This is a genomic window from Brevundimonas sp. BR2-1, from assembly GCF_037626195.1.
Taxonomy (GTDB): Bacteria; Pseudomonadota; Alphaproteobacteria; order Caulobacterales; family Caulobacteraceae; genus Brevundimonas.
In genome coordinates this window covers 497,584-553,137 of record NZ_JARKMV010000001.1, presented here as the reverse complement: position 1 = coordinate 553,137, position 55,554 = coordinate 497,584, and the positions used below count along the sequence as shown (strand labels likewise).

Sequence of the window (55,554 nt, the reverse complement as noted above, 5' to 3'; positions counted from 1 at the left end):
GGTTTTTCGAGGCCATGATCCTGGGCGACGAGCCCGGATACGAGCCGGTCGACCCCAGGCTCCAGACCCTCTTCAACAGCTATTACGAAGCGCTGGGCGCGCGGGTGGAGCGCTGCGACCGGGGCCTGATGACGCGGCCGTCGCTGGACGAGGTCATGGCCTATCGCCGCGAGATCGACCGGCGGATGACGGCGTGGCTGGGGCAGGGGGATGCGGATTCCCGGCGACGCTATCTGTTCACCCTCGGCCTGCATCACGACCAGCAGCACCAGGAGCTGTTCCTGATGGACCTGCTGAACCTGATGTCGCGGTCGCCGCTGGAACCGGCGGCCTATGAGGTTGCGCCCCGGACGGGCGGACTCGAGCCGCGGCGCGGCGGCTGGACCGGATTCGACGGCGGTCTGGTCGAGGTCGGGCACGGCGGAGCCGGCTTCGCCTTCGACAACGAAGGCCCTGCGCACCGGGTCTGGCTGGAGCCCTATGCGCTGGCGAATGATCTGGTCACCAACGGCGACTGGATCGCCTTCATCGAGGATGGCGGATACGCCCGGCCCGAGCTGTGGCTGGCCGACGGCTGGGCGGCGGTGAAGGCGGAGCGCTGGACCGCGCCGCTGTACTGGCGCGCCGGGGAGGGCCGTTGGACGCATATGAGCCTGACCGGCCGGGTCGGGATCAATCCGGACGAGCCCGTCCGGCATGTCAGCTTCTACGAGGCCGACGCCTACGCGCGGTGGGCGGGCAAACGGCTGCCGACCGAGGCGGAGTGGGAGCACGCGGTGCGCTGCCGGCCCGATGCCTTCTCCAACGCCTTTGGCGAGGTCTGGCAGTGGACCGCGAGCGCCTACGCTCCCTACGCCGGGTTCAAACCGACCGAGGGCACGGCCTCCGAATACAACGGCAAGTTCATGGCCAACCAGATGGTGCTGCGGGGCTCTTCGTTCGCCACGCCGCCGGGCCACGCGCGGGTCACGTACCGCAATTTCTTTTATCCGCATCAAAGGTGGGCGTTCATGGGACTGCGACTGGCCGACGATACCCCGGCGCCGCTGACGCGGAACGCCGAGCCCGGAGAGACTGCCCGTTTCCGCCGCGACCTGATCGCGGGCCTGTCCCGGTCGCCCAAGGTCGCCTCGCCGAAATGGTTCTATGACGCCGAGGGCTCGCGCCTGTTCGAGGAGATCACCCGGCTGCCCGAATATTATCCGACCCGTCAGGAGGCGGCCCTGTTGCGCCGGGTGGCGCCGGAATGGGCGGGGCGGTTCGGAGCCGAGGCCGTGCTGGTCGAGTTCGGCTCAGGAGCCAGCGAGAAGACCCGCATCGTGCTGGACGCGGCGCCGGCCCTGGCCGCCTATGTGCCGATCGACATCAGCGCCGACGCCCTCGACGCGGCCGCGCGCCGGATCGCCGACGCCTATCCGGCGCTGAAGGTGGCGCCCCTTGTCGGGGACTTCCTGCATCTGGGCGCCCTGCCGGCGGGGATCGGTCAGGGCCGCCGGGTCGGCTTCTTCCCCGGTTCGACCATCGGCAATCTGGAGCCCGACGAGGCCGTCGCCTTCCTGAAGGCCGCGCGCTCGTTGCTGGGCGACGACGCCCTGTTCATCCTGGGCGTGGATCTGGTCAAGCAGCCGGAGGTCCTGATCGCGGCCTATGACGATGCGGCCGGCGTGACCGCGGCCTTCAACCGCAATCTGCTGGTGCGGGCCAACCGCGAACTGGGGGCGGATTTCGATGTCGACGCCTTCGCTCATCGCGCGATCTGGAACCCGGCGGACTCGCGGATGGAAATGCATCTCGAAGCGACGCGTGACATGGCCGTGAACCTCGACGGCGCGACGATCGCCCTTGTTCGCGGCGAAACCATCCACACCGAGAACTCGCGAAAATTCACCGAAGCGGCCGTGCGCGATCTGGCCGGCGCGGCCGGATGGTCGGTCACGGCCTTCGAAACCTCCGACGCGCCCGCCGTCGCCCTGGCCCTGCTTGGGGCCTGACGCAGAAGGGCGGCGCCCGTGCGGACGCCGCCCTTCAATGTCCGCGATGGCCGACCGTTATTCTACAATCGTGCCCGGCTCTCGACCGCGGGCGCCGTGGGACGCTTCCCCGCCCTTGCGGCCGGCCTGTGCGGCGAGACTGCGATCCTGGGAGAAGCTCCGCTTCTCACTGGGTACGCTGGCCCCGCCCTTGCGGGCGATCTCACGCTGGCGTTCCGGGTCCATCGAGGCGAAGCCCCGTTTGGAGACGCCGGAGGCGCGGGTGGGCTGACCTTGAGCCATCGGGGGGTTCCTTTCGTGGCGACGGGTGGCGGTTGCTGACTGAACCCTTCCACCCCCGTCCGGTTCCGGTTGTCCGGTCACAGAATTGCGAACGAATCACAGAGTTTGCGTCGTCAACCGCCGTAGGGACGGGAGTCGCCAGGCTCGCCGCCGGGGATATCCTGCTGCGGAATTTCCTCGGGCATGCCGCCGGGATCTTCCGGTGGAACGCCGCCCGGTTCGTAGTCCGGGCCCGGGGTGTCCGGCGGCATGATCTCGGGCTGTCCACCGGGGCTGTCGGGCTCGATATAGGTCATCGCGGTCTCCTTCGGAGAGGAAACGTCCCGTACCGCAGCGCTGTTCAATCACGTTTCGGGAGCGCGACGTTTTGCCCGGAACCGGCGCGCGCGGCGGCGGTTTGACGGGCTGAACCCACAACCCTTCAGGAGCCTTCCATGACCGAGACATACACCGGCCCGACCAACGTCGAGGATATCGAGGACGACGCCGACAGCGCGGTGGCCACGCTGGATCGTCAGGCCGAGGAAATCCTGGCGGAAGACCGGAGTTTCGGCGTACGGCCGCTACGGCAGGCGATCCGGGAGGACGCCCTGCATGCGCGGGATTGGGGAAGGACCCGGACCGGGCGCTTGCGCCACGCGGTTGAGGAGAACCCGGTCAGGGCCTCGCTGTACGCCCTCGGCATCGGCGTGGTGATCGGGCTGCTGGCCGCGCGCTAGCCAAGGCTCAGGAAGGGCCGGACGCCGGGCGCGCGATCGGCGCCCGGCGCATCGCCTCGTCCGAGACGAACGGATTGGTGCGGCGCTCGGCCCCGAAGGTGGAGGTCGGGCCGTGCCCCGGCACGAAGGCGACGTCGTCACCCAGCGGCCAGAGTTTGGTGGTGATGGCGTTCAGCAGGCTGGCGTGGTCGCTGCGCGGGAAGTCGGTGCGGCCGATCGAGCCCTGGAACAGCACGTCGCCGACCTGGGCGAAGCGGGCCGCCCGGTTGAAGAAGATCACATGGCCGGGCGTGTGGCCGGGGCAGTGGTAGACCTCCCAGACCGTGTCCCCCAGCATCAGCCGATCGCCGTCGGCGAGCCAGCGCGTCGGCGTGAAGCTGCGCGCGTCCGGCAATCCATACATCTGACCCTGGGCCGGGATGCCGTCGATCCAGAACTGGTCGTCCGGATGCGGCCCGATGATGTCGAGTCCGGTCTTTTCCTGCATCTCGGCCGCACCCCCGGCGTGATCGAGATGACCGTGAGTGATCCAGATGGCGTCGAGGGCGAGTCCCTGCTTCGCGACCGCGCCCAGCAGGGCGTCCACCGAGGCCCCGGGATCGATGATCGCGGCCTTCAGCGTGTTGCGGCACCAGACGAGGGTGCAGTTCTGCTGCAGGGGCGTGACCGGGAAGACGGCGACGCCGATCGGGGGAGGGGAGGAGCTCATAAAATCCAGATAGCGCGCCCCGGCCCCGACCGAAACCATCCCCTGCGCCGCGTCTCACGTTGACCTTTGGAACCTTGATCGACATAAGGGCGGGCTTCAAAGGCGCCGCCTCCAAAGGGCGGCCCTTGTTGCTTTACCCACACCGCGCAGCGCCTGCCTCAAAGGCGCCGCCACAGAGCGTCAGAATCCCGGCCATGCAAGTTGTCGAAAAGTCCAACGAAGGTCTCAGCCGCGTCATCGCGGTGACCATTCCCGTCGCCGAGCTGAACCAGAAGCTGGACGCGAAGCTGAAGGAAGTCGCGCCGCAGATGAAGCTGAAGGGCTTCCGTCCCGGCAAGGTGCCGATGTCGCACGTCAAGAAGACCTTCGGCCGCGACCTGATGGGCGAAATCGTCAATGACGCGCTGAACAGCTCGAGCCAGAAGGCCCTGGACGACGCCAAGGTGCGTCCGGCCGCGCCCGCCGAGATGAAGCTGACCTCGGACATGGACAAGGTCATCGCCGGTACGGAAGACCTGGCCTATGAAATGGCCCTGGAAGTCATGCCCGACTTCACCCCGACCGACATCAAGAAGCTGAAGCTGGAACGCCCGACCTATGAAGCGTCGGACGCCGATCTGGAGGAGGCCCTGACCGAACTGGCCGGCCAGGCCAAGTCCTATGTCGAAAAGACCGGCAAGACCGTGAAGGCCGCCGAGGGCGACGAGGTCACGATCGACTTCCTCGGCAAGCTGGACGGCGAACCCTTCGAGGGCGGCGCCGCCGAGGACACCCAGCTGGTCATCGGCTCGGGCCGCTTCATCCCCGGCTTCGAAGAGCAACTGAAGGGCGCCAAGGTCGGCGACGAGAAGGTCCTGAACGTGACCTTCCCGGCTGACTACCAGGCCGCCCATCTGGCCGGCAAGGCCGTGACCTTCGACGTCAAGGTCAAGGCCATCAAGGCCGAGGCGCCCGCCGTGGTCGACGAGGACTTCGCCAAGCGGATCGGCATCGAGTCGCTGGACAAGCTGAAGGAACTGCTGCGCACCAACCTGAACCAGCAGTATGTCGGCGCCGCCCGCTTCAAGCTGAAGCGCTCGCTGCTGGACGCCCTGGACAAGGCCCACGACTTCGCCCTGCCGCCCAAGATGGTCGAGGCCGAGTTCGACGGCATCTGGCAACAGGTCCAGGCCGACAAGGAAGCCGGCCGCCTGCCGGAAGAGGACGCCAAAAAGTCCGAGAAGAAGCTCAAGGACGAATACCGCAAGATCGCCGAGCGCCGCGTGCGCCTGGGTCTGGTGCTGGCCGAGATCGGCCGCGCCAACAATGTCCAGGTCACCGACCAGGAGCTGAACAACGCCATCATGAACGAGGCCCGCAACTATCCGGGCCAGGAGCGTCAGGTGCTGGACTTCTACCGACAGAACCCCAACGCCGCCGCCCAGATGCGCGCCCCGATCTATGAGGAAAAGGTCTGCGACCTGATCTTCGACACGGCCAAGGTGACCGACACGCCGATCACCAAGGAAGAGCTGCTGAAGGAAGACGACGACATCTGATTTCGTCAGACCGCAAGACCGAGGGCCGTCACCATGTGTGGCGGCCCTTTTTGCTGCGTGCTAGACTTTCCTCCGTCCCACAGCGTGCGGTTGCAAGGATGTCGGCATGAGTGTTCTGAACGGAGCAATTTCGGCGTTTCTCGCGGCGACCATACAGACCGCGCCCGTCCCGCCGCCCCAGGACCCTCCGACCGAGTTGGGCGACGTGGTCGTCGACGGTCGATCCCTGAGGGACCGCGTTGAGGCGTTCGTCGACGAGGTCGCCGCGCCGCCGCGCCGCCGCGGGATCGCACGGTGGCGCAGCCGCGTCTGCATAGGTGTGGTCAACCTGCAAACGGCGCAGGCGCAGGGACTGATCGACCGAATCTCGAGCGTCGCCGATGAATATGGCGTGCGGTTGGGAGAGCCCGGATGCCGGCCAAACGTGGTGCTGATCTTCGCCGATGACGGCCGGGCGATGGCCGGGGCGCTGGTGGAGGCGGATCGACGCGCGTTTTACCTCGGCGTCGGCGGGCTCGACCGGGGCAAGGCGGCGCTTGAGCGGTTCCGCCAGTCTGATGCGCCGGTCCGTTGGTGGCACGTCAGCATGCCCGTCGTAGGGGCGACCGGCGCCCGGGCCATACGCATGCCCGGCGATTCCGGTCCGATCTATGTGCCCGGCGAGGGGCTGGTGAACAACGGCCGCCCGATCACAGACATGCTGAACAAGGTGATTGTCATCGTTGACGCCGGAAAGCTGGAGCAGGTGGCCGGCGATCAGCTGGCCGACTATCTGGCGATGGTCAGTCTGGCCCAGGTCGATCCCGAGGGGGACACCAGCGCTTATGACACCATCCTCAACATCTTCGACGCGCCCGCCGCTCCGGGCCGGCTGACGGCCTGGGACCGCGGCTATCTGGAAGCGCTCTACGACTCCTGGCCGCAACGGCTCGAGGGCTCCCATCAGGCCGCCGCGGTCACCCGGATACTCGAACGGCAGGATGCCGGGAGCCCACGGCCATGATCGTCAGCAGTCTGATCGCCCTGGCCCTCGGGAGTCAGCAGGTCCCGCCGCCCTCCGCACAGGCGACGGACCCGACACGGCTGGAAGATGTCATCGTCGACGCCCGGCGGCTGGAAGAGGCGGCCGAGGCCTACGTCGATCTGGTCGCGGCCCCGGCCCGTCGGCGCGGTCTCGCGCGATGGCATGACGGGATCTGCGTCGGCGTCGCCAATCTTGAGCCGGCCCTGGCCCGGCAAATCGCCGATCAGGTCTCGGACGTCGCCCGGAGTCTCGGGCTCCGGGCGCATGAGCCGGAATGCCATCCCAGCGTCCTGATCATCGCCACCACCGATGCGGCGCGGTTCGCCCAGGACTTCGTGGCCATTCGGCCGGTGCTGTTCCGGGTGGGCTCGCCCGGGATGGATCGGGGCTCCTCGTCGTTGCGGGACTTCACCACCGAGGACCGCCCCGTCCGCTGGTGGCATGTCAGCATGCCCACCAACAGCGAAACCGGCATGTCGGCGATCCGGATGCCAGGCGAGGTCAACGGCGACGGGGCCGAGCTCATGGACTATGCGCCGATCACCGATGTGGCTTCTCCGTCGCGTCTGAGCACCCAGTATGTGGATGTTCTGAAACGCGTCTTCATCATCATCGATGTCGACCGGCTGAACGGGGCAACCGCCGAACAGCTCGGCGCCTACGTCGCCATGGTCGCCCTGGCCCAGGTCGATCCGGAGGCGGACACCGGTCAGTTCGACACCATCCTGAATCTCTTCGAAGACCCCGCCCTCGCACCCCCCGCGCTGAGCGGCTGGGACCGGGCCTATCTCGAGGGCCTCTACAGCGTCGGCTCGGAGTCGCGGCGCATCAACCAGCGTAGTCAGGTCCAGGCCGTGGCGTCCGCGATCGCAGGGGCCTACCGCGGCAGCACCGTCGATGAGGAGGGCGCTGCGGAGCACTGAACTGGATGGGGCGGGCCTGCGCGGGTCAGGCCTGCTCTCGCGGTGCAGTGTGCGGGCCCACCGCGTTACCGGTCTTCCCCGGTGCTGCCCTGGCGCGCGCGCGCCATGACCCGCGCCACGGCCTCGAGCTGGGCGCCCGGCTGCCGTTGGTCGAGATGGGCGTCATACAGCGCCTGAAGATAGGAACGATCCCAGTCAGTCAGCCCCGACGGCGCGACCGGGCCGTCAAACAGGTTCAGAATGGTATCGTACTGCGACGTCTCCGCTTCCGGGTCGACCTGGGCGAGGGCGACCATGGCGACATAGTCGCTCAGCGGCCCGATGCCGGTTCCGCTGGCCGCGTTGAAGTCGACGACGATGATCACCCGCTGCAGGTCGTTCTGGAGCTCTGTGCGGAGGCGGGAGCCGGTTTCTCCTGACGACGCTCCCGGCCCTTGGCCAGGCAAGCGGACCGCCGCCTGACCGGTGTAGGCGTTGACCGGCAGGGTGATGTGCCACCACCGGACCGCCTGTTCCGAGGCCTGGAAGGCCTCCAGATCTCCCCGATTCTGGTTGGCGCCCGTGACATGGGTCAGGAACAGGCCGGATCGGGCGTTGACCAAGGCCCGGGCCATCGCCTCACCGTCAGCCGCGGCTATGATCAACACATTGGGCCGGCAGCCGGGGTTTCCGCTGTCCACCCCGACCTCGCGGGCGATCTGGCCGACCCGCTCGACCATGAAACGGGCGAGCGGCGGACGCAGGTAGGCGACGCCGACGCAGAGTTTGCGATCCCATCGGGCCGGGCCGTATCCGGGCAATGGATCCGCCACCTCGTCCACAAACGCGCGGACCACCTCCGCCAGAGGTCGGTTTTCCACCACAACATCGGGAAGTTGCGTCGCTTGCCGAGGGGCGTCCTGAGGCGCGGCGAGGGCAATCGCGGCTGCCGCAAAAGGAATGATTCCCGCCACCGGCGTTCTCCTGGGAGGCACGAGTGAACCCTGACGCGATCGCATATTGCGCTCCAGCGCCGCAGAAACGAAGCGGGCAGCCCCCGAAAGGCTGCGGCTGCCCGTAAGGAGCGGGCCGGACAGCGGATTAAAGCCGGCGTGTCCGCTGCGCCTTGCGTCAACCGTTCGGCAAGACGATATCCTGTCCAACAGGATGGCGGCCGGTGAGTCGCCTCCAGAAGCATCCCGAGAAGGCCTGAATGCGCGATCCGATCGAACTGATGAACATGAACCTCGTCCCCATGGTGGTGGAGCAGTCCAGCCGGGGCGAGCGGGCCTTCGACATCTTCTCGCGCCTGCTGCGCGAGCGGATCATCTTCCTGACAGGGCCTTTCGAGGACTCGATGGCCTCGCTGATCTGCGCCCAGCTGCTGTTCCTGGAATCGGAGAATCCGAAGAAGGAAATCAGCATGTATATCAACAGCCCCGGCGGTCAGGTGACCTCGGCGCTCGCGATCTACGACACCATGCAATACATCCGCTCGCCGGTTTCGACCGTGTGCATGGGCATGGCGGCCTCGGCCGGTTCGCTGATCCTCGCCGCCGGCGCCGCCGGCCAGCGCGTGGCCCTGCCGAACGCCCGGATCATGGTGCACCAGCCCTCGGGCGGCTTCCGCGGCCAGGCCTCGGACGTCGAGCGCCACGCCGAGGACATCCGCTACACCAAGCGCCGCCTGAACGAGATCTATGTCCACCACACCGGCCGGACCTATGAGGAAGTCGAAAAGACCCTCGACCGCGACCACTTCATGAGCGCCGAGGAAGCCAAGGCCTGGGGCATCGTCGACCACGTCTATGATCGCCGCGAACAGGCCGAGGGCGACGGCGTCAAAACGGTCTGACCGGGCGCCGCAGAGAATGAAGGAAGGGCGCGCCTGACCGGCGCGCCCTTTTTCTTTTGTGCTATCAGGCCGCCATGGAACAGACGCGAGACACCAGCGGGACCGTCGAGGTCGACGGCGAAATCTATGAGTGGGCGATCCGCCGCCAGCCCCGGCCGCTGGCCGGCGGCAAGTGGGACGGGATGGCCGTGAGCTTGCGCCTCAAGGATTTTCAGCGCGAAGCGGTGATTCAGTTTCCCATGCCGATGCGGCCGAACGGACGGCCGGACATGGAGACGCAGCGGATCAACCTGGAAGCCATTCGCAACGCCGTGACCGCTTCGATCGAAGCGGGCTGGAATCCCACCTCGCGCGGCAAGGCCGTGGTCTTCGACGTGGACGCCGACGGCCGCTGAGGGTCAGGACCGTTCCTTGAAGACGCGGAAGCCGGCCTCGTCCGCGATCGCCAGCATCTCCGTATCGCCGGAGGTGTCGCCATAGGCGGCGGCCAGTTGCACATCCTGCCCGAAGGCTGCCCGCAGTCGCCGCACCTTCTCCTCGCCGCGGCAGTTGGGACTTTCGAAGGCCCCGGTGACGCGGTCGTCGGCATCGAACACCAGCGGCGTGCCCAGCAGGGTGTCCGCCTCCAGACGGCGGGCGAACGGCGCGACGGTGGTTTCCGGCGACGCGGTGACGATGACCCGATAGGCGCCCCTGGCCCCCCAGTCTTTCCAGCGGGCGAGGGCGTCGTAACGCATGAAACCGGGCCAGACCTGGCCGGCGAAGGCTTCAGCGTCGGCTTCCAGTTGCGACCGGGGCACGCCCTTGAGGAATTCCCGCACCGAGGCCGCCTTCAGCCGTCCGCGGTCCCGGTCGCCGGCATAGGCCGCCAGATCCGGCGCCATCCGGGTCAGGCCCAGAAACCAGCCGCCCTGACCCGCCCGCCAGCGCAAAAACTGCGTGAAACTGTCGCGAACCGTCAGCGTGCCGTCGAAATCGAAGGCGACGATGGCCTGATCCTTGCGAGGCGGCTGGCGAACCAGAGTGGGACTTCCCATGTCAGACATTCGCCGCGATCTCCCTCAACAGTAAACCGTCTGCTTCGCGCTCCGGCCACGCTTGGCCGGGGTTGTGGCGGGCGTCCGTATGGGTGATTGTCAATTTTTGAAGACCTTTGCGCCCATTGTTCGGGAATCAACGCGAAGGAAGCGCGTTTCGTCTCATATCGGGGCGAACCGCGGGAGTGAGAAGGCTCGATGACCAAAGCCGCCGGCACAGACGCCAAAAGCACGCTCTACTGCTCCTTCTGCGGGAAGAGCCAGCATGAGGTGCGCAAGCTCATCGCCGGACCGACCGTGTTCATCTGCGATGAATGCGTCGAGCTGTGCATGGATATCATCCGTGAAGAGCACAAGATCTCGTTCTCCAAGGCCAAGGACGGGGTTCCTTCGCCCAAGGAGATCCGCGAGGTTCTTGACGACTATGTGATCGGCCAGAGCCACGCCAAGAAGGTGCTGAGCGTCGCCGTCCACAATCACTACAAGCGCCTGAACCACGCGACGAAGAACAACGACGTCGAACTGGCCAAGTCGAACATCATGCTGATCGGGCCGACCGGCTCGGGCAAGACGCTGCTGGCCCAGACGCTGGCCCGCATCATCGACGTGCCCTTCACCATGGCCGACGCCACCACCCTGACCGAAGCCGGTTACGTCGGTGAAGACGTCGAGAACATCATCCTGAAGCTGCTGCAGTCGTCCGACTACAACGTCGAACGGGCCCAGCGCGGCATCGTCTACATCGACGAGATCGACAAGATTTCGCGCAAGTCCGACAACCCCTCGATCACCCGCGACGTCTCGGGCGAGGGCGTGCAGCAGGCCCTGCTGAAGATCATGGAAGGCACCGTCGCCTCCGTGCCCCCGCAGGGCGGCCGCAAGCATCCCCAGCAGGAGTTCCTGCAGGTCGACACCGCCAACATCCTGTTCATCGTCGGCGGCGCCTTCGCCGGCCTTGAGAAGGTGATCGCGGCCCGCGGCGACGGGGCCTCTATCGGCTTCGGCGCCAAGGTGAAGGAGATCGACGAACGCCGCACGGGCGACATCCTGAAGGGGGTTGAGCCGGACGATCTGATGCGTTTCGGTCTGATCCCCGAGTTCATCGGCCGTCTGCCCGTTCTGGCGACGCTGGAGGACCTGGACGAGGCGGCGCTGGTCACTATCCTGACCGAGCCCAAGAACGCCCTGGTCAAACAGTACAAGCGCCTGTTCGAGATGGAGAATGTCGACCTGACGTTCACCGACGACGCCCTGACGGCGGTGGCCAAGAAGGCCATCACCCGCAAGACCGGCGCCCGCGGCCTGCGTTCCATCCTGGAAGGCATCCTGCTGGAGACGATGTTCGAACTGCCCACCTTCGAGGGTGTCGAGGAAGTGGTCGTCAACGCAGAGGTCATCGAGGGCAAGGCCCAGCCGCTGCTGATCTATTCCGAGACCAAGTCCAAGAAGGCCGCGCCCGACAGCGCCGCCTGATCCGCGTTCGGAACGAAATGAGGGCGGGTCCAGCGATGGGCCCGCCCTTTTCTGCACCCGCCATGATGCGGCGGGGCCACATCCGGCGGCGGTATGATTTACCTCAGGTTCGGGCCTTGCCGCGTCGGCCGTGCAGATCACAGCTCTGTGGCGTTAGCGCCGTGCCGCTCGACCGCTGTGGATGGAAAAGCCAGGCGCATACCAGCGACGCTTGAACCGGGCCTGCGCAGAACCACATACTCAATTGAAGGCCGCCGAACGGCGGGCCGAGTCGAAACGGAGGAGCACAGGCGCTCCCAACGCCGGCGAGGCGGGTCCGAGATCAACGAGGGCCCCTGTTGAAAGTACGCATCATGACCGAGACAAAAACCCTGCCCGTCCTGCCGCTGAGAGACATCGTCGTCTTTCCGCACATGGTCGTGCCGCTGTTCGTCGGACGCGAGAAGTCGGTCAAGGCGCTCGACGAGATCATGAAGGGCGAAAAGCAGATCCTGCTGGCCACCCAGAAGAACAGCGTCGATGACGACCCCGCCGCCGACGCCATCTATCCGATCGGCGTGCTGGCCACCGTCCTGCAACTGCTCAAACTGCCCGACGGCACCGTCAAGGTGCTGGTCGAGGGCAAGAGCCGCGCGCGCCTGACCAGGTTCACCGACCGCACCGACTATTTCGAGGCCGAGGCCGTCGAGATCGCCGACGATCCGGGCGAGCCCGCCCAGTCGGAAGCCCTGCTGCGCGCCGTGATCGAGCAGTTCGAAAACTATGTGAAGCTGAACAAGAAGGTCCCGCCCGAGGCCCTCAGCTCCATCCCCCAGATCACCGATCCGTCCAAGCTGGCGGACTCGGTCGCGGCCCATCTGTCGGTCAAGATCGCCGACAAGCAGGGCCTGCTGGAAACCATCGCCGTGCCGTCGCGCCTGGAGAAGGTCTACGGCCTGATGGAGGGCGAGATTTCCGTCCTGCAGGTCGAGAAGAAGATCCGCTCGCGCGTGAAGCGCCAGATGGAGAAGACCCAGCGCGAATATTATCTGAACGAGCAGATGAAGGCGATCCAGCGCGAGCTGGGCGAGACCGACGACGCCCGCGACGAGATCATGGAACTGGAGAAGCGCATCCGTAAGACGCGCCTGTCCAAGGAAGCCCGCGTCAAGGCCGAGGCCGAGGTCAAGAAGCTGCGCAACATGAGCCCGATGTCGGCTGAATCGACGGTGGTGCGGAACTACCTCGACTGGCTGCTGTCGATCCCGTGGGGCAAGGCCAAGTCGAAGCCCATCGACCTGGAGAAGGCCGAGGCCATTCTCGAGGAGGACCACTACGGTCTCGAGAAGGTCAAGGAACGGATCATCGAATATCTGGCGGTGCAGTCGCGCACCAACAGCCTGAAGGGCCCGATCCTGTGCCTCGTCGGCCCTCCGGGTGTCGGCAAGACCTCGCTGGCCAAATCGATCGCCAAGGCCACGGGCCGGGAATACATCCGAATGTCGCTGGGCGGCGTGCGCGACGAGGCCGAGATCCGGGGCCACCGCCGGACCTACATCGGCTCCATGCCGGGCAAGATCATCCAGTCGATGAAGAAGGTGAAGACCACCAACGCCTTCATCCTGCTGGACGAGATCGACAAGCTGGGCGCCGACTGGCGCGGGGATCCGTCCTCGGCCCTGCTGGAGGTGCTGGACCCGGCGCAGAACAATGCGTTCGGCGACCACTACCTCGAGGTCGACTACGACCTGTCCAACGTCATGTTCGTGACCACGGCCAACAGCCTGAACATGCCCCAGCCCCTGATGGATCGGATGGAGATCATCCGGGTCAGCGGCTACACCGAGGACGAAAAGGTCGAGATCGCCAAGCGGCACGTCCTGCCCAAGGTGACGGAAGAGAACGGGCTGAAGCCGGCCGAATTCATCGTGCCGGACGAGCAGATCCGCAACCTGATCCGCTACTACACGCGGGAAGCCGGCGTGCGGTCGCTGGAACGCGCCCTGGGCGGTCTGGCGCGCAAGTCGGTGCGCGAGATGTCGAAGAACAAGACCCTCTCGATCACTATCGACGAGGCCAAGCTGGCCGAGTTCGCCGGGGTTCGTAAGTTCCGCTACGGCGAGACGGACGAGGAGGATCAGGTCGGCATCGTCACGGGCCTGGCCTGGACCGAGTTCGGCGGCGAGATCCTGACCATCGAGGCGATCAAGATGCCGGGCCGCGGCCGCATGACCGTGACCGGCAACCTGAAGGAGGTGATGAAGGAGTCCATCTCGGCCGCCGCCTCCTACGTCCGGGCCCGCTCGCTCAGCATCGGCGTCAAGCCGCCGGCGTTCGAGAAGACCGACATCCACGTGCACGTGCCGGACGGAGCGACGCCCAAGGACGGCCCCTCGGCCGGGGTGGCCATGACCGTGGCCATGGTCTCGGTTTTGACCGGCATCCCGATCCGCAAGGACATCGCCATGACCGGCGAGATCACCCTGCGCGGCCGGGTCACCGCCATCGGCGGCCTGAAGGAGAAGCTGCTGGCGGCCCTCCGTTCGGGCATCAAGACGGTGCTGATCCCGGAAGAGAACGAGAAGGACCTCGCCGAGGTGCCCGACAATGTGAAGTCGGCGCTCGAGATCGTCCCGATCAAGACGGCGGACGAGGCCCTGAAATGGGCCCTCACCGGCACCCTGACCCCCGTGGAATGGGACGAGGCTTCCGATCCGCTTCCGGCTGCTCCGCCGGTGCAGGATCCGGGCACGGTCGTCGCGACGCACTGATCTCGCGGCCTGTAGACAAGGACGCCGCCCCGGCTTGCCGGGGCGGCGTTTTCATTCGCCCTTCTGCCCTCGGGGGAGAAGGGACGCTAAAGCGAATCCACCATCACCAGTTCCGCATCGGCCCTGGCCGTGATGGTGATCTCGGCCTCGTCCTTGATCGCCGCGCCGTCGCGGGCGTTCAGGGGCACGCCGTTGACCTCGACCTCGCCGACGGCGGGGACCAGATAGGCGCGGCGGCCTTCGGCCAGTGTGTATGTCAGGCTCTCGCCCGCGTTCAGCGTGGCGCCCAACACCTTGGCGTCGGCGTTGATGGTCAGGGCGTCGTCGGTCGGATCGCCCGACGCCAGAACCGAGAATTTCCCGGTGCGGTCGTGCTTCGGGAACACCTTGGCGCCCCAGCTGGGCGTCGCGCCGCGTTTGTCGGCCTCGATCCAGATCTGGAACAGGGTGGTGGTCTCGTTCTCCAGATTGAACTCGGAGTGGCGCACGCCCGTGCCCGCGCTCATCACCTGCACGTCGCCGGCGCCGGTGCGGCCGCGGTTGCCCATGGAGTCCTCGTGGGTGATGGCCCCGGTCCGGACATAGGTGATGATCTCCATGTCCGCGTGCGGGTGGGGCGGAAAGCCCGACTGGGCCGCGATCTCGTCGTCGTTCCAGACGCGCAGCCGACCCCAGCTCATGCGGCTCGGGTCGTAGTAGTTGGCGAAGGAGAAATGGTGTTTGGCGTTCAACCAGCCGTGGTTGGCGCCGCCGAGGCTGTTGAAAGGTCTGATGTCGATCATGGGGATGCTCCCGGGACTCCGAGGGTTAGAAACCTCGCTGGCGCGTATATAGTAACAGTGTTGGTGGCCGAAAAGGGGTCAGGGCCGCCATGGCGTCAGGCGAGGCAGCCAGCCGGGCACGGCGCGCCGGTAGCGATCGTATTGGTCGCCGTATCGGGCCGCCAGCACGGGCTCCTCATGGAAATGCACGAAGGCCGCCATGACCGTGGCGGCAGCGGCGGCGTAGCCCGCCAGACTCCAGGAGCCGAAAAACAGGGCCTGACCGACGATGACGCCGATCACGGCGAGGTACATGGGATTGCGGACGTACCGGTAGACCCCGCCGATGACGAGGCGCTCGGTGGGCGCCACGGGCGCCGGGGTCCCCTTGCCCTCAAGGATGAAGCGGCTGAAGGCGTGGAGCAGGAATGCGAGGCCGGCGGCGACGAACAGGAGGCCCAGTCCGCGCTGAACGAGGCTCTCCGCCAGGGGGTGGGCGTACCCCCGGGTGATCCACCACGGCGCCAGACCGGCCACGACGCCCGGCGCCGCCAGGAAGAACAGCGCGCTGCCCGCGACGGCGGACCGCGTCTTCATCCGGCCTGGGCGCGATGCCTCAGCATCGCATCCGCCAGCACGCAGGCCGCCATGGCCTCGACCACGGGCACGCCGCGCAGGGCGACGCAGGGGTCGTGGCGGCCCCTGGTGCGCAGGTCGGTCTCCTCGCCGTCGCGCGTGATGGTCTGGCGCGGCGTCAGGATGGAGGAGGTGGGCTTGAAGGCGATGCGGGCCGTAAGGGGCTGGCCGGTGGAAATGCCGCCCAGCACGCCGCCCGCGTGGTTGGACAGGAAGACGGGCAGGCCGTCGCCGCCCATCCGCATCTGGTCGGCGTTCTCCTCGCCCGACAGCTCGGCGGAACCGAAGCCCGCGCCGATCTCGACGCCCTTGACCGCATTGATCGACATCATGGCCGCCGCCAATTCGGCGTCCAGCTTGCCGTAGACCGGCGCCCCCCAGCCGGCGGGGACGCCCGTGACCTCCAGCGCCACGACCGCGCCGATGGACGAGCCGGCCTTGCGGACGCCGTCGAGGTAGTCTTCCCAAGCCGGCAGGACCGCGGAAGACGCCGCGAACAGGGCGTTGTCGTAGACCCCGTCGAAATCCGTAGCCCCGGGAGCGATCCGGTGCAGGCCCAGCTGGACCACGCCGGCTCGGATGCGGACGCCTTCGCCCAGGATCTTCCTCGCCACAGCGCCCGCCGCGACCCGGACAGCGGTCTCGCGCGCCGACGAGCGGCCGCCGCCGCGATGGTCCCTGACGCCGTATTTGGCCTGGTAGGTGTAGTCCGCGTGGCCGGGCCGGAAGGCGCGGGCGATCTCGCCATAGTCCTTCGAGCGGGCGTCCTCGTTGTCGATCTGGATGGCGATCGGCGTGCCGGTGGTCACCGGGCCGTTCCCGTCGTCGAACACGCCCGACAGGATGCGGGCCGTGTCGCTCTCCTGCCGCTGCGTGACGAAGCGGCTGCCGCCGGGCTTGCGCCGGTCCAGCCACGGCTGGAGATCGGCCTCGGTCAGCGGGATCAGAGGCGGGCAACCGTCGACGACGCAGCCGATCGCCGGCCCGTGGCTCTCGCCCCAGGTCGTCACGCGGAACAGATGGCCGAAGGTGTTGTGCGACATGACCCGTCAGGCTTAGGCCGCCAGCCGGTCCGGCGTCCAGACGCGTGTGAACCGCACCAGCAGATCCTCCGCCGCCGACGGCGCATCCTCGGACGGCTCAAGCGTCACGAACAGGTGGCCCTGCGGCCGGGCGCCCCGCGCGGGCAGACCCAGATTTCTCAGCCGCAGCCGCAGCGGCTGGCAGCCCGCGACCAGCCAGGCCGAGCGCGGCCCCGCGTGGGTCTCGATCTCCAGCCGCCCGCCGTCTTCCAGCAGGCGGGGGGGGACGGGGAAGGTCATGTAGAGGTCGTCGCCGACCGCGCTGAGCCGGCCGTCGCCGCGGACCAGGACGGGCAGATAGAGGTCGGCGCCGGCCTCTCCCGCCCCCTTCAGCCGAAGATGTTCGCCGCTGCGCAGGCCCGGGGGAACCCGAACCCGAAGCATTCGGCGTCCCAGCCGCACCTCGACCATGCCGCCGTTGAGGGCGATGTCCGGGCTGAGACCAACGACGGACGGGGCGGGGGCGGGCCGCACCGGTGCGGCCAGGGCCAGCGGCGCCGTGTCCTGCTGGATCAGACGCCAGGCGGCGATGACCTTGCGGAACCGGGCTTCGCTTCCACCCGGAGCGTCGGGCCGCGCCGCCTTCACCGCCTTGCGGAACGCGGCCGTCAGCACGGCGCCGTCCGCCGGGCCGGTCAGGCCGAGCAAGGCGTAGGCGTCACGGGTCGAAACGACCTCAGGGAGCGATCGGGCGCGCATGCCGCCACTAAGGCCCTCAACAGGGTCAATGCCCGGTTAACCGTGACGCTCTCGCCCGGTCGCCCGGGATGCACTATCTCGGTCTCATGACCGCTCCCGTGATTCCGTCCAGTCCGACCCGCGAGGAATATGCGCGGGACTACGCCGCCGCCCTGGCCGCGAACGGCGACGAGACGATCTTCGACCGGCCCGAGCCGGTCTCGCTGTTCATCGACTGGCTGAATGACGCGAAGAAGGTCGAGCCCAATGACGCCAACGCCATGACCCTGTCGACCGTCGACGGGGAGGGGGCTCCGGACAGCCGGATTGTGCTGCTCAAGGACGTCGACGCGCGCGGCTTCACCTTCTATTCCAACGCCGGGAGCGCGAAGGGCGGCCAGCTGGCCGCGCGGCCGCAGGCGGCGCTGCTATTCCACTGGAAATCCCTGCGGCGACAGGTGCGGGTGCGGGGGCGGGTGGAGCCGGTGACCCCGGCCGAGGCCGACGCCTATTTCGCCAGCCGCGCGCGCGAGAGCCGGATCGGCGCCTGGGCCTCGGACCAGTCGCGGCCGCTGGAAAGCCGAGACGCGCTGGAGCGGGCCGTGGCTCGCGAAACGGCGCGGTTCGAGGGCAAGGACGTCACGCGGCCTGAACGCTGGACGGGGTGGCGGGTGATCCCCGATCAGGTCGAATTCTGGCGCGACCGGCCGTTCCGCCTGCATGATCGGCTGCGCTTCGACCGGGACGGCGCGGGCTGGAGCCGGACCCGGCTGCAGCCTTGATCCTTCAGACGCCGTAGCGGGCCAGGAAGGTCTCCACCGCGTCGCTCGCAATCTGGTCCACGGCGCGCACCGGCATGACCTCGTCGCCCGTCACCAGCGGCATGAAGAAGACCGGATGCTCGATCATCCCCATCAGCTGACCGGCCGCCCAGGAGGCTCGCGCGAACCTGATCTCGCCCGTCTCCGCCATTTCATTCAGGGCGTCGATCAGCACCTTGCCGAAATCGGCCTTGCCGCGGTCGAAGAATTTCAGGGCCACTTCGTGGAACCGCCGCCGCTCGGCCATGACGAGCCGGAAGACCGCCCGGATGAACGGATCGGCCATGAAGGCGGCGTAGGTGCTGGCGAAGCCCATCAGCCGCTCCCGCGCCGGGCCGCTGGTCGTGCGAACGTCGCCCATCAGGCGTGTGAACTCCACGGCGGCGTCCTCGATCACCGCCGCGAACAGCTCCTCCTTGCCGTCGAACAGGGCGTAGATGGTTGCGGTGGAAACCCCGGCGTCGCGGGCGATGGGCTCGATCCTCGCCCCGGCGTAGCCCTCCGTGGTGAACGCGCGTCGCGCGTGCTTCAGGATAATGTCGCGCTTGACGCCGTTGAGGGAAGGCTCGTGCGTGGCGGGGGCCGGCATCTGGAATTCGCTGCTCGCTGAATTCACAAGTTGACCCCTCATCAGGCGACGGGCAAGAGAAAACAGCCGTTTTTATACAATCACCGGTCGCATAATTTCATCAGTAGCGGATGGGCCAGTACGGGAGCGGCCAGCCGGACCACGGCCTGCGGATCTTCCAGCCGCACCGCGGCGGTGGCGTCGGCCACCACGAAGTCGGCGTTCAGGCGGGACGGCTCCGTCAGCCGCTCATGGCCGGGACGAACCGTGGCCAGATACTGGTCGATGACGGACTCGGCCGTGCGGCCCCGCTCGGCCTGATCGCGCAGCAGGCGCCGGATGAAGCGGATGTCGGCGGGAGTATCCACGAACACCCGGATGTCGAACAACTCGACGAGGCCCGGGGTGCACAACACGTGAGTGCCTTCGACGATCACCACCGGGGCCGCGCGCACCGGCTCGCCCCCCGGCTCCCGGCCGTGGTGGATGAACGAATAGATCGGCACGGTGACGTCGCGTCCGGCCTTCAGAGCGGTCAGGTCGCGGATCATCAGCTCATGATCACGGGCGGCCACGTCGTCGAAGTCGAAGGTCGCCGGATCGAATCCCGGCAGGCTGGCCGCGTCGCGATAGTAGGAATCCTCGCGCACCAGTACGGCGGCGTCGTCAGGCAGACCCGCCACCAGGGCTTCCGCGAGCGTGCTTTTGCCGGAGCCGGAACCGCCGGTGATCGCGATGAGAATGGCCATGGCGGCCTTCTAGGGCGGCGCGGGGGCGGCGGCTAGTAGCCCCGGCGTCCCGCGAGGGAGCAGCGGAACCCCTCATGGCTACAGAATGCCGCACTCAGGGGTTCCAGGTCGTTCGTTGACCCCGCGTCACGTTGCTTATCCCCGGACGCGCCGATAGCGTGGCGTTAAAGCGCCTCGGTAGCAGGCGCAGCGCTTGAGGGATCGTGATGCTCGGATTGATGCAGGACTGGCCGCTGACGGTCGACAAGATCCTGGACCACTCGAAAAACTGGCATGGCCACCGCGAGGTCGTGAGCCGGTCGGTCGAAGGCCCTATCGTCCGTACGACCTATGCCGAGATCCACGCCCGGGCCAAACGCGTGTCCGCCGTGCTGAAGGACTGGGACGTCAAGGTCGGCGACCGCGTCGCCACCCTGGCCTGGAACACGGGCCGGCACATGGAGGTCTGGTACGGCATCATGGGCATCGGGGCCGTGTGCCACACCCTGAACCCGCGCCTGTTCCCCGAGCAGCTGATCTACATCATCAACCACGCCGAAGACCGGATCATCTTCGTCGACCTGACCTTCATTCCGCTGCTGGAAGCCGTGCTGCCGCACTGTCCGACGGTGGAGCGGGTGGTGGTCATGACCGACGAATTGACCATGCCGGCGACGAAACTGCCCGGCGCCGAATGCTATGAGGCGCTGCTGGCGACGGCCTCGGAGGACGTCGCCTGGGGCGGGTTCGACGAGCTGACGGCCTGCGGCCTCTGCTATACCTCGGGCACGACCGGCAATCCCAAGGGGGTGCTGTATTCCCATCGATCGAACTTCATCCACACCCTGCTGGGCATGCAGGCGACCGTCCTGGGCGCCACGCCCAGCGAGGTGATCCTGCCCGTGGTGCCGATGTTCCACGCCAACGCCTGGGGCATCGCCTTCGCCGGCCCGGCGGGCGGAACCAAGCTGGTGATGCCGGGCGCCCGCATGGACGGCGCCGCCATCTATGAACTGATCGAAAGCGAGGGCGTCACCTTCTCGGCCGCCGTGCCGACGGTCTGGCAGGGCCTGCTGACCCACCTGCGCGAGAACAACCTCAAGATTCCGACGGTGAAGAAGGTGCTGATCGGCGGCTCGGCCGTGCCCGAAAGCCTGATCCGCGCCTTCCATGACGAGTTCAACATCGAGGTCCTTCAGGGCTGGGGCATGACCGAGACCTCGCCCATCGGCACCCTGTCCAACATGACGCCCGAGCTGAGCGCCCTGCCATATGACGAGCAGATGAAGTGGCGGGTGAAACAGGGCACGCCGCCCCTGGGCGTGGAACTGAAGCTGAAGAACTACGCCGGTCAGGAAATGCCGCACGACGGGCACACCTACGGCCGGCTGATGATCAAGGGGCCGACCATCGCCGGGGCCTATTTCAAGGACGAGGGCGGCGACATTCTCGACCACGAAGGCTTCTTCGACACGGGCGACGTCTCGACCATCGACGAGCAGGGCTTCATGCAGATCACCGACCGCGCCAAGGACGTGATCAAGTCCGGCGGCGAGTGGATCAGCTCGATCGAGATCGAGAACATCGCCGTCGGCCATCCGAAGGTCGAACTGGCCGCCGTCATCGGCGCGGCCCACCCGAAATGGGACGAACGCCCGGTGCTGGTCATCAAGCTCAAGCCCGGCGAGGCCCAGAACAAGCAGGAGCATCTCGACTTCCTGCAGGGCAAGATCGCCAAATGGTGGATGCCCGACGACGTCGTTTTCGTGGACGACATCCCGCTGGGCGCGACGGGCAAGATCGACAAGAAACTGGTTCGCGACCGTATGAAGGACTACCGCCTGCCGACGGCGGGGGCCTGACCCATGGCGACCGCTCGCAAGGGAGGGCAGGGCGTCGCCTCGCTTCTGGCGCTGAGCCTGGCCGCGCCTCTGCTGGTTCTGGGCGCCGCCCTGCTGACCCGGGCCGGAGCCCTCTCGCTTGAGACCGGCTACGACCTGCTGACGATGCGGATCGGCTGGTGGCTGGCGCTGGCGGGCGCCGTGGCGGCCTTGGGGGCAGTGGTCCTGGCCTTGCGCGATATCCGCCGGCTCGGCCTGATGGCCCTGGCGGCGGTGGTGGCCGCAGGAGGGACGCTGGGCGGCTTCGTCTGGCAGAACAACAGGCTGGCCGGCGCGCCCTCCGAGGACATCAGCACCGATCTGGCGGAGATTCCGGGCTTCGGCGACCTCGGTGACGAGCGCGGAAATCGGGGACCCCGCGTGACCGCCGGCGTCGAAGCCTGTCCCGGAGCCCTGCCGGTGATGAAGCAGATCGCACCGGAATCGGCGATCTGGGCGCTGGAGAAGGCCGGCTTCACGATCCGCGGCGCCGGCGTGGCGCGGGCGGACGGCACCCGCGAAGGGTTCTGGTTCGGTTTCGACCATGACGCCGTGATCCGCATCCGTCCGGGACGCACCGACATCCGGGTCGCGGCGCGCGACAGCCGGTCCCATGGCGGCGACGCCTGCCGTCTGGCGTCCCGCATCAGCGCGGCGCTGCAGCCCGCCGGCTAGTCAGCCAAGGATCCAGTCGGCGTCGATCACCGGCCCGGGCCGCGCCTTGACCCGGCCCGCTCGTTCCAGTGCGATCAGATGCGCCCAGACCGACAGGCTGGCCGCCGGCCACAGCCGCGAATCCACGGCGGCGTAGAGGTTCGGCACGATCTCCGCTATCCGCCCGTCCCCCGCCGCCAGCCGTTCGACGATCTGGGCCTCCCGCGCCTGACGGTGGGCCTTGTAAGCCGCCAGAAAGGGGTCGGGCGCGGTGACCGGCGCGCCGTGCGTCGGCCACAGGGTGGAGAATCCGCGGGCGATGACCCGGTCGAGGCTGTTCATATAGGCGGCCATGTCGCCGTCGGGCGGGGCCACCACGGTGGTTGACCAGCCCATGACGTGATCGCCGCTGAACAGGGCGTTCTCCTCGCGCAGGGCGAAGGCCATGTGGTTCGAGGCGTGTCCCGGCGTGGCCAGCGCCTCCATCGTCCACCCGTCGCCCGCGATCACTTCTCCGCCGGACAGCACGACGTCCGGGACGAAGGTCTCGTCGTCGTCCTCGTCCAGGAGGGTCGAGGCGTGGATCGTCCGCGCCGGCGGCCGGGCGGCCAGGATCGGGGCGTCGACGGCCCGGGCGAAGGGGCGGGCGAGGGGGGCGTGGTCGCGGTGGGTGTGGGTCACCACCACATGGCTGACCCGCCGGCCCGTCACGGCGGCCAGCAGGGCGGCCAGATGGGCGTCATCCAGCGGGCCCGGGTCGATCACCGCCACGCCCGCGCCGGGCCCGGATCGGCCCACGATGTAGGTCCCTGTTCCGGTGAAGGTGAAGGGCCCCGGATTGTTCGCGATCACCCGCTGGATCAGCGGCGAGACCGTATCGGCCCGGCCGTATTCGAAGGGCGGCATGGAAACGAAGGGGATCATCAGGCGCGGCCCGGGCCTTGCGTCAGGACTTCGTAAACCTTCTCCGGAGTGCGCATCGTGGCCGTTTCCATCGCCCTGGCTGTCTCAAATCGGCTCCAGCCTGTGGCTGCGGCCTTCCTGTGTCTCATGGCGATGCAACTGGCCGTGGCGTCCTGCACGCCGGAACCCGCTCCCTACGCCGCCCGCGTCGCGATCCTGCGCTGATGCTCAGAGGGGCAGCCGGCTGAAATCATAGCCGGCGCCGGCTGCGGCGGCGCGCAATTCGTCCGCATCCACGCCGCGCAGCCGTTCCGACATCGCCCAGGCCGCGGCCGAGCGCGTTCCCGAACGGCAGAACATCACCGTCGGCCGCCCGTCGGCCAGCAAGGCGCCCACGGCGGCGGCCTGCGCCGCGTCCGGCATTCCGGTCACGGGAATCCAGGCGAAGTCCATGCCGGCCTTCCGCGCCGCGTCTTCCATCTCGGCGGCCGTCGGCTGTCCGGGGTCTTCGCCGTCGGGGCGGTTGCTGACGATACGCCGCACGCCCCCGGCGGCCAGGTCCGCCAACGCCTCCGGCGCCAGCTGCGGCGAGGTCCAGACGGTCGGCGAAAGCGGCCGCGGGGCCATCCCTATTGCCGCCGCACCCGCACGGCCCGGCTGTCGCCGACCGTCAGCAGGAAGCTGCCCAGACTGGCCTTGCGCACCCGGACGGCGTCGCCCTGCCGGGGACGGTACCGAATGGAGTCGGAATCGATCTGGCGCCAGACTCCGCCGTCCGCCAGCCGGAAGACCCAGCGGTCGTCGGCGACCTGTGTGGCGCTCTGAAGCGTGGTCTCGATCGAGTCGATCTCGGGCACGCCCTCGGCGGCGGCGCCGAACAGGCGAGGCAGGGAGGGCATTTCGAAGCCGAACAGCTGACGCCGGGCCTCCCCGACCTGGGCCCGGTCCAGAACGACGACCTCGCCCTGCCGCTCGGCGGCGTCCAGGGCGCCGACGGCCGCGTCGTAACAGGACAGACGGGCCGCGCCGTCGGCGATCGAGCGGCAGGCGGTCACCCGGGAGAGGGTTTCCGCCCGCTCCTGCGGCGGCGTGGCCTGGACGGAGAGGGCCGCGACGGCCCCGACGGCCGCAAGACCGGAAATAAACGACATGATGGTCCTCGTCCGACTGTCCGCCCGCCCCGACCTAAGTCGGTCAAGTCGTCCGTGGCGTCAACCGGATTGGCCCGCAACAGGCGCTGTGACCGTATCGTGGCCTAAATACGACAGTCGCGCTTCGACACGGTTACAACCATGTAATTAAGCTGGCGAACGGTACGGCGCAGAGCATAACGTCGGGCAACTGCGGCGGGGGAATCTGTCCGTGGGAGAAGGGAATATTCCATTCTAAGGCCGCGACACCCCGGAAACGGGCGCTTGTCGAACATCAGGAGACGACCTTTGAGAACCCAGAAAACCCGTAATCGACTGCTGTCGACGACGATGATCGGCGGCTTCGCCGCCTTGGCCTTCGCCGCACCGGCGATGGCGCAGACCGCCCCGGCGCCGCAGGACGAGACGCAACTCGACGAAGTCGTCGTCACCGGCTCGCGCATCCCGCAGACCAACCTGGTGACCACCAGCCCCGTCACCCAGGTGACCGGCGAGGACATCGACATCGCGGGCGTGACCCGGGTCGAGGACCTGGTGAACCAGCTGCCGCAGGCCTTCGCCGCCCAGAACTCGACCGTGTCGAACGGTTCGTCGGGCACGGCCACGGTTTCGCTGCGCAACCTTGGTTCGTCGCGCACCCTGGTGCTGATCGACGGTCGTCGTATGGGCTACGGCTCGCCGAACGACGACGCGGCCGACCTGAACCAGATTCCGGAACAACTGGTCGAGCGCGTTGAAGTGCTGACCGGCGGCGCTTCCGCCGTTTACGGTTCGGACGCTGTCGCCGGCGTCGTCAACTTCATCATGAAGAAGGACTTCGAAGGCGTTCAGATCGACGCCCAGTACGGCTTCTATCAGCACAACAACGACTATGACGGCGTCGGCAACCTGCGTGCGGAAATCGCCCGCCGGGCCCAGACCAACGCCGCCCAGTTCGTCCTGCCGGACGACAACGTCTCGGACGGCGAGAGCCGCTCGATCAACGCGATCCTCGGCGCGTCCACCGCGGACGGCCGCGGTAACGTGATGGCCTACGCCGGCTACCGGAACAACAATCCGGTCCTGCAGCGTGACCGCGACTATTCGGCCTGCGCCCTCGGCGCTCCGAACGCCGGCTCTGGCCCGACCACCTATTCGTGCGGCGGTTCGGGCACCTCGTTCCCCGGCCAGTTCACGGACTTCTCGACCTTCGCCTACACGATCGGCGCGGGCCGGACCTTCGTTCCCTATGTCGGTGACGTGAACGCCTACAACTTCGGCCCGCTGAACTACTATCAGCGCCCGGATGAGCGTTACACCTTCGGCGCCTTCGGCCGTTACGAAGTGAACGACAAGGCTGAAGTCTTCGCCCAGCTGATGTTCTCCGATTATCAGTCGGTCGCCCAGATCGCGCCGTCGGGCAGCTTCTTCAGCGTCGCCGACATCAACTGCGACAGCCCCCTTCTGTCCGCCCAGCAGGCGGCGGCCATTGGCTGCGACGCGGCCGAGATCGCCTCCGGCGCTCGTGAGGACATGTATGTCGCCCGTCGTAACGTCGAGGGCGGCGGTCGTCAGGACAGCCTGAACTACACCTCGTACCGCGGCGTCGCGGGCATCCGTGGCGAGTTCGCGGCTGGCTGGAACTACGATGTGGCCGCGCAGTTCTCGCGCGTTCGCCTCGGCCGTACGTACCTGAACGACTTCTCCGTCACGCGTCTGACCCGCGCCCTCGACGTCGTCGACGTCGGCGGCACGCCGACCTGCCGGTCGGTGGTTGACGGAACCGATCCGAACTGCGTGCCCTATGATGTCTTCATCGCCGGCGGCGTGACGCAGGAGGCCCTGGACTATCTGCAAATCCCGCTGATGCAGACCGGTGAAACGACCCAGCAGGTCGTGACCGCCGCCGTCACTGGCGACACGGGCTGGGCGGTTCCCACCGCCTCGCGTACCGTGCAGGTCGCGTTCGGCGCCGAGTATCGCCGTGACGCCCTGTCCTCCACGACCGACAACGCCTTCGCCACCGGCGACGGCGCCGGTCAGGGCGGCCCGACGATCGGCATCAGCGGCGACACGGACGTGGCCGAAGTCTTCGGGGAAATCCAGATCCCCCTGGCCGACGACCAGCCCTGGGCCTACTCGGCCTCGCTCGACGCCGCCTACCGTCGTTCGGAGTATGAGAACCTCGGGACGGACACCTACAAGATCGGCGCCGACTACGCTCCGATCGAGGACATCCGTTTCCGCGCCAGCTACTCGCGCTCGGTTCGCGCCCCGAACGTGATCGAACTGTTCACGGCACAGGGCTTCAACCTGTTCGACGCCGACGCCGATCCCTGCGGCGACGTCACGGGCACCTCGGTCCAGCAAGCCACGCTGGCCCAGTGCACGGCCACGGGCGTTCCGACCGCCAACTACGGTTCGGGCGCGCTGAACAGCCCGGCCGGCCAGTACAACTTCCTGCAGGGCGGCAACACCGCGCTGAACCCTGAAGAAGCCGACACCATCACCTACGGTGTGGTGTGGACGCCCAGCTTCATCCCGCGCTTCAACATCAGTGTCGACTATTTCGACATCGAGGTTGATCAGCTGATTTCGTCGGTGGGGGCCCTCAACACTCTCGACCTCTGCTATCAGCAGAACGACGCGGCCGCTTGCGGACGGATCAACCGTAACGCCAACGGCCAACTGTGGGTCGGCGACGGCTTCGTCGAGGATCTGAACAACAACATCGGTGGTCTGGCGACCTCGGGTATCGACATCAACGCCAACTATGGCGTGGATCTGGAAGACTGGGGCGCGCCTGCTTACGGCAGCCTGCAGTTCTCCTTCGTCGGCACCATGCTGAACGAACTGATCACCGACACCGGTCTCGGCACCGCCAGCTCGGTCTATGACTGCGCCGGCTTCTACGCCAACCAGTGCGGCGTTCCGAACCCGGAATGGCGTCACCGCGCCCGTGTCACCTGGGTCTCGCCGTGGGACATGGACCTCTCGGCGACCTGGCGTCACTACGGCGAGGTCGAAATCGCGGTTCTCGCCTCGGACGGCTCGCTGAACAACGGCGGAACCCGTCTGGACCGCTACTTCGACGCCGAGAACTACCTCGACCTGGCGGCGACCTGGCAGGTGATGGATACCGTCACCCTCCGCGCCGGCGTCAACAACGTCCTGGATAACGATCCGCAGATTTCCTACAGCGTGGGTACGACCGGCAACGGCAACACCTATCCGCAGCTGTATGATGCGCTGGGCCGTTACTTCTTCTTCGGTGTCACCGCCAACTTCTAAGGCCTGATACCCGAGACAAACTGGGGCGGCGGATCTTCGGGTCCGCCGCCCTTTTTGTTGCCCGCAGGCGCGCCGCAGAAAAACCATCTGCCCTGTTCAAGCGTTGCAGGCCGACACTCTCATCCACTGTTCCAGGCGCTCTTCATGCTGATCACCCTCGTCTCCGCCCTGATGCTCTCCACCCAGACGCCCGCGGTCGCCCCTGTGCAGGCGCCCGTCCAGACCCGGGACGGCGTCATTTCCACCGCGCCCGGCGCGGAAGCGGTGGAAACCGAGCGCTTCCGCGAGGCGGTGGCCTACGCCAATCCGATGCCCCGCGGCGCGCCGGAGGGCGACTATCCGCTGGTGGCCTGGTGCGAGGCCCTGGTGAACGGCCACGTGGCCCTGGGCGAGACCCTGACCAACCGCGATCCGCTGGATCTGGACATCATCCGTCTGGGCAAGCTGGAGGCGGCCGATTTCCGCGCGGCCCTGAACGCCGCGGAACCGCGGCAGACGGCCGCCAGCCGCGCCGCCGCACAGGCCGCCGCCGCCGAGGCGACGGCCAAATGGACGCCGCTGATCGGGCAGGACGAGACGGTGCGCAGTCAGGCCTTCGGCCTGTTCTTCGGTCTGCCGGGCCGGTGCGAGCACGCCGCACGCCGCATCCGCGGAAACATCACCAGCGCACCGGCGACGCCGGCGGACGTGGGCCTGGAATAGGCGAGGAATTCGGCGACGGATTCGCGGGGATTTCGAAGACTTGAGAGATTACCGCCAAGCCGTCGTCCTCGGTCAAGCCCGAGGATGACGGGGGTGACGGGTCCTAGGCTGCGTCGCTCCGCGGCGCCGCCCCCGGCTCGTAGTTGAGGATAGGCGACAGCCAGCGTTCGGCTGTCGCCAGATCCCAGCCCTTACGGCGGGCGTAGTCCTCGACCTGATCCGGATCGATCTTGCCGACGCCGAAATAGTGGCTTTCCGCATGCCCGAAATACAGGCCCGAGACCGACGCCGGCGGCGTCATGGCGAAGCTTTCGGTCAGGGCCATGCCGGCGTTGTCTCCGGCCTGAAGCAGGCGGAACAGGGTCGCCTTCTCGGTATGATCGGGCTGGGCCGGATAGCCGGGCGCCGGGCGAATGCCTTGATATCGTTCGGCGATCAGGTCTTCGACGGTCGTCTCCTCGTCCGGCGCATGGCCCCACAGCTCGGTGCGAACCTTCTTGTGCAGCGCCTCGGCGAAGGCCTCGGCCAGACGGTCGGCCAGGGTCGTGGCCATGATGGCGGAATAGTCGTCTCCGGCGTCCTTGAACCGTTTGGCGATCTCCAGTTCGCCGTGGCCGGCGGTCACGGCGAAGGCGCCGATATAGTCCTTGCCCGTCCCGGCGATGAAATCCGACATCGCCAGATTGGGTTTGCCGCTCGATTTCCTGATCTGCTGGCGCAGGGTGTGGAAGCGGGCGATCTCTTCGCTGCGGGTCTCGTCCGCATAGACGGCGATGTCGTCGCCGACGGCGTTGGCGGGCCAGAAACCGACCACGCCGCGTGCGGTGAACCATTTCTCGTCGACGATCCGCTTCAGCATCGCCTGGGCGTCCCTGAACAGGTCGCGCGCCGCCGAGCCGACGATCTCGTCCTCGAGGATCAGCGGATAGCGGCCGATCAGCTCCCAGCTGGCGAAGAAGGGGGTCCAGTCGATGTGTTCGGCCAGATCGCCCAGATCCCAGCTGTCGAAGGCGCGCACGCCCAGGAACGACGGCGCCGGGGGCAGGGGCGTAGCGGGGTCGGGCCTGAACCGGTTCTCGCGCGCGGCGGGCAGGGACGCCCGCGCCTTGACCTCCTGGCCGCGCGCGTACTGCTCGCGGATGCGGACATATTCGTCGCGTGTGGCGGCCTCGTTCTTCGCCCGCTCGGTCTTCGACAGCAGGCCCGAGACCACGCCGACGGCGCGGCTCGCGTCGATGACATAGGTGGTCGAACCTGAGCGATAGCCAGGCTCGATCTTGACCGCGGTATGGGTCCGGCTGGTCGTCGCCCCGCCGATCAGCAGGGGAATGTCGAAGCCGCGCCGCTCCATCTCGCGCGCCACGAACACCATCTCGTCCAGCGACGGCGTGATCAGGCCCGACAGGCCGACGATGTCGACCTTGTGCTCGACGGCGGCGTCGAGGATCCGGTCGGCCGGGACCATGACGCCCAGGTCGATGACCTCGTAGTTGTTGCACTGCAGGACCACGCCGACGATGTTCTTGCCGATGTCGTGGACGTCGCCCTTGACCGTGGCCATCAGGATGCGGCCGGCCTGCTCGCGCGGCTTGCCAGCCTTTTCGGCCTCCATATAGGGCTCGAGCCAGGCCACCGCCTGTTTCATCACACGCGCCGACTTCACTACCTGCGGCAGGAACATCTTGCCCGAGCCGAACAGGTCGCCGACCACGTTCATCCCGTCCATCAGCGGGCCTTCGATAACGTGCAGCGGGCGGTCGAACGACAGCCGCGCCTCCTCGGTATCGGCGTCGATATAGTCGGTGATGCCGTTGACCAGGGCGTGCTCGATCCGCTTGCCGACCGGCTGGTCGCGCCATTTCAGGTCGACGACCCGGGCCACGCCCTTGTCGCCCTTGTAGTTGGGGGCGATGTCTACGAGGCGTTCGGTGTTCGAGACATTGGTCCGCTGCGGCCGGTTCAGGATCACATCCTCGACGGCCTCGCGCAGCGTCGGGTCGAGCGTGTCATAGACCGGCAGGTCGCCGGCGTTGACGATGCCCATGTCCATGCCCGCCTGGATGGCGTGGTACAGGAAGACGCTGTGGATCGCCCGGCGCACCGGCTCATTGCCGCGGAAGCTGAACGAGACGTTGGACACCCCGCCCGAGACGCGGGCGTAGGGCAGGGTCTGTTTGATGACCCGCGTCGCCTCGATGAAGTCGACGGCGTAGTTGTCGTGCTCCTCGATCCCCGTCGCGACGGCGAAGATGTTGGGGTCGAAGATGATGTCCTCGGGCGGGAAGCCGACCTCGTCGACGAGGATGCGGTACGCGCGGGTGCAGATCTCGATCTTGCGCGCGGCGGTGTCGGCCTGGCCGACCTCGTCGAAGGCCATGACCACCACGGCGGCGCCGTAGCGCAGGCATTTGATCGCCTGTTCCCGGAACTCGGCCTCGCCAGCCTTCATCGAGATCGAATTGACGATCGGCTTGCCCTGGACGCATTTCAGGCCTGCCTCAATCACCTCCCATTTGGAGCTGTCGATCATCACCGGCACGCGGGCGATGTCCGGCTCGGCCGCGATCAGGTTCAGGAAGGTGATCATGGCCTGCCGCGAATCCAGCAGGCCCTCGTCCATGTTGATGTCGATCACCGAGGCCCCGGCCTCGACCTGCTGACGCGCCACCGACAGGGCGGCGGAATAGTCGCCGTCGATGATCAGCTTCTTGAATTTGGCCGAGCCGGTGACGTTGGTCCGTTCGCCGACGTTGATGAAGGTAGGACGCATTACAAATTTCCGCTCATCCCGGCGAAAGCCGGGACCCAGTATTTTCGCGAGGCAGGGTGCATGGGGCCAGGGACTGCGTGCCCCGGTGGCCGGTCATCACCCACAGACGCGGGTTCCGGCTTTCGCCGGGATGAGCGGTGATCGGGGTCACGCATAGGCCACCCAGCCGCGCCAGCTCAGGCCGGCGTGGAAGAGGCCGATGTCGGTGAAGCCGGCTTCGCGCAGCAGGGCTTCATCGCGTTCGGGGGAAACGGTGTGGAGCACGGTCTTCAACCGGTCGCGCGTGTGGGCCACGTCGTCGGGGTCCGCGCCGGAGTCGAGGGCGAACCGGGCGTAGCGGTCGCGCAGCGCGTCATAGCGGGAGGCCGTCTTGTCGAGACAGAGGTCGACCAGGATGAAGACGGAGCCCGGCTTCAAGCGCTGGCGGATCGCCCGCAGGGCCTCGAGCTTGGCGCCGTCGTCGGGGAGGAAATGCAGGGTCAGCAGACAGGTCGCGCCGTCGAAGGGGCCTTCGGGCGCGTCCGGAATGAAGCCCCGGGTCCAGACGACCCGGTCGGAGACCGCGGCGCAGACAGCCCGGCCGGTCGCCAGCATTTCGTCGGACGGGTCCACGCCGTGGAAAGTCCAGCCGGGCTGCAGCCCGGCCATGGCGCGGATCTCGAGCCCGCCGCCGGCGCCCAGGACCAGGATGGACGCGTCATCGGGCGCCCGCTCGGCGATCAATTGGGCCGCCATCCGGTGCATCACATCGTAGCCGGGCACGAACCGCGCCGGACCGTCCTCGACGTAGTGGCGGGCGAAGTCCGGGTCGTCGAAATGCAGCGCCTTCATGCCGCCAGCTCGAACGGTTCCAGTCCCGACAGCCGCATGGCCACCGGCCGTTCCGGAATCTCCCGCGTCGGCAGTTTCGACACCGCCTCCGCCGTATGCCGGATATGCTCCGGCGTGGTGCCGCAGCAGCCCCCGACGATGTTGACCAGGCCCGAGGCCGCCCATTCCTCGATGAAGTGGGCGGTCTGGTGCGGTTCCTCGTCGTACTGGCCCATGGCGTTGGGCAGGCCGGCGTTGGGATAGGCGGCGACCAGCGTATCAGCCACCCGCGACAGTTCGGCGATGAACGGCCGCATCAGATCGGCCCCAAGGGCGCAGTTGAAGCCGATGGCGAAGGGTTTGGCGTGGCGCACGCTGTTCCAGAAGGCTTCCGCCGTCTGGCCCGACAGGGTCCGGCCCGAGCGGTCGGTGATGGTGCCCGAAATCCAGATCGGCAGGGCCTCCATCCCCTCGTCCTCAAGGTCCTTGATGGCCTTGATCGCGGCCTTGCAGTTCAGCGTGTCGGTGATGGTTTCGATCAGATACAGGTCGACCCCGCCCTCGTTCAGGGCCTTCACCTGATGGCGATAGGCGTCATAGACCTGGTCGAAGGTGACCAGCCGCGCGCCGGGGTCGTTCACGTCCGACGACATCGACAGCATCTTGTTCAGCGGCCCGATCGAGCCGGCGGCGAAGCGCGGCTTGTGCGGCTCCTTCGCGGTCCAGCGGTCGGCGGCGGCGCGGGCCAGCTTCGCGCCTTCCAGATTGATGTCCCACACCGATTGTTCGTCCAGCCGGTAGTCGTCCTGGGCGATGACCGTGGCCGAGAAGGTGTTGGTCTCGGAGATGTCGGCGCCGGCGGCGAAATACTGGTCGTGCAGGCCGGCGATGATGTCCGGGCGGGTGATGCACAGGATGTCGTTGTCGCCCTTCAACTGGACATCATGCGCGGCGAAGCGTTCGCCGCGGAAATCCTCTTCCGACAGTTCGCTGCGCTGGATCATTACACCCCAGGCGCCGTCCAGAACGAGAATGCGTTCCTTCGCCGCCCGGTGGAGGGCGGCGATGCGTTCGCTGCGCGGAAAGGGGGTGCTCATACTGCGGCTTTCGTTTCGCGCACGCCCAGGACGCGGCAGATCGCATAGACCAGGTCGGCGCGGTTCAGTGTGTAGAAGTGGAAGTCGGCGAAGCCTTCCTCCTGCAGCCGGGCGCAGGTCTCGGCCGCGACCGAGGCGGCGATCAGCTTGCGGGTCTCGGGGTCGTCGTCCAGCCCGTCGAAATGGGCCGCCAGCCAGTCGGGCACCGCGGCCCCGCAGGCGGCGGACATCCGCTTCAGGCCGTTGAAATTGGTCACCGGCATGATGCCCGGCGACAGCGGAATCGTCACGCCCGCCGCCCGCACCCGGTCGCGGAAGCGCAGGAAGGCGTCGATGTCGAAGAAGAACTGGCTGATGGCGCGCGTCGCGCCGGCGTCGACCTTGGCCTTCAGCACGTCGATGTCATGGGCCGTCGACGGGCTTTCGGGATGGCCTTCGGGATAACAGCCGACGATGACGTCGAAGCCCCCTTTGGCCGTGATGGCGGCGGTCAGTTCGGTTGCATTGGCGTAACCATCCGTACGCGGAACATAGGCGCCGCCGATGCCGTTCCCGCCCGGAGGATCCCCGCGCAGGGCCACGATGTGGCGGACGCCCGCCTCGCGATAGCCCTCTATGACCGCGTCCACTTCGTCGCGGCTGGCCTCGACGCAGGTCAGGTGGGCGGCGGGAGTCAGGGCGGTTTCCGCCAGAATCCGCTCGACCGTCCGGTGCGTGCGCTCGCGCGTCGAGCCGCCGGCGCCGTAGGTCACCGAGACGAACTCCGGCTCGAGCGGGGCCAGACGGGTGACGGCCTTCCACAGATTGGCTTCGGCCTCATCGGACTTGGGCGGGAAGAATTCGAACGAGACGCGAGGGCGCGACTGATCCTGCCCGGCGCGGGCGACGGGGCCCAGCGGCGACAGCAACAGGGCGCGGGCCTCGGCCAGACTGCGGGGGGCGATGCTCATGCGACCTTGGCCTTGGCTGCGGTGGGCCGCTCGGCGGTCCAGATCGAGACGGTCAGACCGTCGGTGTCGGGGGGCAGGGCGATGGGCGCGCTGGGCCTGAGCCCGGCGTCGGCCAGCCAGCGCCGCATTTCCGTGTCGGAGAAGCCGAGCCGCCGATGCTGATGTTCCTCACGCAGGTGCTCCAGCTGGTGCGGCGCGAAATCGACGATCAGCAGGCGGCCGCCGGGCATGACCAGCCGCGCCGCCTCTGCCACGGCGGCGGCGGGGTCGGCGAGGTAGTGCAGGACCTGGTGGACCAGAACCAGATCGGCGCTGTGTTCGGGCAGGCGGGTGGCGAAGATGTCGCCGTGACGCAGCTCGACCTTGTCCAGACCGGCCTTGGTCACATTGGCGCGGGCGATGTTGAGCATGTTCTGGCTGAGATCCAGCCCCACCGACATCTTCGCCGTCTTGCCCAGCAGGGTCAGCATCCGCCCCGAGCCGGTGCCCAGATCGACGACGCGTTCGAACGGCCCTTCGCCGGCGGCCTTCTTGATCGCGGCCTCGACGGCGGTTTCGCAGACATACAGCGACCGGATCCGGTCCCACTGCGGCGCGACGCGTTCGAAATAGGCGCTGGCTGCTGCCCCGCGGTCGCGGCGCACGTCCTCCAGCCGGCGGTCGTCCGCATCATGAGCGGCGTCCTCCAGCAGATCCAGCACGGTGTCGACCAGCCGTCGCGCCAGTGGATCCGACGACAGGCGATAAAAGACGCGAGCCCCGTCCGGGAACCGCTCGATCAGGCCGGCGTCGGCCATCAGCTTCAGATGGCGTGAAACGCGGGGCTGGCTCTGTTCCAGGATCCGCGACAATTCCATCACCGACAGTTCCTCGCCGGCCAGCAGAGAGAGCACCCTGAGACGGGTGGGCTCGCCCGCGGCGCGCAGGGCCTCGATGGTTTGGTCGGGGGTCAACGACATTTGTTTATATAAAGATATCCTTATATGATTTTGCAAGCGAATTCAGACGCGCGACAAGCTTGTTGAAACGGGCGTACACTCATTGGGTCCCGTGGAACCCGGCAGGAGATACGCCATGATCCGCACCGCCTTCGCCTCGTCCGTCGCGCTTTTGGTTCTCGCCACGGCGGCCGCCGCCCAGACGCCGCCGCCCGGCCAGACCTCGCCCGGCCAGACCTCGCCTGGCCAGGCCTCGCCCGGAATGGGCATGGGCGGGCCCATGACCCTGGAAGCCATGCAGGCGCGGCAGGACCAGATGTTTACCCGCCTGGACGCCAATGCCGACGACATGATCACCGGCAATGAACTGGCTCCGCTGACCCAGCCGCCGATGAGCCAGATGGGCGGACCGCGGATCCGGTCGATGATCACCCGCGCCGACGCCGACCGGAACGCGCGCATCAGCCGCGACGAGATGCGCAGCGCCGCCACGGCTCTGTTCGCCAGCCTGGATGCGGATCACGACGGTCTCGTCACCCCGGCCGAGCGCGCCGCCATGATGCCCGCCCCGCCGGCCCCGGCCCGGGTCTCGATCCCCTCGACCGCGCCGACCGACCAGACCGGCATGCCGCCGGGCATGGAGCCGCCGAACGGCGGCTAGTCCGGCGTCGGCGTTTTCAGCGGCTGGCCCGCGAAGGCGGCCGTCAGGTTCTGCATCAGCAGCATCAGCATGCCCTGCACCGCCTCGGTCGTCGCCCCGCCGGTGTGCGGGGTCAGCACCGTGTTCGGAACGTCGGCCCAGCGCGCGCTGTCGGTCGGCTCTTCCTCGAACACGTCCAGCGCCGCCTGGCCGAGCCTGCCGTCCTTCAGCGCCGCGATCAGGGCGTCCTCGTCGATCAACTGACCGCGCGCGACATTGACCAGCAGGCCCTGCGACCCCAGCGCCTCGATGACCTCGCGCGAGATCAGGCCGATATTGCTGTCGTCCGCCTTGCAGGCCACCACCAGAATGTCGCTGTCCTTCGCCAGGTCGAGCACGGACGCGGCGCGGGGCCAGGCCGCCTGCTTCTCGCGCGGACCCCACCATGTGACGGTCATGCGCAGGGCCTCCGCGCGCCGCGCCACCGCTTCGCCGATGCCGCCAAGGCCGACGATCCCGACCCTCTGGCCGTGCAGCGACGGCGTGATCATCTTCGAGTCCGCCGTCCATTCCCCGGCCCGGAAGGCCCGGTCGCCAGCCGCGATCTGACGCCGCGCGGCGATGATCAGGCCGATGGCGTGGTCGGCCACGTCCTCATGGTTCACGCCGGGCGCATGGGTGACCGGCAGGCCGCGCGCCTTGCACCATTCGGTGTCGATGCGGTCATAGCCCGAGGTGAAACAGGCGATCAGCTGCAGCTTCGGCAGTTGTTCGATCAGCGCCTTGTCGAGCGGAAACTCGCCGGCCACGATCAGCGCGCGGATCTCGGCCTGCGTCTCGAGCGGGGGTCCCTCCCAGAACCGGTAGACGGTCCACTGGCTCTCGAGAAAGGCCGTCAGCGGCGCCAGATGACGCTGCATGATCAGAAGGGCGGGGCGGTCGGTCATGGGGCGACACTAGTCCAGTCGCGCCCAATGAAAAACGGCCTCCCGTCGATCGGAAGGCCGTTTCGCCAAGGCTCCGGCTTTAGCGCCCGAACTTCTGGAACTTGATCCGGTGCGGGATCAGGCTTTCGACGCCGAGGCGGCGCTTCTTGTCTTCCTCATAGGCCTCGAAGTTTCCTTCGAACCATTCCACGTGGCTGTCGCCCTCGAAGGCGAGGATGTGGGTCGCCAGACGGTCGAGGAACCAGCGGTCGTGGGAGATGACCACGGCGCAGCCGGCGAAGCCTTCCAGCGCCTCCTCGAGGTTCTGCAGCGTCTCGATGTCCAGATCGTTGGTCGGTTCGTCGAGCAGCAGCAGGTTGCCGCCGGTGGCCAGGGTCTTGGCCAGGTGGACGCGGTTGCGTTCACCGCCCGAAAGCTGGCCGACCTTCTTCTGCTGGTCGCCGCCCTTGAAGTTGAAGCTGCCGACATAGGCGCGGGTGTTGATCTCGCGCTTGCCGACCATCATCACATCGGTGCCGCCCGAGATGGCCTGCCAGATGGTCTCTTCCGGCTTCAGGTCGTCGCGGCTCTGGTCGACATAGGCCAGTTTGACCGTCTCCCCGACGCGGATCGTGCCGGCGTCGGGCTGTTCCTGACCGGTGATCAGGCGGAACAGGGTCGACTTGCCGGCGCCGTTGGGCCCGATGACGCCGACGATGCCGTTGGGCGGAAGCTTGAAGGTCAGGTCCTTGAACAGCAGCTTGTCGCCATAGGCCTTCTCCAGCCCTTCGGCCTCCAGCACGACATTGCCCAGGCGCGGGCCGGGCGGGATCTGGATGACGGCGTGGGTCTGGGCCCCGCGCATGCTCTCCTGCTCGTCCACCATCCGCTCATAGGCGGCCAGACGGGCCTTGGACTTGGCCTGACGGGCCTTGGCGCCCGACCTCACCCATTCCAGTTCTCGGGTGAGGGCGCGCTGGCGGGCTTCGGATTCCGACTGCTCCTGCACCACGCGTTTGGTCTTGGCTTCCAGCCAGCTGGAGTAGTTGCCCTCGTGCGGGTGGCCCTTGCCGCGGTCCAGCTCCAGCGTCCACTTGGTCACCAGATCGAGGAAGTAGCGGTCGTGGGTCACCAGGATGACGCAGCCGGGGAAGTTCTCGAGGTGATGCTGCAGCCAGGCCACCGACTCGGCGTCAAGGTGGTTGGTCGGTTCGTCGAGCAGCAGCATGTCGGGCTTGCTGAGCAGCAGCCGGGCCAGGGCCACGCGGCGCTTCTCGCCGCCGGACAGGTTGGTGACCTCCCAATCGTCGGGCGGGCAACGCAGCGCGTCCATGGCCATTTCGATGCGGCTGTCGATGTCCCAGACATCGCCGGCGTCGATCTTTTCCTGCAGGGCCGTCATCTCGGCCATCAGTTCGTCGGTGTATTCCTCGGCCATTTCCATGGCGATGGCGTTGAAGCGGGTGACCCACTGCTTCTCCTCGCACCAGGCCTCGACGTTCTCGCGGACGTTCAGGCTCTCGTCGAGCTGGGGCTCCTGCTCCAGATAGCCGCGCTTGACGCCGTCGGCGGCGCGCGCCTCGCCGGTGAATTCCGTGTCCAGCCCGGCCATGATCTTCAGCAGGGTCGATTTGCCCGAGCCGTTGACCCCGACCACGCCGATCTTGGCGTCGTTGTAGAAGCTCAGCCAGATGTTCTCGAAGATCTTCTTGCCGCCGGGAAAGGTCTTGGTCAGACCCTGCATCTGGAAAATATATTGCTGCGCCATGAGGTGCGTTGCGCCCTGTCGTCTGGGTGTGTGGGGAGGTTGGCGCGGGATGTAGCCGCCCTCTGCAAAGAGGGCAAATGAGGCGGGAATGGTCGCGGTGTTTGCGGTGATCGGCGAACTGCAATCCGTGACCGGTATTGACCGCCGGAAACGCCATTCCCGCCCTTGGGCGCTCAGCCCAGGCGGATCGGCCAGAACGGGCCGGGCGCGGACTCCGGGTCGGGCAGGTACCGCGCGCCGAGGTAGGAAACCGTCAGCCAGAGCGAGGTCCACAGGCCCCACATCACCATGGCCAGGGGGATGTCTGTCCTCGCGTCAGCGGCGGCGTCGACCTGACCGACAAGCCCGACCGCCGCCGCCGCCAGGGCGGTGGCGTAGACGACAACGCGCGACCATGACCGGGACGCCAGCAGCGCCACGGACCCGATCACCAGCAGCGCCCCGGTCAGCAGCCACGGAAACTGCGGCACCCACATGCCGATGACCATGTGGAAGCCGCTGTAGAGCAACAGGATCACGCCGGTGGCGCGGGAGACGAGCATGACGATGTCAATCGCAAGGGCTGGGCAAGCGTCCGCCCATAATGCCGCGACAAGGCTTAACGTCCCGCTACGCTCCCGCCGGCGTCCGGCTCAGGCGCCGACGCCGCCGTCGACCAGGATGCCGGTCCCGGTGATGTAGCCGGCGCCCGGACCGGCGAGGAAGGCGACCGCCGAGGCGATCTCGTGCGGCTGGCCGTAGCGGCCCAGCGAAATGCTCGGCAGCATGCCCGGCGCGTTGGGGCCGTCGGCCGGGTTCATGTCGGTGTCGGTGGCGCCGGGCTTGACCAGATTGACCGTGATCCCCTTGGGCCCCAGTTCCCGCGAGAGGCCGAGGGTGAAGGCCTGCAGCGCCGACTTCGAGGCTGAATAGACGGTCACCCCGCCGAAGGGCACGCGATCGGCCAGGACGCTGCTGATCGAGATGATCCGCCCGCCGGCCCCGATATGGGGCAGGGCGGCCTTGGTGGTCAGGATGACGCCGCGGATGTTGACGTTCAGCAGGGCGTCGATCTCGTCGAGAGACTGGTCGGCGAACAGGGTCCCGCCCGCGACGCCGGCGTTGTTGACGAGGATGTCGATACCGCCCAGCCCTTCGACCGCGCCTTCGACCGCCCTGGCCGGTCCGTCGGTCGAGCCGGCGTCGGCCTGGATGGCGACGGCCTTGCGGCCCAGGGCGCGCAGCTCGGCGGCGAGGGCTTCGGCGCGGTCGGCCGATTTTTCATAGGTGATGGCGACGTCCGCGCCGTCGGCCGCAAGCTGCCGGGCGATGGCCGCGCCGATGCCGCGGCTGCCGCCGGTGACGAGGGCGCGTTTGCCGGAAAGGGGAAGGGAGGCGGTCATGATCGGTTCTCTTTCTGTAATGATCGACACAGAACGCCAGATGGAAGGCTTGCCTCCCTTCGTCAAGGGATTATGTATCGGTCGTTAGAAAAATAGGTCCGAAAGACGCCATGGTCGGCCGTCCCCGCAGTTTCGATCGTGACGAAGCCCTGTCCCGCGCCCTTCAGGTGTTCTGGACCAAGGGATATGCGGATACGTCCATGGCCGACTTGACCCGGGCCATGGGGATCAACTCGCCCAGCCTCTACGCCGCCTTCGGCAGCAAGGAGAATCTCTTCCGCGAGGCGGTGCGGCTCTACGCCGAAACAGCGGGCGCGGCCCTGTGGGCCTCGATGCGCGAGGCCCCGACGGCGCGGGAGGCCATAGAGGGCCTGCTGCTGGCGACGGCCGAGGCGAACGGCCAGTGTGACCAGCCCAGGGGCTGTCTGCTTGTGCTGTCGGGCGCACACCCCGACGCCCTGCCCGACGGGGCCTGCGAAGAGGTGGCGAAAATCCGGACAGACTCCATGGCGGTCATGCGGGATCGGCTGTGCGCCGCCCAGGCGGCGGGCGAGATCGCCCCGTCCGCCGACCCGGCCGCCATGGCGGCCTTCTACACCACGGTCCAGCAGGGCATGACCTTCCGGGCCCGCGAGGGCGCGACGCCGGACGAACTGGCCGCCACGGCGCGCGCGGCCATGCTGGCCTGGGACGGTCTGGCCGGCCTCAGGCGTAGTTGAAGCTGACCGAGATCCGCTCGCTCTTCGCCGCGTTCGGCGGCACTTCGTGGCGCAGCCAGCTTTCCCACATCAGGATCGTGCCGGCCTGCGGAGCCAGATAGACGAAGGGCTTCTCGCCCTCGGGCGCGTCGGCGTGGACGCCGGGGCGCGCCATCATCATGGGCAGGCGCGGGTCTTCCAGCTTCAGGGCCGAGGCGCCGTCGGGGACCTCGACATAGACGGTGCCGCTCAGGAAGGCGTGCGGATGGATATGGCCGCTGTGCCCCCCGCCGGGTTTCAGGATGTTGACCCACAGGCTGTCGAGCCGCGGCTTCCGCGCCAGATCGAAATTCAGCGCCTTCGCATAGAGCAGGGCATGGCGGTCCAGATGGCGCTTCAGCTCGGCGAACTCGGGCATCCGGTGCGGCAGGTCGGCCAGGGAGCCGTAGGAGGTATAGCCTCGATATCCATGTTCGCGGCACCAGGCCCGCCCGGCCTGATCCTCGGCGGCCAGCATGCGGCAGGCGTCGGCCAGGCCGGCGTTGAAGGCGGCGAAGCCGGGGCCTGAGGCCAGCGAGGCTTCATAGACCTGGGTGACGAAGAGGGGGCGCAGGGACATGGCTCCCTTTACCCCACGGGCGGACGGATCAGAACCCCAGCGCCGCCTCGCCGCGCAGGATCGCCTCGGCCTCGGCCGTATGCTTCGGCCCGCCGCGTTCGTGCAGCACCAGCGGCGGCAGAAGGCGCAGCGGCGCCTTGCCCGTTTTTATCGCGCTGACCAGCACCCGTTTGGCCGATTCATCCGCATACGGATGAATGCCCCGCACGGCGAAGGACCCGGCCTTCTCGCCCAGCAGGGCCAGCAGATCGGCCAGCCGGTCGGCGCGGTGGATGATCACGATCCGACCGCCCTCCCGCACCCCCTTCAGCAGGAAGTCCGTCCACGCCTTCAGGCCGTCGTCCGCCATCCACGCTCCGCGCTTGCCCGGCGACGGCGCGCGCAACGCGCCGGGGTCGTCGAAGAAGGGCGGATTGCTGACCGCCTGGTCGAACGGCTTCAGTCCCAGCGCCCGGAAGCCGTCGGCCACGTCGCCCTCGACGATGGTCGCATGGGCGCCGTTCAGCGCCGCATTCTCCCGCGCCAGCGCAGCCATCGCCGGATCGCGCTCCAGTCCCGTCAGGACCGCGTCGGGACGCCGCGCGGCGATCTGCATCAGCACCGCGCCCGCGCCGCACCCGGCCTCCAGCACCCTCTGCCCCGGTCCGGCCTCCACAGCCGCCGCCAGCAGGGCCGCATCCATGCCGGCGCGGTAGCCCTTCGCCGGCTGGCGCAGCCGGACGCGGCCGCCCAGCAGGGCGTTCTCGACGATTTCGACGCCGTCGGATTGAGATGATGCGGCGGTCACGCGGCTTGACCCTTCATGGCACGATCACCATTGTGCGCCGCATCGCCGCCCGGCAAGGCGGCGGCTGGATTTTCCGGTGCGATCCTCTCCCCGCGCCGCGCCGAGTGAGTTTTCCGTTGGACGCTGTCGTCGCCGCCGATCCCCGCTCGAAGGGAGACGTCGAACCGCTGGTTCGGCTGGCGAAGGGCGACATGGCCGCCGTCGACGCCCTGATCATCGCCCGTATGCAGTCCCAGGTGCCGGTGATTCCGCTGCTGGCCGACCATCTGGTCAGCGCCGGCGGCAAGCGGCTGCGCCCCCTGCTGACCCTGGCGGCCGCCCGCGCCTCGGGCGCGACGGACGACATCGCCGCCGCGGTCAAGCTGGCCGCCGCGGTCGAGTTCATTCACACCGCCACCCTGCTGCACGACGACATCGTCGACGGCTCGGACCTGCGCCGGGGCAAGACCGCCGCCCATCTGATCTGGGGCGCGCCGTCCAGCGTTCTGGTCGGCGACTTCCTGTTCGCCCGCGCCTTCGAACTGATGGTCGAGACCGGCCAGATGCGGGCGCTTGGCATCCTCGCCACCGCCTCCAGCGTCATCGCCGAGGGCGAGGTGCTGCAGCTGACCCGCGCCCACGACCTGAACCTGGATCAGGAAACCTATCTGCGGATCATCTCGGCCAAGACCGCCGAACTGTTCGCCGCCGCCGCCGAATCCGGCGCGGTCGGGGCAGGGGCGGGGGAGGCGGCCGTCGAGGCCCTGCGCGCCTACGGCCTGAACCTCGGCCTCGCCTTCCAGCTGGCCGACGACGCCCTCGACTACGGCGGCTTGTCCGAGAACCTCGGCAAGAACGCCGGCGACGACTTCCGCGAGGGCAAGGTCACCATGCCCCTGCTGCTGGCCGCGGCCCGGACGCGCGGCCGCGAAGACGCCTTCTGGGACCGCACCATCAACAAGGGCCAACGGACCGAGGACGACTTCCGCCGCGCGCGGGAGCTGGTCATCGGATCCGGCGCGGTCGGGGCGACCCTGGACACCGCCTACGAATACGCCGACGCCGCCAAGGCGGCGCTCGCCGCCCTGCCTGCGGGCGAATGGGTCGACGCCCTGGAACAACTGGCCGACTTCGCGGTCAGCCGCGCCGCCTAGCGCAGCGAGGCGCAGAACCGCTGGATGCGGCGGCAGGCCTCCTCCAGCACGGTTTCCGAGGTCGCATAGCTGATGCGGAAATAGGGGCTCAGGCCGAAGGCGGATCCCTGCACCACCGCCACGCCCTCGGCGTCCAGCAGGGCGGCGGCGAACGTATCGTCGCTGTCGATCACCGTGCCGCCGTCTGTCGCCTTGCCGATCAATCTCTCGATCGACGGATAGACGTAGAAGGCGCCCTCGGGCGTAGCGCAGCGGACGCCCGCCGCCTGATTGAGCATGGATACGACCAGATTCCGCCGCCGTTCGAAATGGGTCGCCCGCTCGGCAATGAAATCCTGCGGGCCGTTCAGCGCCTCGACGGCCGCCCACTGGCTGACTGACGAGGGGTTGGACGTGGTCTGCCCCGCCACCTTGCGCATCAGGTCGATCAGGGGTTTGGGCCCGCCCGCATAGCCGATGCGCCAGCCGGTCATGGCGTAGGCCTTGGACACGCCGTTCACCGTCAGCGTCCGGTCGTACAGATCGGGCGCGACCTGGGCGATCGTCCGGTAGTCGAAGTCGCCGTAGATCAGGTGCTCATACATGTCGTCGGTCATCACCCAGACCTGCGGATGGCGGCGCAGCACGGCGGCCAGCGCCTCCAGTTCGGCGCCCGTATAGGCCGCGCCGGTGGGATTCGACGGGCTGTTCAGGATCAGCCATTTCGTCCGCGGCGTGATCGCCGCCTCCAGCGCCTCGGGCTTCAGCTTGAAGCCGTCCGCCTCGTGCCCGACCACCGTCACCGGCTCGCCGCCGGCCAGCAGCACCATGTCGGGATAGCTGACCCAGTAGGGCGCTGGCACGATCACCTCGTCGCCCGGCGACACGGTCGCGACCAGGGCGTTGTAGATCACCGTCTTGCCGCCGGGGGCGACGTGGATCTGGCTTGTCTCGTATTTGAGCCCGTTCTCGCGCGCGAATTTGGCCGCCACGGCCGCCTTCAGCTCCGGGATGCCGTCGACGTCGGTGTATTTGGTCTCGCCCCGGCGGATGGCCGCGATGGCGGCCTCCTTGATGTTCTCGGGGGTGTCGAAGTCCGGCTCCCCCGCGCCAAGGCCGATCACGTCGCGGCCCTCGCGCTTCAGCTCGCGGGCGCGGGCAGTGACCGCCAGGGTGGCCGACGGCTTGACGCGGGCGAGGGCGGCGGACTGCAGGCTGGACATGGCGACTCCCGGGGACGGCGCATCCTTACGCAGTTGCGAAAGGGCGATCAAATGTCGCGGTCTTGAGCCCGCCCCGATCCCGGCTTCGCCTTGACCTCCGTACGGTGCTGTATATTGAGACGCGTTCTCAATTCATCAGGACCTCATGCAATGTTCCGCTCCGTTCTTCTGACCACCTCCGCCGTGCTGGCCTTGGGAGGCGCGGCGTTCGCACAGGAGGTGGAACCGACGAAACTGGACGAGGTCGTCGTCACCGGCTCGCAGGTGGCGTTGCCGTCCGTTCGTCCCGGTGGGCAGGTGGCGAGGGGCGGGCGAGTGGGCCTCTTCGGCGCGCTGGACGCCATGGACACGCCCTTCGCCACGACGAGCTACACCTCGCAACTGGCCCGCGACCAGCAGGCCCGCAGCGTCGCCGACGTGCTGCAGAACGACCCCGCCGTCAGGGTCACCAAGGGCTTCGGCAATTTCCAGGAGCTCTACGTCATCCGGGGCTTTCCGGTCTATTCGGACGACATGACGTACAACGGCCTCTACGGCATCCTTCCGCGCCAGTTCGTGGCGGCGGAGTTTCTGGAACGGGTCGAGGTCTTCCATGGCGCCACGGCCTTTCTGAACGGCGCGGCCCCGGGGGGAAGCGGCGTTGGCGGAGCGGTCAACCTGATGCCCAAGCGGGCGCCCGATGGACCCCTCACGCGCCTGACCGCGGGGCTGGAGGGAGAGAGCGAAGTCTATCTGGCCGCCGATCTGGCCCGCCGTTTCGGCGCCGCGGACGAATACGGCGTGCGGCTGAACCTGGCGCGCCGGGACGGCGAGGGCGGCGTTGAAGGACAGGCGCGCGAACTGAATGTCATCGGCCTGGGACTGGACCGTCGCGGGGACCGCGCGCGCTTTTCGGCAGACATCGGCTGGCAGGACCATCGCATCGACGCACCGCGCCCGACGGTGACGCCCGCCGGCGCCATTCCGGCGCCGCCTCCCGCGGACGGTAATTTCGCCCAGCCCTGGACCTATACGGACGAGGAACAGCTGTTCGGCGTCGCACGCGGCGAGTTCGATGTGACCGACGCCGTCTCGGCCTGGGCGGCCTTCGGCGGCCGCGAGGGCAGGGAACAGAATGTCCTGGCCAATCCGAGGGCGCAGTCCGACGGGACGCTGAGCGCCTATCGCTTTGACAACGCCCGCGAAGACGCCATCTGGTCCGGGGATGTCGGCGTCCGCGCCGATCTGGTCACAGGCCCCGTCGGGCATCGTCTGGTGGCGTCGGCCTCGCAGGTCCAGTCGAAGTCGGCGAACGCCTATGCCTTCTCCAGCTTCGCCGGTTTCGCCAGCGACCTGTACGCGCCGGTCGCGGTCACGCCCCCCGCGGCCGATTTCTTCGTCGGCGGCGACCTGTCCGATCCCCACGTCACCGAACGGGTGAAGAACTCCAGCATCGCCATCGCCGACATGTTGTCCTTCATGGACGGGCGGCTGCTGGCTACGGTCGGGGTTCGCCATCAGCGGATCGAGACCCGAACCTACGACTACAACACCGGCGCCCCGCAGTCGGGCTATGATGGCGAAGCGACCACGCCGGCCCTGGCCCTGGTCTACAAGCCCCACGACCGGATCTCGCTCTACGCCAACTATGTCGAGGCGCTGATCCCGGGCCAGACCGCGCCGGCGGTCAGCGGCGGCGTGCCGGTGCAGAATGGGGGCGAGGTGCTGTCGCCCTTCCGGGGCGAGCAGGTCGAGGTCGGCGCCAAATACGACGCCGGCGCCTTCGGCGGCTCGATCAGCCTGTTCCGCTCGGTCCTTCCCAGCGCCTTTGTCGAGAACAACGTCTTCGCCGCCAATGGCGAACAGGAAAACCGGGGGCTCGAGGCCAGCGTCTTCGGCGAACCGGTGGACGGCCTGCGCCTGCTGGCCGGCGTCACCCTGCTGGATGCGGAGCTCACGCGCACGGCGGGCGGGGCTCTGGACGGCAAATCGCCGATCGGCGCGCCGGAATTCCAGGGCAATGTGAATCTGGAGTGGGACGTGCCCGCGGCGGCTGGGCTCACGCTGGAGGCGCGCGCGGTCCACACCGCCGACCAGCCGGCCAATGCAGACAACTCGGTCGAACTTGAATCCTGGACCCGGTTCGACGCCGGCGTCCGTTACGTCTTCGAGGCCGGGAGCCGCACCCTCACTGCACGGGCGCGCATCGAGAACCTGGCGGACGAGGACCAGTGGGTCGCCGTCGGCGGCTACCCGGGAGCCAACTATCTGACGCTGGGCGCACCCCGCACCCTGACGATGTCGATCTCGGCGGAATTCTGAACCGGATGAAGGCCCGGACGATCCACCGCTGGTCGTGGGTGCACCGCTGGTCGAGTCTCGTCTCGACCCTGTTCCTGCTGATGCTGTGCGTCACGGGCCTGCCGCTGGTCTTCACCCATGAGATCAACGAGGTTCTGTTACGGCACGCCTGGGCGCCCGCGAATCCGGAGGGCGCCAGGCTGGATCTCGACGAGGTGCTGTCCGTCGCCCTGTCGCGCCACCCGGGCGACATTCCGGCCTTCATGAGTTTCGACGAGGACCGGCCGGTGGTGAACGTCACCAGCCGGGCCCCCGACGCCCCCTCCGGCCAGTTCAACTTCCAGCCGATCGATCGAACAAGCGGGGACGCCGCCCCGCCGGTCGCCGGCCATCCGGCGATGGAATTCCTGCTGCAGCTTCACACCGACATGTTCCTGGGCCTGCCGGGCGCGCTGTTCCTCGGCGCTATGGGCCTGTTGCTGATCGTCGCGGTCGTGTCGGGCGTCGTGCTCTACGCGCCGTTCATGCGGCGCCTGCCGTTCGGCGCGGTGCGTCTGGATCGCGCGGCGCGCACGCGGTGGCTCGACTATCATAACCTGCTGGGCGCCGTGACGATCGCCTGGGTTCTGGTGGTCGGGGCGACCGGGGTGGTGAACACGTTGGCGACGCCCATCATCGCCTATTGGAAGGATACGGCCCTGCGGGATCTGACCGTCGCCTATGACGCACCGGTTCCCTTGACGGAACGCAGCTCTCTGGACGCCGCGATAGAGCGCGCCAGGGCGGCCCTGCCGGGCATGACGCTGCAGTTCGTCGCCTTCCCCGGCTCGACCTATTCGACGGACCACCACTATGCGGTCTTCTTCCATGGCGAGACGCCGCTGACCGCCCGCATGATCACCCCGGCCCTGATCGACGCGCGCACCGGCGAATTGGCCGCCGTGGCCCGGATGCCCTGGTATGTGAAGACCCTGTCCCTGTCCCAGCCGCTGCATTTCGGCGACTACGGCGGTCTGACGCTGAAGATCGTGTGGGCGCTGCTGGATCTGGCGACCATCATTATTCTGGGATCAGGCGTCTATCTCTGGCTGACCAGGCGGAACAGGCGGGCATGAGCCGCAAGGACTTCAGCGCCTGGGCCGTTTTCGGCGCGCCTTTGACCCTCGCGGTTCTCAGCCTGATCGGCCTGGTGGTCGCGCTGCTGAATGACGGCGTGTGGGACCGGATCGGCGCCGCCATGCTGGCCGTCACGATCGTCGCGGTCGCCCGGGCGCGCTTCCGGGCCGGCGGGCGGGGAGGTTAGGTCAGCGTTCCTGTGGCTCTCGCCGCCATGGCCGCCTGATGCTAACCACCGTCCCATGCGCCGCCTGATCGACTTCATCCTCAACATGGAGGCCCGTCGCTGGCGGTCCGTGCTGGCGACGGCGCTGCTGCTGGGCGCGACGCTGGCCCTGCTGGCGGTTGGCAAGAGTCAGCTGGGGCTGGCGGCCGAGGAGAACCTCGAGGCCTGGCTGCAGGGTTACGCCGGCAGTCCGTGGGCCTTCGCCGCCACGGTGGTCCTGTTCATCGCCGCCGCCTTCATCGGCGCGCCCCAGTTCATCCTGATCGCCGCCTGCGTGGTCGCCTTCGGGCCCTCGCTCGGGTTCTTCTACAGCTGGGCGGCGACCGTCGTTTCGGCGGGGGTCACCTACTGGATGGGGCGCGGACCGACGGCGCGGCTGGTCGACCGGTTCGGCGGCCGGACCATGGGCCGGCTCAAGGGGTTCGTCGGCAAGAACGCCTTCTACGCCAGCTTCATGATCCGCAACGTGCCCTCCGCGCCCTTCATCGTCGTCAACATGGCGTTCGGAGCCGCCCGGGCGTCGTTCTGGCGCTTTCTGGCGGGCTGCGCCCTCGGGGTTCTGCCCAAGACCGCCCTGGTGTCCTTCTTCGGCGGGGCGGTGGTTTCGGCGGTTAGCGGCGACGGCGTCTGGACCTCGCTGATCCTCGCCGGCGTCGCTGTGGTCTGGCTGGGTCTGATGCTGGGCGTGCGCGAACTGGTCAAACGGCGCGAGGCCGCGTCCGGGGCGGACTGAAGCGCTGGTCACGGCTTCGACAGCAGCGCCTGGAAGGGGTTGTAATCACCGTCACACACTGCCAAACGAGCCTTAAGGTCAGTCAGGCGATAACGATCAGGAGGCGGTGCGTGGGGATGCGCGGCGCCGGGGCGTCGCCGAAGCGGATCGAGACGACCAAACGCCCCTCCAAGGCCCGAAAGAACGGTATCCCGGACCCATGTTCTCCAGCATTTTCGGCGCGATCTCCAACGACATCGCCATCGACCTCGGCACCGCCAACACCCTGATCTACATGAAGGGCAAGGGCATCGTCCTGAACGAGCCGTCCGTGGTCGCCCTACGCAACGTCGGTGGGCGGAAGATCGTCCACGCCGTGGGCATCGAGGCCAAGCAGATGCTGGGCCGCACCCCGGGCCATATGGAAGCCATCCGCCCCATGCGCGACGGGGTCATCGCCGACTTCGAAGTCGCCGAGGAGATGATCAAGCACTTCATCCGCAAGGTTCATAACCGCAAGGGCTTCGTGAACCCCAAGGTCATCGTCTGCGTGCCGTCGGGCGCCACCGCCGTCGAGCGCCGCGCCATCAACGATTCCTGCCTCAACGCCTCGGCCCGCCGCGTCGGCCTGATCGACGAGCCGATGGCGGCCGCGATCGGCGCCGGCCTGCCGATCCACGAGCCGACCGGCTCCATGGTCGTCGACATCGGCGGCGGCACCACCGAAGTGGCCGTCCTGTCCCTGTCGGGCATCGTCTATTCGCGCTCGGTCCGTGTCGGCGGCGACAAGATGGACGAGGCGATCATCAGCTACATGCGCCGCAACCATAACCTTCTGATCGGCGAGACCACGGCCGAGCGCATCAAGAAGGACATCGGCACCGCCCGCATCCCGGCCGACGGCGAAGGCCTGTCGATCGACGTCAAGGGCCGCGACCTGATGCAGGGCGTGCCCCGCGAGGTCCGCATCTCGGAGCGCCAGGCCGCTGAAGCCCTCGCCGAGCCGGTGACCCAGATCGTCGAGGCCGTGAAGGTTGCGCTGGAGGCCACCCCGCCTGAACTGGCCGCCGACATCGCCGACAAGGGCATCATGCTGACCGGCGGCGGCGCGCTGCTGCGCGGTCTGGACGCCGAAATCCGCGACCACACGGGTCTGCCGGTCTCGGTCGCCGACGACCCGCTGTCCTGCGTCGCCATCGGCTGCGGCAGGGTTCTGGAGCATCCGCGCTGGATGAAGGGCGTGCTGGATTCCGCCCTCTAGGGCTTGATCCCCAACTCCGCCGCAAATCCCTGTCATCACGGGGCCGGCGCGGTTTCCAACTGGCCCGGATTTTGCGATAGGCTGCTGAAGTCGGCGGGGGGGTTCCCGCCGATTCCCTCTTTCCCAGGAAGGCGCGCCGTGGCGTTTCGCGACGGACCGTTCGAGAACATCAAGGTGCCGCTGGTCTGGACCGCGGCCGTCGCTGTCGTGATCGCCGCCATCGGCTGCATCCTGCTGCTGATCAGCGACGCCCGCGCCCAGACCTCGCCGTATCAGCCCGTCCGCGCCGGGGTCGAGTCCGTCGCCGGTCCGGTCGGAGGCGTCTTCGCCGCGCCGGTCCGCTGGTTCGGATCCGCCACCGACTATGTCGGCGGCTATTTCTTCGCCGTCTCCGAGAACCGCCGTCTGAAGCGCGAACTGGCCGAACTGGCCCCGTGGCGCGACCAGGCCATCGCCCTGAAGAACGTCAACGCCCGCTATGAGGCCATGCTGGGCATCCGGCCCGAGCCGCCGGTGGCCATGCAGACGGCCCGCTCCATCTCGGATACGCGTGGTCCGTTCTCGCGCGCCCGCCTGATCGACGCCGGCTCGGCCAAGGGCGTCAAGGTGGGCAATCCGGTCATCAACGAGCACGGCCTGGTGGGCCGTATCGTCGGAACCTCGCCCAACGTCAGCCGGATGGTGCTGCTGACCGATGTGGCGAGCCGGACGCCGGTGCTGGTCGACCGCACCGACGCCCGCGCCCTGCTGACCGGCGACGGCAGCGACAATCCGCGGCTCGAGTTCATCCGCGGCGTCGGCTCCGTTCAGGCCGGCGACCGCATCCTGTCCTCGGGCGACGGCGGCGGCTTCCCGCGCGGCGTCCCGATCGGCGTCGCCGCTAGGGGGATCGACGGCTCGTGGCGCGTCAAACTGTTCAGCGACCGGGGCGCCATCGACTATGTCCGCGTCATGCTGTTCGAGGATTTCGGCCAGCTGATCGGCTCGGACGACCTCAACTCGCCGCCGCTGGCCGCCCTGGGCGCCGTGGCCGAAGCCACCCCCGCGCAGGCCGCCGCCATCTCCGACGCGGCCGCCCGCCGCGACGCGGCTCGCGGCCGCGCCGAACAGGCCGCCGCCGACACCGCCCGCGCCGACGCTGTCGAGGCCGCCCGACCGCGCCCGACCCCGCCCGCCGCCGCCGCGCCTCCGCCGGCCGCCGAAGCCGCGCCGCCCGCCGGGGGGACCGAATGAGACGCCCCGTTGCGGTCCGCGTCGTCGGGCCGATGCAGTGGATCGTCTATCCGGCCCTGATCACGGTCGCGGCCACCATCGTCCTGGCCACGCCGGTCGAGCTGTTCGGTCTGAGCCTGCCCGAACCGGTCATTCCCATGGTCCTGGCCTTCGCCTGGCCGCTTATCCGCCCCTCGGTGGTCGCGCCGCTGGTGCTGACTCTTCTGGGTCTGGGGCTGGACATATTCACCTACGGGCCGCTCGGCCTCTGGGCCCTGTCCCTGCTGGCCATCTACGCGATCGTGCTGGCCTCGCGCAGCTTCCTGATCGGCCAGGACACGGCCGTCCTGTTCGTCTGGTTCGCCGCCTGCTGTGGTCTGGCCTTCCTGCTGGTCTACCTTGTGCGAATCTTCATCGACCACAACGCCGCCAGCCTGCTGGCCCTGATCGGCCAGGTGGTCCCGACCCTGCTCCTGTTCCCGTTCGCCAACCAGATGATCGAGCGGTTCGAGGACGGCGACGTGAGGTTCCGATGAGCTCGGAACCCTCCATCTTCTTCTCCGACGTCAACGAGCGGCAGGGCTCCTTCCTGCGCCGCACCTTCGTGTTCGGCGGGCTGACGGCGCTCGGCGGTCTGGCCCTGACCGGCCGTCTGGCCCAGCTTCAGGTCGTGCAGGCGGGCGAATACGCCACCCTGGCCTCGAACAACCAGTTCAACTTCCGCCTCGTGCCGCCCCCGCGCGGCCGCATCCTGGATCGGCACGGCGTCGTCATCGCCGGCAATCGTCCCAGCTTCCGCGTGCTGGTCGTGCGCGACGAGACCAAGGATCTGGACCAGACGCTGGATCTGCTGGGCCGGCTGCTGCCCGACACCATGGACCGGCGCCGCTCGATCATCCGCGACGTCAACGCCGCCCCGCGTTTCAGCCCGGTTCCCGTCAAGAGCGACCTGACCTGGGAGGAGTTCGCCCGGGTCAACCTCTACGCCAACGAGCTGCCGGGCGTCATGGCCGACATGAACGAGGCCCGCTACTATCCGTTCGGCGGCGCCTTCGCCCATGTCATCGGCTATGTGGCAAAGCCCAACGACCGCGACATCAAGGCCATCGAGGACCGGGGCGAGAAGGTCCCCGAGATTCTCTACAACCCCGGCTTCCGTATCGGCCGGCAGGGCGTGGAGAAATCCTTCGACGCCGACCTGCGCGGCGAGGCCGGCGGCAACCGGGTCGAGGTCGATGCGCGGGGCAGGGTGGTGGCCGAGGACATCGGCGGCTCGCGGCCGGCCGTGCCCGGCAAGGACGTGGTCCTGACCCTCGACGCCGACGTCCAGAACCGCGCGCTGGAAGTGATGGGCGAGGAATCGGGCGGCTGCGTCGTCATGGACGTCCGCAACGGCGACATCCTGTGCATGGTTTCGGCCCCGTCGTTCGACCCCAACCTGTTCGTCGGCGGCGTGCCCTCGCGCATCTACCGCGCCCTGTCGGACTATGAGCGCAAGCCTCTGCTGGACAAGACGCTGAACGGCGTCTTCCACCCGGGCTCGACGTTCAAGATGACCACCGCCCTTGCCATCCTGGAGGCTGGCGTCGATCCGACCGAGCGGGTGACCTGCACGGGCGGCTACCGCTACGGCAACCGCGTCTTCCGCTGCTGGGAGCCCCGCGGGCATGGCGCGCAGGACATGCACAACGCCATCAAGAACTCGTGCGACGTCTATTTCTACCACATGTGCAACCGCGCCGGCGTCGACCTGATCCAGGAGACGGCGAAGAAGATCGGCTTCATGCAGACCTACGACATCGGGGTCGGCAACCAGAAGGCCGGCTCGGTCCCCAGCAAGGCGTGGAAGGCCAATTACAACCGCCGCAACCCCAATCCGGAATCGCGCGTCTGGTTTCCGGGCGAGACCCTGTCCGTCGCCATCGGCCAGGGCGATGTGAATGTCACCGCCCTGCAGCTGGCGGTCATGACCGCCCGCATCGCCAATGCGAAGAAGGCCATCAATCCGCGCCTGATCAAGTCGGTCGGCGGGGTCGAGCAGCCGTCAGGCGCCGCGGTGCCCGATCTGCCGTTCCCGCCCGAGCACGTCGAGATCGTGCGTCAGGGCATGGTCGCCGTGGCCAACGACCGGTCGGGCACGGCGTACCGTCAGTCCCAGCTGGGGCTGGGAGATATCCAGATGGCCGGCAAGACAGGCACCGCCCAGGTCCGCAGCTACGGCACCGGCTCGCGCAAGTCGAACATCTGGGCGCTGAAGGACCACAATCTGTTCGTGGCCTTCGCCCCGGTCGACGCGCCCCGCTACGCCGTGGCGGTCATCATCGAGCACGGCGGCAAGGGCGGGGCCACGGCCGGAGCGCCACGGGCGCGCGAGATCATGCGTACGACCCTGCTCAAGGATCCCGAAATGCTGGAGCGTATCCAGCGCCCGCTGCCGCCGGAAGCCCTGGCTCCCGAGACCGAGACGGACGAATTGGCCGGCGCTGCGCCCGAGGAGCCGGTCGCCCAGGCCCAGCCCGCCGCGGCGACAGCGGCGCCGGCTCCCCCAACCACCCCTTCCGGCGGCCCGCGTCCCTATCTGCCCGAGGCTCCGCAATGACCGCCTCCGCCCTGACCCGTCCCGGCGAGCGCGATCGCATCTCGACCAAGATCAGCGAACTGGACTGGCGGTTGATCGGCCTGCTTGGTCTGGTCGCCATGGTCGGCGCCGCCATGCTGTATTCGATCGCGGGCGGGCAATGGCAGCCCTGGGCCGCCAAACATGTGATCCGTTTCGCGGCCCTGCTTGTGGTGATGCTGGGTCTGGCCATGGTGCACCCCAAATGGTGGTTCCGCGCCGCCTATCCGCTGTACGGCGTCCTGCTTGTGCTCGTGCTGATGATCGAGTTCACGCCGCTGGGCTATACGGCGGGCGGCGCCAGGAACTGGTTGAATCTGGGCTTCATGCGCATCCAGCCGGCCGAGTTCATCAAGCTCGGCCTCGTCCTGGCCCTGGCCCGCTGGTACCACAACCATACCGCCCAGGAGGCGCGCTGGTCGTGGAAATTGCTGATCCCGGCCGGGATGATCGGCGTGCCCTTCATCCTCGTCGCCAAACAGCCTGACCTCGGGTCCGCCATGGTCATCGGTCTGACGGGCGCGGTGGTCATGTTCGTGGCCGGCCTCAGCTGGCGCGTCATCGCCGCCGCCGCCGCCGCCGCCGTCGCGATCATTCCGCCGTTCGTCATGTTCGGCATGCACGACTATCAGCGCAACCGGGTGCTGACCTTCCTCAGTCCGGAGTCCGATCCGTCGGGCACCGGCTACAACATCATCCAGTCCAAGATCGCGCTCGGCTCGGGCGGCCTGCTGGGCAAGGGCTACGGCCTGGGCAGCCAGAGCCAGCTGGAGTTCCTGCCCGAACGGCATACGGACTTCATCTTCTCGACCGTGGCCGAGGAATTCGGCTTTGTCGGATCCTTCACCGTCCTGGCCTGCTACGTCGCCATCATCCTGATCGCCCTGCGCATCGCCTCGCTGGCGCACAGCCATTTCGGCCGCATCGCCGCCGCGGGAATGACGGCCTTCTTCGCCCTGTTCGTGCTGATCAACGGCGCCATGGTCATGGGGATGGCCCCCGTGGTCGGGGTGCCGATGCCGCTGCTGTCCTATGGCGGGTCGTCGATGATGACCGTCATGTTCGGCTTCGGCCTGGTGCTGGCCACGCGCGTGCACCGCTATGCCGAACTGCCCAAGGGCCACGGGTTGTTCTGAATCGGCTCCGGTGCGTTAGGGTCGAACCATGAGCAAACCCAAAACCGCCGCTACCCCCGCAACGCCGCCCGTTTTCGTGCCGGACTGGGGCGACAAGCCGTGCCCGAAACCCGTTATCCCTGCAGCGTCCCCGGCGCAGACCGCCGCCCTGATGGACGGCGTACGGATGCGCGAAAATCCGGCCGAATGGGCATTTGTACGCCTCTCCAAGCTGATCGAGGATTTCGAAAAGGGTCTCGACAAGGATGAGGAGATCGGCGCCCGCATCGTGGGCCTGCCCGGCGACGGCACGATGTCGATCGAGGACCTCGGCTTCTGGGGGCCGGACTTCATCATGTTCCTGGGCAAGAACGCCGACGGCAAGCCCGTGCGGCTGATCCAGCACTACGGCCAGATCAACGTTCTGCTGGACGTGCGCAAGAAGCCCGAGGAACGCGAGGCCCGCCGCATCGGCTTCCAGCTGTCCGAAATGGTCCAGAAGACCAATCCGAAGTAACCACCCCGTCGTCGTCCGGCTGCGCCCCCGGAGGGTCTAAAGCCCCGCCGCCCAGTCCGTGGCGCGCACCAGGCTGTCGATGATGCCCGGTTCGGTGGAGGCGTGGCCGGCGTCCTTGACGATGTCCAGCTTCGCCTCGGGCCAGGCCCGGTGCAGGGACCAGGCGCCGGAGATCGGCGTCACAACGTCGAACCGTCCCTGGGCGATCCAGCAGGGGATGTGCTTGATCCGGCTGATGTTCTTCAGCAGCCAGCCCTCCTCGGGGAAGAAGCCGCCGTTGACGAAATACCAGCATTCGATACGGGCGAAGGCGACCGCGAACTCGGGTTCGGCGAATTTCTCGGGCCGGGCGTCCGGTCCCTCGACGCTGACCGTCTCGCCTTCCCAGCTGGACCAGGCGATGGCGCAGCGCTCGCGCTCGGCCTTGTCCTCGCCGGTCAGCCGCTTGTAGTAGGCGCCCATCAGGTCGTGCCGTTCATCCTCGGGGATGGGGGCCACGAACCGCTCCCAAGCGTCGGGGAAGATGTTGGACGCGCCGTCCTGGTAGAACCAGTGCAGCTCGGGCTTGGTCAGCAGGAATATGCCGCGCAACAGCAGGGCCTGAGCCCGCTCCGGATGGGTGATGGCGTAGGCCAGCGACAGGGTCGAACCCCAACTGCCGCCG

The 55,554-nt window shown here is 67.9% G+C and carries 55 protein-coding genes (2 of these 55 cut by a window edge); 28 read left to right on the top strand and 27 right to left on the bottom strand.

All coding sequences use genetic code 11. The annotated features are described in order from the left end of the window. Positions 1-1,991: the 3' portion of an ergothioneine biosynthesis protein EgtB gene (gene egtB, locus BrevBR_RS02775; protein WP_339999854.1), read on the top strand. The gene continues 169 nt to the left of window position 1, outside the view; the window shows 1,991 of its 2,160 coding nt (coding positions 170-2,160); the start codon falls outside the window, past its left edge; the stop codon is at positions 1,989-1,991. Between the two features lie 57 nt (positions 1,992-2,048). Here egtB and BrevBR_RS02770 read toward each other — a convergent pair whose 3' ends face one another. Together BrevBR_RS02770 and BrevBR_RS02765 are read right to left on the bottom strand one after the other, a co-directional pair. Then, positions 2,049-2,273 (bottom strand): general stress protein, encoded by a 225-nt coding sequence (locus BrevBR_RS02770; RefSeq protein ID WP_332640934.1) that lies wholly within the window; start codon positions 2,271-2,273, stop codon positions 2,049-2,051. Positions 2,274-2,386: 113 nt separating this feature from the next. Continuing rightward, on the bottom strand, positions 2,387-2,569 hold the full coding sequence (locus BrevBR_RS02765) for a hypothetical protein (protein ID WP_332640933.1): 183 nt from the start codon (positions 2,567-2,569) through the stop codon (positions 2,387-2,389). Positions 2,570-2,707: 138 nt separating this feature from the next. Here BrevBR_RS02765 and BrevBR_RS02760 point away from each other — a divergent pair, with 138 nt between their 5' ends. Beyond that, positions 2,708-2,992: a hypothetical protein gene (locus BrevBR_RS02760; RefSeq protein WP_339999853.1), complete on the top strand. Its 285-nt coding sequence runs from the start codon at positions 2,708-2,710 to the stop codon at positions 2,990-2,992. A 7-nt stretch (positions 2,993-2,999) separates the two neighbouring features. Here BrevBR_RS02760 and BrevBR_RS02755 read toward each other — a convergent pair whose 3' ends face one another. Further along, a complete protein-coding gene (locus BrevBR_RS02755) occupies positions 3,000-3,701 on the bottom strand; it encodes an MBL fold metallo-hydrolase (RefSeq protein ID WP_332640930.1) in 702 nt (233 codons plus the stop codon). 194 nt (positions 3,702-3,895) lie between these two features. On the opposite strand from BrevBR_RS02755, the gene tig reads away from it, so the two are divergent. From tig to BrevBR_RS02740, 3 genes are all read left to right on the top strand, one after another. After that, a complete protein-coding gene (gene tig, locus BrevBR_RS02750; protein ID WP_339999852.1) occupies positions 3,896-5,239 on the top strand; it encodes a trigger factor in 1,344 nt (447 codons plus the stop codon). 106 nt (positions 5,240-5,345) lie between these two features. Beyond that, positions 5,346-6,242, top strand: a complete 897-nt coding sequence (locus BrevBR_RS02745; RefSeq protein ID WP_339999851.1) for a hypothetical protein — start codon at positions 5,346-5,348, stop codon at positions 6,240-6,242. Further along, positions 6,239-7,186 carry a hypothetical protein gene (locus BrevBR_RS02740; protein WP_339999850.1) on the top strand — a complete coding sequence of 316 codons (948 nt, stop codon included), beginning with the start codon at positions 6,239-6,241 and terminating at the stop codon, positions 7,184-7,186. Before BrevBR_RS02745 ends, BrevBR_RS02740 begins: the two co-directional genes overlap by 4 nt. A gap of 65 nt (positions 7,187-7,251) precedes the next feature. Here BrevBR_RS02740 and BrevBR_RS02735 read toward each other — a convergent pair whose 3' ends face one another. Beyond that, entirely contained in the window at positions 7,252-8,046 is a 795-nt protein-coding gene (locus BrevBR_RS02735) for a hypothetical protein (protein ID WP_339999849.1), read from the bottom strand. Positions 8,047-8,378: 332 nt separating this feature from the next. Between BrevBR_RS02735 and BrevBR_RS02730 the strand changes: the two genes are divergently transcribed. After that, positions 8,379-9,020 (top strand): ATP-dependent Clp protease proteolytic subunit, encoded by a 642-nt coding sequence (locus BrevBR_RS02730; protein ID WP_332640925.1) that lies wholly within the window; start codon positions 8,379-8,381, stop codon positions 9,018-9,020. A 74-nt stretch (positions 9,021-9,094) separates the two neighbouring features. Beyond that, positions 9,095-9,415: a hypothetical protein gene (locus BrevBR_RS02725; RefSeq protein WP_332640924.1), complete on the top strand. Its 321-nt coding sequence runs from the start codon at positions 9,095-9,097 to the stop codon at positions 9,413-9,415. Between the two features lie 3 nt (positions 9,416-9,418). Here BrevBR_RS02725 and BrevBR_RS02720 read toward each other — a convergent pair whose 3' ends face one another. After that, positions 9,419-10,066: an HAD-IB family hydrolase gene (locus BrevBR_RS02720; protein ID WP_445214738.1), complete on the bottom strand. Its 648-nt coding sequence runs from the start codon at positions 10,064-10,066 to the stop codon at positions 9,419-9,421. Positions 10,067-10,255: 189 nt separating this feature from the next. Here BrevBR_RS02720 and clpX point away from each other — a divergent pair, with 189 nt between their 5' ends. Both clpX and lon read left to right on the top strand, forming a co-directional pair. Further along, positions 10,256-11,530, top strand: coding sequence for an ATP-dependent Clp protease ATP-binding subunit ClpX (clpX, locus tag BrevBR_RS02715; RefSeq protein ID WP_332640922.1), 1,275 nt, complete (start codon positions 10,256-10,258; stop codon positions 11,528-11,530). A 353-nt stretch (positions 11,531-11,883) separates the two neighbouring features. Further along, a complete protein-coding gene (lon, locus tag BrevBR_RS02710) occupies positions 11,884-14,280 on the top strand; it encodes an endopeptidase La (protein ID WP_332640921.1) in 2,397 nt (798 codons plus the stop codon). 86 nt (positions 14,281-14,366) lie between these two features. On the opposite strand, the gene BrevBR_RS02705 is transcribed toward lon, so the two are convergent. The 4 genes from BrevBR_RS02705 to BrevBR_RS02690 all read right to left on the bottom strand — a co-directional run bounded on the left by BrevBR_RS02705 (position 14,367) and on the right by BrevBR_RS02690 (position 17,458). Further along, positions 14,367-15,062: a pirin family protein gene (locus tag BrevBR_RS02705; RefSeq protein WP_339999847.1), complete on the bottom strand. Its 696-nt coding sequence runs from the start codon at positions 15,060-15,062 to the stop codon at positions 14,367-14,369. Between the two features lie 78 nt (positions 15,063-15,140). Next, positions 15,141-15,638 (bottom strand): methyltransferase family protein, encoded by a 498-nt coding sequence (locus tag BrevBR_RS02700; protein WP_332640919.1) that lies wholly within the window; start codon positions 15,636-15,638, stop codon positions 15,141-15,143. Beyond that, positions 15,635-16,720 carry a chorismate synthase gene (gene aroC, locus BrevBR_RS02695; RefSeq protein ID WP_339999846.1) on the bottom strand — a complete coding sequence of 362 codons (1,086 nt, stop codon included), beginning with the start codon at positions 16,718-16,720 and terminating at the stop codon, positions 15,635-15,637. Before aroC ends, BrevBR_RS02700 begins: the two co-directional genes overlap by 4 nt. Before the next feature lie 12 nt (positions 16,721-16,732). Further along, positions 16,733-17,458 (bottom strand): J domain-containing protein, encoded by a 726-nt coding sequence (locus tag BrevBR_RS02690; RefSeq protein ID WP_339999845.1) that lies wholly within the window; start codon positions 17,456-17,458, stop codon positions 16,733-16,735. An 86-nt stretch (positions 17,459-17,544) separates the two neighbouring features. On the opposite strand from BrevBR_RS02690, the gene pdxH reads away from it, so the two are divergent. Then, positions 17,545-18,219 carry a pyridoxamine 5'-phosphate oxidase gene (pdxH, locus tag BrevBR_RS02685; protein WP_339999844.1) on the top strand — a complete coding sequence of 225 codons (675 nt, stop codon included), beginning with the start codon at positions 17,545-17,547 and terminating at the stop codon, positions 18,217-18,219. Between the two features lie 4 nt (positions 18,220-18,223). On the opposite strand, the gene BrevBR_RS02680 is transcribed toward pdxH, so the two are convergent. Beyond that, the gene (locus BrevBR_RS02680) at positions 18,224-18,847 is read right to left on the bottom strand and encodes a TetR/AcrR family transcriptional regulator (RefSeq protein ID WP_339999843.1); all 624 of its coding nucleotides are present in this window, start codon (positions 18,845-18,847) and stop codon (positions 18,224-18,226) included. Positions 18,848-18,927: 80 nt separating this feature from the next. After that, positions 18,928-19,575: a uridine kinase gene (udk, locus tag BrevBR_RS02675; protein ID WP_332640914.1), complete on the bottom strand. Its 648-nt coding sequence runs from the start codon at positions 19,573-19,575 to the stop codon at positions 18,928-18,930. A gap of 206 nt (positions 19,576-19,781) precedes the next feature. Here udk and BrevBR_RS02670 point away from each other — a divergent pair, with 206 nt between their 5' ends. Continuing rightward, positions 19,782-21,416, top strand: a complete 1,635-nt coding sequence (locus BrevBR_RS02670) for a long-chain-fatty-acid--CoA ligase (RefSeq protein WP_332640961.1) — start codon at positions 19,782-19,784, stop codon at positions 21,414-21,416. 3 nt (positions 21,417-21,419) lie between these two features. After that, positions 21,420-22,109, top strand: coding sequence for a DUF1499 domain-containing protein (locus BrevBR_RS02665; RefSeq protein WP_332640913.1), 690 nt, complete (start codon positions 21,420-21,422; stop codon positions 22,107-22,109). Here the strand turns inward: BrevBR_RS02665 and BrevBR_RS02660 are convergent, their stop codons facing one another. Beyond that, entirely contained in the window at positions 22,110-23,012 is a 903-nt protein-coding gene (locus BrevBR_RS02660) for an MBL fold metallo-hydrolase (protein ID WP_339999842.1), read from the bottom strand. It lies immediately after the preceding gene. 57 nt (positions 23,013-23,069) lie between these two features. Between BrevBR_RS02660 and BrevBR_RS02655 the strand changes: the two genes are divergently transcribed. Then, positions 23,070-23,216, top strand: coding sequence for a hypothetical protein (locus BrevBR_RS02655; protein ID WP_300467599.1), 147 nt, complete (start codon positions 23,070-23,072; stop codon positions 23,214-23,216). Positions 23,217-23,219: 3 nt separating this feature from the next. Here BrevBR_RS02655 and BrevBR_RS02650 read toward each other — a convergent pair whose 3' ends face one another. Next, positions 23,220-23,618, bottom strand: a complete 399-nt coding sequence (locus tag BrevBR_RS02650; protein WP_332640911.1) for a TIGR01244 family sulfur transferase — start codon at positions 23,616-23,618, stop codon at positions 23,220-23,222. A gap of 2 nt (positions 23,619-23,620) precedes the next feature. Further along, positions 23,621-24,142, bottom strand: a complete 522-nt coding sequence (locus tag BrevBR_RS02645; RefSeq protein ID WP_332640910.1) for a hypothetical protein — start codon at positions 24,140-24,142, stop codon at positions 23,621-23,623. Positions 24,143-24,430: 288 nt separating this feature from the next. On the opposite strand from BrevBR_RS02645, the gene BrevBR_RS02640 reads away from it, so the two are divergent. After that, positions 24,431-27,412, top strand: coding sequence for a TonB-dependent receptor plug domain-containing protein (locus BrevBR_RS02640; RefSeq protein WP_339999841.1), 2,982 nt, complete (start codon positions 24,431-24,433; stop codon positions 27,410-27,412). 144 nt (positions 27,413-27,556) lie between these two features. Continuing rightward, positions 27,557-28,114 (top strand): hypothetical protein, encoded by a 558-nt coding sequence (locus BrevBR_RS02635; RefSeq protein ID WP_332640907.1) that lies wholly within the window; start codon positions 27,557-27,559, stop codon positions 28,112-28,114. 103 nt (positions 28,115-28,217) lie between these two features. Here BrevBR_RS02635 and metH read toward each other — a convergent pair whose 3' ends face one another. The 5 genes from metH to BrevBR_RS02610 all read right to left on the bottom strand — a co-directional run bounded on the left by metH (position 28,218) and on the right by BrevBR_RS02610 (position 34,700). After that, positions 28,218-30,884, bottom strand: coding sequence for a methionine synthase (gene metH / locus BrevBR_RS02630; protein ID WP_339999840.1), 2,667 nt, complete (start codon positions 30,882-30,884; stop codon positions 28,218-28,220). A 147-nt stretch (positions 30,885-31,031) separates the two neighbouring features. Then, entirely contained in the window at positions 31,032-31,715 is a 684-nt protein-coding gene (locus BrevBR_RS02625; protein ID WP_339999839.1) for a class I SAM-dependent methyltransferase, read from the bottom strand. Beyond that, positions 31,712-32,791, bottom strand: a complete 1,080-nt coding sequence (locus BrevBR_RS02620) for a homocysteine S-methyltransferase family protein (protein WP_332640561.1) — start codon at positions 32,789-32,791, stop codon at positions 31,712-31,714. The genes BrevBR_RS02625 and BrevBR_RS02620 overlap by 4 nt, the downstream gene beginning before the upstream one ends. After that, complete coding sequence (gene metF / locus BrevBR_RS02615; RefSeq protein WP_339999838.1) at positions 32,788-33,741, bottom strand: methylenetetrahydrofolate reductase [NAD(P)H]; 954 nt, start codon at positions 33,739-33,741, stop codon at positions 32,788-32,790. Before metF ends, BrevBR_RS02620 begins: the two co-directional genes overlap by 4 nt. After that, positions 33,738-34,700 carry an ArsR/SmtB family transcription factor gene (locus BrevBR_RS02610; RefSeq protein ID WP_332640559.1) on the bottom strand — a complete coding sequence of 321 codons (963 nt, stop codon included), beginning with the start codon at positions 34,698-34,700 and terminating at the stop codon, positions 33,738-33,740. The genes metF and BrevBR_RS02610 overlap by 4 nt, the downstream gene beginning before the upstream one ends. A 115-nt stretch (positions 34,701-34,815) precedes the next feature. On the opposite strand from BrevBR_RS02610, the gene BrevBR_RS02605 reads away from it, so the two are divergent. After that, positions 34,816-35,340 (top strand): EF-hand domain-containing protein, encoded by a 525-nt coding sequence (locus tag BrevBR_RS02605; RefSeq protein ID WP_339999837.1) that lies wholly within the window; start codon positions 34,816-34,818, stop codon positions 35,338-35,340. Here BrevBR_RS02605 and BrevBR_RS02600 read toward each other — a convergent pair. From BrevBR_RS02600 to BrevBR_RS02585, 4 genes are all read right to left on the bottom strand, one after another. Then, on the bottom strand, positions 35,337-36,266 hold the full coding sequence (locus BrevBR_RS02600; RefSeq protein ID WP_339999836.1) for a 2-hydroxyacid dehydrogenase: 930 nt from the start codon (positions 36,264-36,266) through the stop codon (positions 35,337-35,339). The genes BrevBR_RS02605 and BrevBR_RS02600 overlap by 4 nt on opposite strands. 79 nt (positions 36,267-36,345) lie before the next feature. Further along, on the bottom strand, positions 36,346-38,013 hold the full coding sequence (gene ettA / locus BrevBR_RS02595; RefSeq protein WP_339999835.1) for an energy-dependent translational throttle protein EttA: 1,668 nt from the start codon (positions 38,011-38,013) through the stop codon (positions 36,346-36,348). A gap of 173 nt (positions 38,014-38,186) precedes the next feature. Continuing rightward, positions 38,187-38,555, bottom strand: coding sequence for a hypothetical protein (locus BrevBR_RS02590; protein ID WP_332639525.1), 369 nt, complete (start codon positions 38,553-38,555; stop codon positions 38,187-38,189). A gap of 90 nt (positions 38,556-38,645) precedes the next feature. Continuing rightward, positions 38,646-39,395 (bottom strand): SDR family oxidoreductase, encoded by a 750-nt coding sequence (locus tag BrevBR_RS02585; RefSeq protein WP_339999834.1) that lies wholly within the window; start codon positions 39,393-39,395, stop codon positions 38,646-38,648. Between the two features lie 110 nt (positions 39,396-39,505). Between BrevBR_RS02585 and BrevBR_RS02580 the strand changes: the two genes are divergently transcribed. Beyond that, positions 39,506-40,114, top strand: coding sequence for a TetR/AcrR family transcriptional regulator (locus BrevBR_RS02580; protein WP_339999833.1), 609 nt, complete (start codon positions 39,506-39,508; stop codon positions 40,112-40,114). Here BrevBR_RS02580 and BrevBR_RS02575 read toward each other — a convergent pair. Together BrevBR_RS02575 and BrevBR_RS02570 are read right to left on the bottom strand one after the other, a co-directional pair. Continuing rightward, entirely contained in the window at positions 40,101-40,712 is a 612-nt protein-coding gene (locus tag BrevBR_RS02575) for a TIGR02466 family protein (protein ID WP_332639522.1), read from the bottom strand. The genes BrevBR_RS02580 and BrevBR_RS02575 overlap by 14 nt on opposite strands. Before the next feature lie 28 nt (positions 40,713-40,740). Then, a complete protein-coding gene (locus BrevBR_RS02570) occupies positions 40,741-41,499 on the bottom strand; it encodes a tRNA1(Val) (adenine(37)-N6)-methyltransferase (protein WP_339999832.1) in 759 nt (252 codons plus the stop codon). A gap of 116 nt (positions 41,500-41,615) precedes the next feature. Between BrevBR_RS02570 and BrevBR_RS02565 the strand changes: the two genes are divergently transcribed. Beyond that, on the top strand, positions 41,616-42,632 hold the full coding sequence (locus BrevBR_RS02565; protein WP_332639520.1) for a polyprenyl synthetase family protein: 1,017 nt from the start codon (positions 41,616-41,618) through the stop codon (positions 42,630-42,632). Here BrevBR_RS02565 and BrevBR_RS02560 read toward each other — a convergent pair. Further along, positions 42,629-43,834: a pyridoxal phosphate-dependent aminotransferase gene (locus BrevBR_RS02560; protein ID WP_332639519.1), complete on the bottom strand. Its 1,206-nt coding sequence runs from the start codon at positions 43,832-43,834 to the stop codon at positions 42,629-42,631. The two genes, BrevBR_RS02565 and BrevBR_RS02560, sit on opposite strands and share 4 nt — an antisense overlap. Before the next feature lie 150 nt (positions 43,835-43,984). Here BrevBR_RS02560 and BrevBR_RS02555 point away from each other — a divergent pair, with 150 nt between their 5' ends. The 10 genes from BrevBR_RS02555 to BrevBR_RS02510 all read left to right on the top strand — a co-directional run bounded on the left by BrevBR_RS02555 (position 43,985) and on the right by BrevBR_RS02510 (position 54,890). Then, positions 43,985-46,135, top strand: coding sequence for a TonB-dependent receptor (locus tag BrevBR_RS02555; protein WP_339999831.1), 2,151 nt, complete (start codon positions 43,985-43,987; stop codon positions 46,133-46,135). Positions 46,136-46,140: 5 nt separating this feature from the next. Then, entirely contained in the window at positions 46,141-47,229 is a 1,089-nt protein-coding gene (locus tag BrevBR_RS02550; protein WP_339999830.1) for a PepSY-associated TM helix domain-containing protein, read from the top strand. Next, positions 47,226-47,417, top strand: a complete 192-nt coding sequence (locus tag BrevBR_RS02545; RefSeq protein WP_332639516.1) for a hypothetical protein — start codon at positions 47,226-47,228, stop codon at positions 47,415-47,417. Before BrevBR_RS02550 ends, BrevBR_RS02545 begins: the two co-directional genes overlap by 4 nt. 55 nt (positions 47,418-47,472) lie before the next feature. Then, the gene (locus BrevBR_RS02540) at positions 47,473-48,189 is read left to right on the top strand and encodes a TVP38/TMEM64 family protein (protein WP_332639515.1); all 717 of its coding nucleotides are present in this window, start codon (positions 47,473-47,475) and stop codon (positions 48,187-48,189) included. A gap of 199 nt (positions 48,190-48,388) precedes the next feature. Continuing rightward, on the top strand, positions 48,389-49,429 hold the full coding sequence (locus tag BrevBR_RS02535; RefSeq protein ID WP_056450471.1) for a rod shape-determining protein: 1,041 nt from the start codon (positions 48,389-48,391) through the stop codon (positions 49,427-49,429). 138 nt (positions 49,430-49,567) lie between these two features. Further along, positions 49,568-50,662 (top strand): rod shape-determining protein MreC, encoded by a 1,095-nt coding sequence (gene mreC, locus BrevBR_RS02530; RefSeq protein ID WP_339999829.1) that lies wholly within the window; start codon positions 49,568-49,570, stop codon positions 50,660-50,662. Next, entirely contained in the window at positions 50,659-51,177 is a 519-nt protein-coding gene (locus BrevBR_RS02525) for a hypothetical protein (protein ID WP_332640901.1), read from the top strand. Before mreC ends, BrevBR_RS02525 begins: the two co-directional genes overlap by 4 nt. After that, positions 51,174-53,240, top strand: a complete 2,067-nt coding sequence (gene mrdA, locus BrevBR_RS02520) for a penicillin-binding protein 2 (protein ID WP_339999828.1) — start codon at positions 51,174-51,176, stop codon at positions 53,238-53,240. Before BrevBR_RS02525 ends, mrdA begins: the two co-directional genes overlap by 4 nt. Further along, on the top strand, positions 53,237-54,394 hold the full coding sequence (rodA, locus tag BrevBR_RS02515; protein ID WP_332640899.1) for a rod shape-determining protein RodA: 1,158 nt from the start codon (positions 53,237-53,239) through the stop codon (positions 54,392-54,394). The genes mrdA and rodA overlap by 4 nt, the downstream gene beginning before the upstream one ends. A 28-nt stretch (positions 54,395-54,422) precedes the next feature. Then, on the top strand, positions 54,423-54,890 hold the full coding sequence (locus BrevBR_RS02510) for a DUF6173 family protein (RefSeq protein WP_332640898.1): 468 nt from the start codon (positions 54,423-54,425) through the stop codon (positions 54,888-54,890). Positions 54,891-54,926: 36 nt separating this feature from the next. Here BrevBR_RS02510 and pip read toward each other — a convergent pair whose 3' ends face one another. Beyond that, a protein-coding gene (gene pip, locus BrevBR_RS02505) for a prolyl aminopeptidase (RefSeq protein WP_339999827.1) crosses the window boundary here: on the bottom strand, positions 54,927-55,554 show its 3' portion. 347 nt of this gene lie beyond the right edge of the window; only the last 628 of its 975 coding nucleotides appear in the window; its start codon lies beyond the right edge, outside the window — the gene reads right to left on this strand; it ends in the stop codon at positions 54,927-54,929.

Coding starts and splice junctions, on each gene's coding strand:
- BrevBR_RS02720 (WP_445214738.1), bottom strand. CDS start 10,066: ATGTCTGACATGGGAAGTCCCACTCTGGTTCGCCAGCCGCCTCGCAAG.
- BrevBR_RS02725 (WP_332640924.1), top strand. CDS start 9,095: ATGGAACAGACGCGAGACACCAGCGGGACCGTCGAGGTCGACGGCGAA.
- BrevBR_RS02605 (WP_339999837.1), top strand. CDS start 34,816: ATGATCCGCACCGCCTTCGCCTCGTCCGTCGCGCTTTTGGTTCTCGCC.
- BrevBR_RS02650 (WP_332640911.1), bottom strand. CDS start 23,618: ATGGCCCCGCGGCCGCTTTCGCCGACCGTCTGGACCTCGCCGCAGCTG.
- BrevBR_RS02690 (WP_339999845.1), bottom strand. CDS start 17,458: ATGCGCGCCCGATCGCTCCCTGAGGTCGTTTCGACCCGTGACGCCTAC.
- mrdA (WP_339999828.1), top strand. CDS start 51,174: ATGAGCTCGGAACCCTCCATCTTCTTCTCCGACGTCAACGAGCGGCAG.
- BrevBR_RS02680 (WP_339999843.1), bottom strand. CDS start 18,847: ATGCCGGCCCCCGCCACGCACGAGCCTTCCCTCAACGGCGTCAAGCGC.
- metH (WP_339999840.1), bottom strand. CDS start 30,884: ATGCGTCCTACCTTCATCAACGTCGGCGAACGGACCAACGTCACCGGC.
- udk (WP_332640914.1), bottom strand. CDS start 19,575: ATGGCCATTCTCATCGCGATCACCGGCGGTTCCGGCTCCGGCAAAAGC.
- aroC (WP_339999846.1), bottom strand. CDS start 16,720: ATGTCGCACAACACCTTCGGCCATCTGTTCCGCGTGACGACCTGGGGC.
- BrevBR_RS02705 (WP_339999847.1), bottom strand. CDS start 15,062: ATGATCGACATCAGACCTTTCAACAGCCTCGGCGGCGCCAACCACGGC.
- BrevBR_RS02560 (WP_332639519.1), bottom strand. CDS start 43,834: ATGTCCAGCCTGCAGTCCGCCGCCCTCGCCCGCGTCAAGCCGTCGGCC.
- BrevBR_RS02580 (WP_339999833.1), top strand. CDS start 39,506: ATGGTCGGCCGTCCCCGCAGTTTCGATCGTGACGAAGCCCTGTCCCGC.
- BrevBR_RS02575 (WP_332639522.1), bottom strand. CDS start 40,712: ATGTCCCTGCGCCCCCTCTTCGTCACCCAGGTCTATGAAGCCTCGCTG.
- BrevBR_RS02670 (WP_332640961.1), top strand. CDS start 19,782: ATGCTCGGATTGATGCAGGACTGGCCGCTGACGGTCGACAAGATCCTG.
- BrevBR_RS02645 (WP_332640910.1), bottom strand. CDS start 24,142: ATGTCGTTTATTTCCGGTCTTGCGGCCGTCGGGGCCGTCGCGGCCCTC.
- BrevBR_RS02550 (WP_339999830.1), top strand. CDS start 46,141: ATGAAGGCCCGGACGATCCACCGCTGGTCGTGGGTGCACCGCTGGTCG.
- BrevBR_RS02555 (WP_339999831.1), top strand. CDS start 43,985: ATGTTCCGCTCCGTTCTTCTGACCACCTCCGCCGTGCTGGCCTTGGGA.
- metF (WP_339999838.1), bottom strand. CDS start 33,741: ATGAGCATCGCCCCCCGCAGTCTGGCCGAGGCCCGCGCCCTGTTGCTG.
- BrevBR_RS02545 (WP_332639516.1), top strand. CDS start 47,226: ATGAGCCGCAAGGACTTCAGCGCCTGGGCCGTTTTCGGCGCGCCTTTG.
- BrevBR_RS02525 (WP_332640901.1), top strand. CDS start 50,659: ATGAGACGCCCCGTTGCGGTCCGCGTCGTCGGGCCGATGCAGTGGATC.
- rodA (WP_332640899.1), top strand. CDS start 53,237: ATGACCGCCTCCGCCCTGACCCGTCCCGGCGAGCGCGATCGCATCTCG.
- tig (WP_339999852.1), top strand. CDS start 3,896: ATGCAAGTTGTCGAAAAGTCCAACGAAGGTCTCAGCCGCGTCATCGCG.
- BrevBR_RS02660 (WP_339999842.1), bottom strand. CDS start 23,012: ATGATCCCCTTCGTTTCCATGCCGCCCTTCGAATACGGCCGGGCCGAT.
- BrevBR_RS02665 (WP_332640913.1), top strand. CDS start 21,420: ATGGCGACCGCTCGCAAGGGAGGGCAGGGCGTCGCCTCGCTTCTGGCG.
- BrevBR_RS02700 (WP_332640919.1), bottom strand. CDS start 15,638: ATGAAGACGCGGTCCGCCGTCGCGGGCAGCGCGCTGTTCTTCCTGGCG.
- BrevBR_RS02620 (WP_332640561.1), bottom strand. CDS start 32,791: ATGAGCACCCCCTTTCCGCGCAGCGAACGCATCGCCGCCCTCCACCGG.
- BrevBR_RS02510 (WP_332640898.1), top strand. CDS start 54,423: ATGAGCAAACCCAAAACCGCCGCTACCCCCGCAACGCCGCCCGTTTTC.
- BrevBR_RS02740 (WP_339999850.1), top strand. CDS start 6,239: ATGATCGTCAGCAGTCTGATCGCCCTGGCCCTCGGGAGTCAGCAGGTC.
- BrevBR_RS02585 (WP_339999834.1), bottom strand. CDS start 39,395: ATGACCGCCTCCCTTCCCCTTTCCGGCAAACGCGCCCTCGTCACCGGC.
- BrevBR_RS02590 (WP_332639525.1), bottom strand. CDS start 38,555: ATGCTCGTCTCCCGCGCCACCGGCGTGATCCTGTTGCTCTACAGCGGC.
- BrevBR_RS02535 (WP_056450471.1), top strand. CDS start 48,389: ATGTTCTCCAGCATTTTCGGCGCGATCTCCAACGACATCGCCATCGAC.
- BrevBR_RS02760 (WP_339999853.1), top strand. CDS start 2,708: ATGACCGAGACATACACCGGCCCGACCAACGTCGAGGATATCGAGGAC.
- BrevBR_RS02745 (WP_339999851.1), top strand. CDS start 5,346: ATGAGTGTTCTGAACGGAGCAATTTCGGCGTTTCTCGCGGCGACCATA.
- BrevBR_RS02755 (WP_332640930.1), bottom strand. CDS start 3,701: ATGAGCTCCTCCCCTCCCCCGATCGGCGTCGCCGTCTTCCCGGTCACG.
- BrevBR_RS02610 (WP_332640559.1), bottom strand. CDS start 34,700: ATGTCGTTGACCCCCGACCAAACCATCGAGGCCCTGCGCGCCGCGGGC.
- BrevBR_RS02770 (WP_332640934.1), bottom strand. CDS start 2,273: ATGGCTCAAGGTCAGCCCACCCGCGCCTCCGGCGTCTCCAAACGGGGC.
- BrevBR_RS02600 (WP_339999836.1), bottom strand. CDS start 36,266: ATGACCGACCGCCCCGCCCTTCTGATCATGCAGCGTCATCTGGCGCCG.
- clpX (WP_332640922.1), top strand. CDS start 10,256: ATGACCAAAGCCGCCGGCACAGACGCCAAAAGCACGCTCTACTGCTCC.
- lon (WP_332640921.1), top strand. CDS start 11,884: ATGACCGAGACAAAAACCCTGCCCGTCCTGCCGCTGAGAGACATCGTC.
- pdxH (WP_339999844.1), top strand. CDS start 17,545: ATGACCGCTCCCGTGATTCCGTCCAGTCCGACCCGCGAGGAATATGCG.
- BrevBR_RS02635 (WP_332640907.1), top strand. CDS start 27,557: ATGCTGATCACCCTCGTCTCCGCCCTGATGCTCTCCACCCAGACGCCC.
- BrevBR_RS02540 (WP_332639515.1), top strand. CDS start 47,473: ATGCGCCGCCTGATCGACTTCATCCTCAACATGGAGGCCCGTCGCTGG.
- BrevBR_RS02730 (WP_332640925.1), top strand. CDS start 8,379: ATGCGCGATCCGATCGAACTGATGAACATGAACCTCGTCCCCATGGTG.
- BrevBR_RS02625 (WP_339999839.1), bottom strand. CDS start 31,715: ATGAAGGCGCTGCATTTCGACGACCCGGACTTCGCCCGCCACTACGTC.
- ettA (WP_339999835.1), bottom strand. CDS start 38,013: ATGGCGCAGCAATATATTTTCCAGATGCAGGGTCTGACCAAGACCTTT.
- BrevBR_RS02765 (WP_332640933.1), bottom strand. CDS start 2,569: ATGACCTATATCGAGCCCGACAGCCCCGGTGGACAGCCCGAGATCATG.